The sequence below is a fragment of the Alcanivorax sp. IL3 genome, assembly GCF_047495465.1.
Taxonomy (GTDB): Bacteria; Pseudomonadota; Gammaproteobacteria; order Pseudomonadales; family Alcanivoracaceae; genus Alcanivorax; species Alcanivorax jadensis.
The window spans coordinates 3,486,928-3,542,310 of the sequence record NZ_CP179931.1; the positions used below are offsets into that span (position 1 = coordinate 3,486,928).

The following is a 55,383-nucleotide window of genomic DNA, read 5'->3' on the forward strand; positions in this document are numbered from 1 at the left end:
CAAACTGTCCGGCCCCTTGTTGGACCGTATTGATCTGCACCTGGACGTACCCGCGGTGGAAGCCCGGGAACTACTGGGCGACCGGCAGGGAGAAACCAGCGCGACAGTCCGCGCCCGGGTACGCGACGCCTGGCAACGGCAATGGCAGCGCCAGCGACGCCTGAACAGGGAACTGGGCAGCGATCACCTGGATCCGCTGCTACGCCCTCATCGGGACTGGCTGGCCAACGTCATGACCCGCATGGGGTTGTCCGCCCGGGCCCTGCATCGCAGTGCCCGGGTGGCACGCACCATTGCCGATTTGGCCGGAACAGATACCGTCGACCGGGATCACCTACGCGAAGCCCTGAGTTATCGACAAACGGTAGCGGACACCCGGTAACCCTGGTCAGGTTTCCTGTGGTCTGCTGACGCTGGTCAGCCAGCGATCAATATCGCCATCAGCACAGCCAGAAGTGACAGTGGCATGATGATGAGTGCGCTCTTGAGGAATTTCTCTACATAGAGATGTCTGGTGTATTGATCCAGCATGATGTATTTCCCCATAACCCGTTAAAATGACAACCGCGCCACTACCCCCGTAGAAAGACGCTTTTACTGAATCCCCCCATACACGGTGCCAACCAACAGCGGACTTCTGACAGAACGCCTTTCCTGCCAATTGGCACACGCAAGGCAATGAGGGAGGCGTGACTAGCGTCACGTCATTTTTTCCAGACTATCATAGTTATGAAAAAATAAGCATTTACCAGTTAGCATTATTTTACATATTGCATTGGTCTCAATTGACACACGCAAACCTTGCAGGATACCGATACGACATTCAGGGAAAGGAACGCTGCCGGTATCGTGGTGACCAGGAAACCAAGACATGATGAAGACATGACGACTCAGCCATGACAAGTCGTTGCTTTAGAATGACTTTGCTGGCCACAGCCATCAACAGGGTTACTCCCCGCCGCCTCGCCCAGAAGGTGGTGCGCGGCGGCAAGGACTGGAACACAGGGTTGTCGCTAGCAGACGACATTAACCCCACTGAAAGAAATCGCGTTTCTCTTTCAGATAGAACCGCGACAGCACCATCTTGTGCACCTCGCTGGCACCGTCCACCAGACGCGCCTGGCGGGCGTAGCGGTAGATCCATTCCAGTAGGGTGTCCTTGGAATAGCCACGGGCACCGCATAGCTGGATGGCGGTATCGGCGGCCTTGTGCAGGGTGTCGGCCACGTGGATCTTGGCCATGGAAATCTCCTTCTTGGCGAAATCCCCCTGATCCAGTTTCCAGGCGGCCTGCATGGTCAGCAGACGGCCCACTTCGATATCCTTGGCCACGTCACCCAGCATCCACTGCACGCCTTCGTGCTCGGCCAGGGTGGTGCCAAAGCTCATGCGGTTTTCCACATAACCGGCGGCTTCTTCCATGCAACGCTTGGCCAGACCCAGCCAGCGCATACAGTGGGTAAGACGAGCGGTGCCGAGGCGGATCTGGGTGACTTTCAGGCCATCGCCCACTTCCAGAAGACGATTTTCATCCGGGATAATCAGACCATCGAATTTCAGCTCGCAGTGACCACCATGCTCTTCCGGCCCCATGATCGGGATGCGACGAACGATTTCCCAACCGGGCTGATCCGCATCAAACAGGAAGGCGGTAAGCCCCTTTCGCGGGTCATCGCTGGTCTTGGCAATCAGGATGAAGGTTTGCGCCCCTTCCGCGCCGGTGATAAACCACTTACGACCGTTAATGATCCAGTTGTCGCCGTCCTTGGTGGCAGAGGTATAGGTCAGGGACGGGTCAGAGCCACAGCCACCTTCCGGCTCGGTCATTGCAAAAGCGGACCGCACCTTGCCGTCGATCATCGGCTGTAGCCAGCGGGCTTTCTGTTCGTCGTTGAGAATCTTGTTGAGCAGAATCATGGTGCCGTCATCTGGCGGCGCACAGTTGAATACGACCGGCCCGAACGGACTGCGAGCGGCCTCTTCGTAGAGCACCGCCATACCGGCCACGCCCACATCCAGGCCGCCACGCTCCCTGGGCAACTGGAAGCCCCAGAGTCCTGTGGCTTTCGCTTTTTCTCGCAGAGTATCGACCACGCTTTCCTTGAAGTTTTCGTGGTCGTCGTAATTCGCCTTGTCGTTTTCCAGCGGCATGATTTCCGCTTCCACAAAGGCGGCCACTTGCTGGCGCAGGCTTTCCAGCTCCGGGGTCAGGGAGAAATCCATGGTCTGTCCTCGATCTAGGTTAGAGAGTATTGCAGAGGTGGCCGCCATCCACGGCGATCACCGAACCGGTCATGTAGGACGACGCATCGGACGCCAGCAGCAACAGCGGGCCGACCAGTTCGTCGATCTGCCCCAAGCGGCGATAGGGAATGCGCTTGAGCATTTTTTCCGCCAGCGGGCTGTTGAAGAAGTCCCGGTTGATATCGGTTTCTACATAGCCGGGGCAGATAGCATTGCAGCGGATGTTGTAGCGGGCAAAATCCAGCGCCAGAGACTTGGTGAGCTGCACCACCGCCGCCTTGGAGGCGGTGTAGGGCGCCACCCGGCCACCCACACGCAGGCCGAGAATGGAAGCGATGTTGATCAGGCTGCCCGGGCGATCGTCCCGCCGCCATTGCTGGATGGCAAACTTGGACACCGCCCAGACTCCTTTCAGGTTGGTATCCACCACCGCATCCCAGTCTTCTTCGCTAAGCTCGTCGGTGGGACCTTCGTGGGATATGCCAGCATTGTTGACCACCACATCCACCGCCGGCATAGCGGCAAAGGCGTCTTCCACACTGCCGTGATCACTCACGTCCATGGGCACCACGGTGGCCTCACGGCCCAGAGCCCGTACCGCTTCGGCAGTGGCTTCGAGCTTTTCCACCCGGCGAGCCGCCAGCACCACGTTGGCCCCTTCTTCGGCCAGGGCAATGGCGAAGTGGGCACCAAAGCCGCTGGACGCGCCGGTGATCAGAATACGTTTACCGGCCACACTGAATCGTTGGGACATAACTTCCTCACCCTTCTCTGCATCAGTGAGAGAAGCTACCCAGCCCGCCAGCCGGCCACAAGGACGAAAACGCTCAGGAGGAGGATGACAACAGCAAGGACAGTGCGTGGCGGGTATCAGGGGTGGCATCGGGCAATAGCAGCGCGTCCCGGCCCGGCAGCCATTCAATGGCGACCACTTCATCGCTGAGCGAGACCGCCTGCGGACACACCACCACGGACGCCAGCGCGCCCCAGACCTGGTGATGGGGATTGGTAAAGAAGAACCACTGCCAACGGGAAAACTGACGTTGCACGCCCACTTCCTCGAACAATTCCCGCGACAGATTTTCGCCCACGGTTTCATTGGGGCGCATGACACCACCAGCAGCCAGATCCCAGCCACCGGGGTAAAAATGTTTGTCGGCGGCACGCTGTTGCACACAAACCCGCCCGGCCAGATCCCGCACCACCACGTAGGACGCGCGATGAATCAGCCTCTGACGCTGCATGCGCCCACGCTGACAACTGCCACGGGGTTGGTTGTGCCGGCTGACCAGAAGGACAGGTTCGCTGTTGCTCATGGGATGCTGTTTTCGGCTGACGCGGACAGGAACACTATCGTCATGAGAAAGGGATTGCTACAGGGAGAAGGCCAGGGAGCACCTTTATGTCGGAGTTCCCTTTCAGGGGACGAACCGCGCGCGTCAACGCGAAATTGGGGAAACCCGATCCGGTTTCGCCGGGTTTGCTGAAGAGGATAGGTTGCCGCCTCGCGTCGCCCGATTCGTCGCCTGGAAGGGAACTCCTGCAGGAGCTAATTCCCCCCACAACCGGTCGCCCTGAGGTTTTACCTCAGTGATCTCTGTGACCTCTGTGGTAAAAAATTTACGGCTGGAAGTGACTCGGCGGGTGGCCGGTCCATTTGCGGAAGGCACGGGCGAAATTGCTGGGGTCGGCATAGCCCAGTTTCGAGGCCACCTGCTGCACGGTGATATTGGCCTGCAGATACGCCATGGCCTTGGTCATGCGTACCTCTTCCAGCAGGGAGCGGTAGCTCACGCCCAGGGCATTGAGATAACGACGCAGGGTGCGGGAGGTAACGTGGAAATTGCACGCCAGCTGTTCCAGGCTGGGCAGCATGCCCTCTGCCTGCATCAACCGGGCGCGCACGCGGCTGGCCCAGTCCTGATCGGCTTCCAGCCGTTGCAGTTCTTCCTCGCATTTCTGTGCGGCCATCTGCCGGGACGCCGGATCAGACAGGGTAAAACGCTCGTTGAGCAGGGCCTTGGGTAACCGCAGGGCCGCCACCTCGGCCCCGAACTCCACCGGCATGGCCAACAATTCCCGGTAACGATCCGCATGGGCCGGCGCCGCATAAGGCAGCTCCAGCACCGCTCCCTGGAAACGATCGCCCAGCAGATAGCGAATCCCGCCGACCACCGCAGCCACTACCACTTCCAGATAGGTTTCACGGATATCGCCCAGCGGCACGCTTTCCATGAGGCAGAAACGCACCCCTTCCTGGGAGGGTTCGATACGGGGAACGCACAGGCGGGTACGGGTGCGGAAGTAGCGCTCCAGCAGCCGCAGGGCATCGCCCAGATCAGCACTGCTGATGGCGGCATAGCCGAGCAGGCCATGGGCGGTGAGGGTCAATTGTTGACCCAGCGCCAGGCCCAGGGCCGGATCACCGGTTATTTCACGGGCGCCCACCATGACCCGGCGGAACTGCTCGAAGCGCAGCGCCGGTTCCGGGTTATAGACCTCATCCTCGCTCAGCCCCACTTGGGAAAGCAGCCGACGACTATCCACGCCAACCTCGGCGATCAGTTCCACCAGGTTGCGCACATAGTTGACCGGGACCGGGGAACGACCAGTACCAGGGTCCAGCTGTATAAAGCGCTCGTGATTCATGGCTCTACTATACGCTAATTTTGCACCTGTCCGAAAATGACTGCTTTCTGTCCAGCCTTGCACTTCGCCCAAACACAACTGTTCACCAGAATGCCTGCATCCGAATTTCCCGGCCTCGACCGTCAAGGATAGTCATAACCATGAAAGACACCACTTACAGCCGCCATTTTGGTGCCGATGATGCCCGCGCCATCCGCGATGCCGTGAAGAAGGACCTGGGCCCGGCCACGTTCAAGGCCCGCCCACTGCGCGCCCTGTGGTTTATTCCCATGAGCGCGGTGATCATCGGCAGCATCGCTGCCATCCTGATGCTCAGCCTGCCCTGGTGGGGCAACCTGCTGCTTGCCATCCTCGCCGGCCACACCCTGGCCTGCCAGGCCCTGCTGGCCCACGAAGTGCTACACGGCGCGCTGGGCATGAGCCGTCGCATGCAGGATTTTCTCGGCTGGGTCGGCTTTGGTCCAGCCCTGATCGCCCCGGAATTCTGGCGCCGCTGGCACAATGTGGCTCACCACGCCAACACCAACCTGGGCGACAAGGACCCGGACTCTTTCGGCACCCTGTACCGCTACGAGAAACACCCGCAGACCGCCAACTTTACCAAGCTGGCCCCGGGTGGGCGCACCTGGTACAGCTTTTTGTTCCTGTTCTATTCCTTCATGTTCCACGGCCAGCTGGTACTGCGCATGCAGACCCGCAAGCGTGAGGAGTTCAAGGGATTCAACCGCAAAAAAGCGATCCGCCAGTCCTACCTTTGCATGGCGGCATGGATCACACTGGCCATCGTATCCGGCCCACTGGCGATCTTTACCGTGCTGATCCCGATGATGATCATCAACTTCATCGGCCAGAGCTATATCCTTACCAACCACATGCTGCGCCCGCAGATGGACAACAACCACCCGGTGGACAATTCCATGAGCGTGCGCGCCTGGCGCTGGATCGATCCGCTGCATTTCCATTTCAGCCATCATGTGGAGCATCACCTGTTCCCGAAAATGGGCTCCGACCAGGCACCGAAAGTGCGCGCCTGGCTGCAGCAGGAAATGCCTGAACGTTACGTGTGCCCCAGCCACGTCAAAGCAGTGGCCATGCTCTACAAGACACCGCGTGTTTATCAGGATGCCAACACCCTGGTCGACCCCCTTAACCGGGAACGGACCGTAGATGTTATGGAGCTGCAGGGGCAGTTGAACTAAGCGGGTGCCGTGGGATCTGCTGCAGAAACGGAGTGCAGCGGAGTAACGCAACTGGTTCCGTGCGGCCCGAAGGGTAAGCGAAGGGAATCACATCGCTAGCGGCGCGACCATTAGCGTAAAAATGCAACTCACACGGCCAAAACGAAGCCGCTGTAGGAGTTCCTCTTGAGGGACGAATCCGAGCCTGGGCGAGGAAACGGACTATGCTGATACCGCCAGATCACTCTGACGACGTCGCTCTCTCCTGATTGCCTGCGGGCGATTTCCACGCTAACGCGTGGTTCGTCCCTCAAGAGGAACTCCTGCAGCGGCTTCGCTTTAAACGTCGCTGGTGATCGCGCCGCCAGCGACGCTCCTATGGAAAACCTTACAGACTGTGAATCTCTTCCTCGCTCAGGGCCCGGAACTCCCCCGGCGCCAATGCCGCATCCAGCGCGATCTCACCGATCTGCTCCCGGTGCAGGGCCACCACCTTGTTTCCCCGCGCCGCCAGCATCCGTTTTACCTGATGGTAACGTCCTTCCCGGATGGTCAGCAGCAACTGGTCCACACCTACCCGATCCGCCTTGGCGGGCAAGGTGGGAGAGTCTTCGCCACGCAGCAAAATGCCATCACGCAGGGCCTGCAGATCCTCATCACCGACCGGGTCCGCGCAGGTCACCCGGTAGCATTTGTCACAATGATGATGCGGGGAAGTGAGCCGGTGGGACCACTGGCCGTCGCTGGTCAACAGCACCAGGCCGGTGGTATCGCGATCCAAACGGCCCGCCGGGTGCAGATCCTGGCGCAGCCCCGCAGGCAGCAGGTCCAGTACAGTGCGATGTTCCGGGTCATCCGTGGAACACACCACCCCCGCCGGCTTGTGCAGCATCAGGTAACGGTGGCCCGGCAATTGCACCGGCTGGTCATGTAACCAGACGCCCTGCCCATCCCGCAGTTGCAGGTTGGCTTTCGGACGCGCTTCGCCCTCCACGGTGACCGCACCGCGGCTGATCAGTTGCTTGGCCTCTTTACGAGTCAGGCCGGCACTGTGGGCGAGAAAATAGTCCAGACGCATGGGCAAAACCGTTACTTGGCAAACCGCCATGATAACCGACATAAGGTGTCTGGAGTGCAGGGCCATCGCTGGTATCATAGCGACCCTATTTCACACCCCAAGATTGTCCGGAGCCCTATGAGTAAGCTCAACCCCCGCCAGCAGGAAGCCGTGCAGTATGCCGATGGCCCGTTGCTGGTACTGGCCGGGGCGGGTTCCGGGAAGACCAGCGTGATCACCCGCAAGATCGCCTGGCTGATCCAGGAAAGGGGCATGTCGGCCCGGCATATTGCCGCGGTGACCTTTACCAACAAGGCTGCCCGGGAAATGAAGGAGCGGGTGCAGTCGCTGGTGAGCCGGGACCTGACTCGGGGGCTGATTGTCTCCACCTTCCACAACCTGGGCCTGCGCATTCTCAAGTCAGAGCTGAAAGCCTGTGGCCTGCGCAACGGCTTCTCCATTCTCGATGGCGCCGACAGCAAGGAGATCCTCAAGGAGATCCTGCGCCAGGGCGAATCGGAACGGGACCTGGACGCAGTAGACGTGATCCACAAGCGCATTTCCGACTGGAAAAACGCCCTGGTACTGCCGGAAGAAGCGGTGAGTACCGCCGACACCGATGAGGACCTGCGCGCTGCCATGGCCTACGGTGGCTACGACCGCATGTTGCGAGTGTGCAACGCGGTGGATTTCGATGACCTGATCCTGATGCCGGCGCGCATGTTCCGCGAACAGCCGCGTATTCTGGAAAAGTGGCGCAACCGCATCCAGTACCTGCTGGTGGACGAATACCAGGACACCAACGGTGCCCAGTACGAAATGGTAAAAATGCTCACCCTGCCGGAAGGCAAGTTCACCGTGGTGGGCGATGACGACCAGTCCATCTACGCCTGGCGTGGTGCTCGCCCGGAAAACCTGGCGCAACTGCAACAGGACTGGCCCACCCTGAAAGTGGTCAAGCTGGAGCAGAATTACCGTTCCACCGGGCGCATTCTGAAAGCCGCCAATACGGTGATCGCCAACAACCCTCACGAGTTCGAAAAGAGCCTGTGGTCCGACTATGGCTACGGCGAGCCAATTCGTTTTTCCGCCCTGCGCGATGAAGAAGCAGAAACCGAATGGATTGCCAGCGACATCTTCCATCGCCGTCTGCAACAGGGCTTGAAGTGGAAAGACTTTGCGGTGTTGTACCGAGGTAATTTCCAGTCGCGGATTCTGGAAATGAAACTGCAGAGCCTGTCGATTCCCTACAAGGTATCCGGCGGCAAAAGTTTCTTCTCGCGTAGCGAGATCAAGGACCTGATGTGTTACCTGCGCCTGCTGGTCAACCCGGATGACGACAACGCCTTCCTGCGCATCATCAACACCCCGCGCCGGGAGATCGGCCCTGCCACCCTGGAAAAACTCGCCACCTGGGCCCTGAAACGGGAACAGGGGCTCTACCATGTCTGTGACGACATTGCCCTCAGTGAAGTCATGAACCCCAAGGCCGCCGAGAAACTGCAGAAGTTCAAGGCCTGGCTGGATGCCAAACGCCAGTTCTGCTTCGGCCACAACAGCCTGCAAGCGGTGCAGGAACTGATCCGCGACATGGACTATGAAGGCTGGCTAATGCAAAACGCCTCCAGCCCGCGCATCGGTGAAAAGAATATCGAAAATATCTGGCAGCTGGTGCGTAGCATCGAACGCATGCTGGAAAAACAGGAAGACGAAGAAGACGGCGCCAGCGATCTGGAAGCGGTGATCAAGAAACTGGTGTTGCTCGACATGCTCGAACAGCAACAGGAAGAAGACGATTCCGACCGGGTACAACTGATGACCCTGCACGCCTCCAAGGGCCTGGAATTTCCACACGTCTACATGATGGGTGTAGAAGAGGAATTCCTACCCCATCGCACCAGCATTGAAGAAGACAACATCGTCGAGGAACGCCGCCTGATGTACGTGGGCATCACCCGCGCCCGGGAAACCCTGGCCATGACCCAGGCGCTAACCCGCAAACAGTACGGCGAGAAAATCGACACCACCGCCAGCCGCTTCGTGGACGAAATGCCCCAGGACGATATCGACTTTCTGGGCATCGGCATGATTAAAGACGAAGCAAAGGAAACAGCGGTGGCAGAGGCCAGCATTGCCAATCTTCGAGCGTTGCTGGATTAGCAGGCTGCTGAAAGACCCTCAACACTCCTGGATTTTCCGTGACGAACAGAGCGCAATGGAGTAACGCCAGTAAGGTTGGACCACAGGCTTAACGCAGCAAATAGCCTATGCTTCTTGCATCGCTAAGGAGCTTATAAAACAGCGATTATTCACGATGAACTATTACTTACTACCGCAAAAAGGGTTTCAGAGGTTCCCTCGCGCGCAGAAATGCAAATCAAAGCGAACTCCCCCTCCATTGAAGCAATGCGATCATCGCAACTCCTCCTGCAACCACAATGGACCATGCCAGTTTCTTCCTCCCTCTTCGGTAATGATCCGGCATAGCAATTACCCAAACACCCAAAAATGCTGCCAAACCAGCAAGATACCAATAGCCTTTCAACAGCCCGCCCGTTGCAACCAACCAAAAAAAAACGATAAGCAGTATTCTGAAAATCAAGCCCAATGATTTCATTTTTTTACTCTTTACAGCTCCACTGTGCAGTGAAAAATGATGAAATGATCCCGGCAATGAAGAATGACACCCAAATTGCTAGTGAGAGCGTAATCAATAACGCAAAGGACTTGGCTATCGCAAATGCAAAGCCACATTCTCTAATATCAAAATAAAGACTTATAGCGGAAATCACTTCATGAAGAACCCCTCCAAGTGATTTCAACCATGGCGACTGTCCAAACTTATCTAGCAACCCTAAAAGCCACGAGACAGCATCTGTTCCTCCAGGTGTGGATATACTTCCCCCGTTCTCACCACCCTCAATCAAATAAGCTCCAGCCCCACTATAGGGATCCAGAACAATATACCCGGAGGACTGGCTCCCAAAGAAATTCACCGGCGTCTCATGGGCCGTTACTTCCTTGCCCGCATACACCGAGTTACGGATATCGATTTCCACTTCATCGGACAACTCGATACTGGCCAGCGCCTGATCCAAGTTAGCCTGGGTAATCGTACAGATCTTCTGCCCTTCAGCAGCAGCAAGCTGGATGGCTTTCACCGCACTGATACCGTGGGCCGGCGCATCTTCCGTGCTGTACATCTGCTCTGGCACCAAGTGCTCCATGGCCGATAGCCGGGCACCACGAGCACGGTTGAACGCCAATCTGCGCTCCACATTGCCATCCTTGTCGACGCGAGTCCCCGCGAAGCGATCCACGTCCATAGTCAGGCCGGTGGCTTTGACATTGCGAGGGATACCGTAGAAGTAGACCGGGGACAGGCTGGTCTTGAACAGACCATAGCAGGAGCTCTGCGGCCTAAGTTACATGCCGACTTTCGGCGAGCTCGCCCTACATGTCATTCAGAGCCAAACTCGCTATTTTTATTTTAATATCCTCTCTATCTTCAGAAGAGAAAAAACGCAAGTCTATTTTATTTTTCCCGCTCAAGGTATACAAAGTAAAAAATTTAGAACAAATAGAATAATCGCAGATATCAGAAAATCTCAACTTATAATTTCTCAGTCTACGATCATTATAATCAAGCCCTCCATCATTGATCACCAAAACAGGATTCAATACAAGAGCGACACCAAAGTATATGTAAATGGCAGAAGCCAAAAAAAAGAATATTGAAGTGTGATACGACGCATAAACCCCGCAAACCACCCCAGCCAGAAAAACAACCAATCCAATTATAATCCAGCTATAGCAATAATATTTACGGGCCCAGTATTTATGCATTCACATAACCCCCCATACGGATGCAACTATTGATAGCACGGCCAAAACAAAGGCAGTTATCGGGGCGGAAATCATAAACCCGACGGCAGAAAGAAAAATCCCCAAAAATGCAAGAACCTGAGGCTTAACATCATTCCATGAAAGGTCATCATTAAAAACCAGTTCCAGGATAACAATATGCAATGCCAAAGATAGCGTTAACGCAATCAGTATAGGGGCAATCATAGCTCCGGCTACTGATCCTGCCAAAGCAATCCCACCTATGGCAAGAATACCAACTCCTGCAACAAAGATGTCCCCACCATTTTCGCCGCCCTCAATCAAATAAGCCCCAGCCCCACTATAGGGATCCAGCACAATATAGCCGGAGGACTGTTTCCCAAAGAAATTCACCGGCCTTTCATGAGCCGTCACTTCCTTGCCCGCATACACCGAGTTACGGATATCAGTTTCCACTTCATCGGACAACTCGATACTGGCCAGTGCCTGATCCAGATTGGCCTTGGTAATGGTCCAAATTTTCTGCCCTTCAGCAGCAGCAAGCTGGATGGCTTTCACCGCACTAATACCGTGGGCAGGCGCATCTTCCGTGCTGTACATTTGCTCTGGCACGAGATGTTCCATGGCCGATAGCCGGGCACCACGGGCACGGTTGAACGCCAACCTGCGTTCCACATTGCCATCCTTGTCGACGCGAGTCCCCGCGAAGCGATCCACGTCCATGGCCAGGCCGGTGGCTTTGACGTTGCGAGGGATACCGTAGAAGTAGACTGGAGATAAGCTGGTCTTGAACAGGCCATAGCTGGGGGCACGGTAGCCCACACTGTGAGCCTGCTTTTCGCCAATCTTGTCCTGCATGTCATTCAGGGCGAAATAACTGAGTATGGTGCTGTAGAGCAGGTCGCCGACTACGTGCTGCTTGATCAGATCTGCGAGGTTCTCCGCTTCCAGTTTTTGCTGAGTGATCTTCAAGAAGCGCTGGAGATCACTCAAAACTGCGCATCACATCAACCCCCCTTTACAAAGGGAAGGGGTTATATAAAAACCAAAGCCCTTTTCTTATGAACCCCCAAAAACCAAAATACAACGAAACAACCAAAACTAGCATCCCAGCTGCCAGAAATCCATATCTTCCATCTCTATCACCAACTGCGCTAGACCTCAAAATATAACCAAACGAGGGATCTTTTTTAGAAAAATAAAAACAGCTTGAATTTGCGACTTTCTCTTTCACTTTCATGGCTTTTTCTTCTGATGAGAATACACCTTTCCCGTAAAATCCTATTCTATTAGATTTGTATTTTTCACCAATTAGCGAATACTCAAAAGCAACATCTATTCGATAGAGATCTATCGGAGAAAAAAACCGAACTCCTCTTCATGAATCACACTACAATCAATTATGCGAACTCTGGAAAGGCCATATGGGGAAAATCTCCAATAAACTATAAACGGCCAAAACCCAAATACCAAAAGGGAGAAACCAAGAAGAGAAAGAAAAATCAACGACAATCCCCCGACTAAGACACAAACCAGGAACACCCGACATCTAAAACAGCCCCTGTGGCGAATTCAGCCAATGGGTTTGTAACCGTGGTGTTTTTAAGTCGAAGAGCAAGCTTTAGTTGCCAATGCCATATACCCCAAGACCAGGATAAAATATTAATTAGGGGTTATAACGGATTGAAATACATATTTGTTCCAGACAAAAAACTTCCCACCATAATTGCAAAAACCCAAATCACGAACACAAATAAAGGAAAAGCTACCATTCTCCGCTTACGCCAAGACAGATCTAAAAATGCTACCGGGCTCACCCAAATAAAAACACAGACAACCCCTCCTAAATGAAGAGGAAAAATAGACGTTACTGACGCAACTGAAAAAAACACCCAATAATACCCAAAAGGAGCCTTATCATTATTCATAGCCTGGGAAGGTCCCAACTACGGGACAGGTTCTCCGTGCTGTGATCTGCATCGACGAGGGCAAGATAGTTGGTCACACCACTCAAAGCACCGACAAGGCTCTGATCCGCATCAAGCAGGTTGATTGTGGCTTCTGTGGTGGACTGAAAAGTGATGGCTTTGGAGACGGGAAAAATCAGACTTCCATCGGCCTGGATTTGATCAACAAGCCACTGCTTTTCAGCCTCCTGACTGCCCACCCCCAATACAGGAAAAAACAACAACAGACAGAAAAGAGCCCGAACCCAGCCCCAGATACCTGAACGTGACGCAGCCATGCGATCCCCCGCTTGAAAACCCTACGCTTCTTTTATGAGATAGCGCGCAAAGGTTACCAGCAAGGCACAAGCCATTATGTAGGACATCTCTTAAGCAAGGGGTAAGCGTTTTACCTAAAGAGTCGGTAAACCCTTACGGCTGAAGAAACATTGGAATGGAGTTATTTAGCGCCGCTCAACTGCAGCATGTAGATGACAGTGTTGCGGATTTCGTCGTCGCTGCAGTCGAAGCAGCCTCCACGAGGGGGCATGGAGTTGATGCCGGCGATGGCTTCCTGGACGATGGTATCAAAACCTTCTTCTTCGATTTCGTGGGACCAGTAAAGGCGGTGTTCCTTGCCGACCCGGGGAGCACCAAGGGCGCCGGAGCCGTGGCAGGTAACACAGTATTGGCGATACAACTGCGCCCCGTCACGCGTCTGCGAAGCATCCGCAGTGGCCGGAGCGCTATCATCGGAACAGGCTGCCAGCCACAGGGCCGACAGCAGGATTCCCAGGGATCGCAGCAAGATTACTGGCTCTGCTCAACCATATACCCGACGGCGGCCTTGATCTCGTCGTCAGAGCAATCCATGCACATGCCCTTGGGCGGCATGGCGTTGAAGCCTTCAATGGCGTGCTTGACCAGGGTGGCATTACCCTTGGCGATGCGCGCACCCCAGGCAGCGGAATCGCCGGTCTTCGGGGCACCGGCAGCACCAGTGGTATGACAGGCCGCACAGGCAGACTGGTGCACTTGCTCACCGCTGCGGGGGCCACTGGCCACTTGCTCTTCGGCTGCGGCAGCGGTGCCACAATCTTCACCCTCGACACACACAGAACCCACCGGCTGAAGACGCTCGGCAATGGCGCGCTCACTGAATACAGAACGCTCACCCAGCGGATACGGGGAAATTTCCTTGGCGCTCTTGGCAGCCACGCTACCGGCGGCAAACAGGGTAGCGACCAGGACCAGGCTGGCAGTCAGCATCTTTTTCACGATTCCACCTCTATTCTCTGTGATTCGCCCGAGGGCGCTGCGGCGGGATTATACCCGCTCAGGGCGTGGGGACAAAACGCTTGCTGTTACATGACCTGATTTAGTCTATCTCCACCCGAGGTAATGACAGGGTGAAGCGGCTACCTTCGTTTGGCACACTATCCACCTGAATGTCACCGCCGTGGCGTTCAGTCACTACCTTGACGAAGCGCAGCCCCATGCCCGCGCCGCGTGTGCGGGCGCCCCCGCTGGTGCTGGCACGGCTGAAGCGCTGGAACAACCGCTCCAGGAATTCCGGCGGAATGCCCACACCCCGATCGCGCACCTCGCAGAGCACGGCTTCCTCCCGGGCATACAAGCGCACATCCACGGAACTGCCCGCATGGCTGTACTTGATGGCATTGGTGAGCAAATTCACCATTAACCGCTCGAGCAATTCGTTATTCCCCAGCACCCAGACCTCCTGATGAGGGTCATAATCAAAGCGCAGGATGATATCGGCCTGCTGGGCCTGGATTTGCACCATGTCGATGGCGCTCTCCACCACATCGAGCATGTCCTGCTCGTTCATTTCCACGGTTTCTACCGCTTCTACCCGGGCCAGCTGCAGGAACTGCTCGGCGATACTCAGGTTGCGCTGGGCATAGTGCTGCACATTGTCCAGAAAGCCTTCCAGGGACTGCCCATCGCCCTGCTGACGCATTTTCTCGGTGAGCGCCAGCACCGATACCATCGGCGAGCGCAGGTCGTGGGAGAGGAAATCCAGCATCTCCGAGCGAGCCCGCAGGGCCTGCTTCACGTCGCTGATGTCCTTGAACGAGATGATCATCATTCGCCCCGGGTTATCACCGGCGTGCACCAGCAGGATATCCAGGTAGAGGTCAGCGCCCTGGCGATTGCGGCATTCCAGCTGGGTGCGCCCTTCGGCCAGGGACTGGCGCAACAGCTCGTCCCAGCTGTGCTCGCGCAGGTCCAGCTCCCGGCCCAGATCAGTGACCATGGGCTGCCCCACATCCAGTGCTCCCATTTCCAGACCGAGCAGGAAAGAGGCCTGGGGATTGGCGTAGACGATCACACCGCAGGCATCAGCGATGACAACCCCTTCGCGGATCTGCGCCAGGGTCACCTGGAAGAAACGCGTCAGCGCCTCTTGCCGCGCTTCTTCCCGGCGCAGCCGGTCGATGTGTTTTTCCAGCACCTCATAGCGGGCCCCTACGTTGGGGGCAAGGGTACGCACACGCAGCAACATGGCCCGTACCCAGTAGTCGTAGGTATCCGCATGCAAAGCCTGATGCCACACCAGGTCCAGTTCATAACGACGCCCCTCATGCTTGAAGCGGTACTGGCGCGCCAGCGATCCTTTCCAGGTGGCAGCCGGCAGGCTGTCGCCACCGCGCCAGGGCTTTTCCCCACCCAGCAATCGCCAGGCACGCACGGGCAGCACCTGATCGAACATGCGCCCCATCTGCTCCAGGGTGGACGGCCGGGTGAGACGCTGATTCAAATCGCTGTATTCGGACAACCGCTCCAGGGCATGACGCATATAGGACAGGGAATATTCCAGGCGCCGCCAGGTCCACAACGGATAGCCCATCAATGCCGCGGCCATGGCCCCGGAAGGCGGGAACCACAGCCGCAACACGACCAACACCACCATGCTGGTGAGCAGACAGAGCAGAATCACCCCGGCCACCAGAGGAATACTCCAGCGCGGCAGCACATAGGGCAGCAACAGCGGCGCCAACAACGCCAGTGCCGCCCCCAGCACCAGCACACTGCTCATGGGAAGCTCCCGGATCAACCGGTCCGAGCGCAGTGCATCCAGCAGATTGGCGTTGACCTCCACCCCGGCCATCAACTCGCCCTGGCTGGCCATGGGCGTGGGCAGCATGTCACCCAAACCGGCGGCGGTGGCACCAATCAGCACGATCTTGTCGCGGATCAGCTGTTCCGGAATCAGGTTATTCAGCAACTCCACCGCGGACACCTGCGGGTAGCTGTTGGGGCCGCTGACAAAGGGCACATAACGGTGGTAGCGACGCACATTGGCCAGCCCGGAGAATTCCTCGCCCTTGTCGGCCGGGAAGGTATTCTCCGACAGCATCCCTTCCTGGATCAGCAGGGTCTGGGTGATATGCGGCCACCAGGCCTGACCGATACCCGAGCGCATGTACACAGAGCGGGCCACCCCGTCGCTGTCCAGCTCCAGATCCACGTGCCCAAGTCCAGCTGCGGCCCGGGCGAACGGTGCGTGGGGCAAGACTTCGATGAGCTGGCCACCGGCCCGCAGTTGCTCCACGTGCACCGGCAGGTAGACATGGCCATTGGCCGCCATGGCCTGCACCAGGGCCTGATCGGAATCCGGGTTGTTGCGGTCCGGCTCGGACAGGATCAGGTCCACCAGGATCGCCCGCGCGCCCATCTCGGTGAGACGGTTGATTAATTGGGCGTGAACCTTGCGATCCCAGGGCCAGCGACCGATTTCCCGCAGGCTGTATTCGTCAATACCGACGATAACCAGATCCGGGGACGGGTCGTCCGGGAGGGTTTTGAGAAGGTTGTCGTAGATGTAGCGGTCAACGAAGGACAAGGCCCCGCTGAGACTCAGCAGGGCGCACAGGCCGACCACAAGAAAAAGCACGGATATATGTTCAGCCAGATAGCGACGCTGATAGGCATTCAGGCGTGAGCGCATCCGTTACAGCGCCAGCAACAACGCGGCCCCGCCCAGAAAGACCCACAGGTCCCATTTTGACTCTTTTTCCGGCTCTACCGGCGGCTCAGGCTCAATGGAGAAGTTGATCCAGCTTTCGTGGCCACGCAGGCCGTTTTCATCCACCGCACGTACCAGCAGACGGTAATCGCCTGCCGGTAGATCCTGTTGCCAGTGGCCGGTCTGCAAGGATGCCTGGCCCAACAACAACGCATCCCGCTGGCGATACCACTCCAGCCAGTAGCTGGCCGCATCCGCCTGGGTAGGCCACGCCGCCGTTACATCCTCGTGGGTCACTACCAGCTCCACCGCCGGGGCCGGCAGCAGAGGCACCGGCTCAATGGGCGGCTGGTCGAGCCGGGCCAGGGTGGCGAAACCGGCTTGCACATCACGGCGGGTGCCCCGGGCACTGACATCCACCCGACCCTCTACGACTTCGTTGCGGGTGGTCTCACCCGCGTCCACGCTGAGGTAATACTCGGTACCACGCACCGCCGCCACCGCGCCAGGAGTGAAGACCTTGAAGGTTCGATCGTCGTTACTGGCCGGGGTTACCGTGTTGCGGATATTACCGCGCTGCAGACGTAGCTCGGTCTGCTCGCCCTGCTGATCCAGGAAACGGCGATAGCGGTTGACCACCAGCAGGCTGCCAGGCTTGATCACCACCTCGGACTGGTCGGCAAACTGTAGCCGGGCACTGGCACCGGTAGCAGTTTCCAGCGCGTCGCCAAAGGCGACTGTCTCGCCACTCTGCACTTGCCGCGCCTCGCCACCCGCCGCGGGGTACAGCATGACTTCACCGCTAACGGCGACAAGCCGCGCAGGAATAGGCTTTTCCTTGAGCCAGGCAATGGGCACAAGAAGGTTCTGACCCGGTTCGACACTATGAGGGTTTTTCAGCGAATTATGGCTGGCCAGATCCCGCCAGCATGCCGCCGGCTCCTGGGCAAACTGCTGGCAGACCTTCCACAGGGTATCCCCCGGTCGCAGGGTGTAATGCCAGTCGTCGGATGCTGCTGCGGCAGTCGTCAGCCCCAGCAGCAAGGCTGCACACAACCAGACCCTCATAGCGTTATTCCTCAATCGGCTCCAGGCGGTAACCATGCTGGTAAACCGTCTTGATGCGGTAACCCTGCTCCGGGCGTATCTGCAGGCTGCGACGGATGCGGCTGATATGCACATCCACAGTACGAGATTCGATCGGAGTCATGATACCCCAGACCTTTTCGAGCAGGTGGGCCCGACTCATCAGCTTGCCCACATTCTGGAACAGATAGCTGGCAAGCTCATAATCCTTATCGGTCAGCTTCACCGGCTCGTCCGCCAGCAGGATCTGCCGCCGCGACCGGTCCACCGTCCAGGGCCCCACAGTCAGGGCAGTGTCATCATCCATATCCGATACCCCCGCCCGGCGCCCTAACGCGGCTATCCGGGCCAGCAATTCCGCTTGCTTGGTAGGCTTGACCATATAATCGTCCGCACCCTGGCTGAGTGCTCCCACAATGGAAGACTCATCGTCCCGCTGAGTGGCAAACAGCACCGGGGTGCGGTTACCGCTGGCCCGAACTTCCTCCAGCACGGCGTAGCCATTCATATCCGGCACTTCCCAATCGAGCACCAGAATGTCGAAGGTGTCGCGCCGCAACAGGGACATGAACTCGCGCCCGCTGGCCAGGTGAATACAGTTATGACCCGCTTCCTTAAGCCAGTGAGTGACAAGCTCAGCCTGAGCCATGTCATCTTCCAGATAAGCAATGCGCACAGTTTTCTCCATCAGTTGGCGGCCAACATCTGCCCGCAGAGGGTACCGATTTATCGGGGGATTCACGGGAAAAGATTGTAAAATGGACGGCACACGCGTGCGAGCCCAAACTCGTCATCAGGCCGGCGATGCGGTCAGCTTGAGGCCGATAATGCCGACCACCACCAGCCCCATGAAGGCCAACCGTGACAGGCTCGCCGGGTCCTTGAAGAACAGAATACCCAACACAGTAATGCCCACCGCTCCGAGCCCGGTCCAGACCGCATAGGCGGTACCCACCGGAATGCCTTTCATGGCATAGGACAGCATCAGCATGTTCAGGGCGGTGAGCACCAGCGCCGTGCCGATGGACGCCACCCCAGGCTGCACCTGAATCCATTTGAGGCTCATGGCCCAGGCAATTTCCACGATCACTGCCAGTAATAGCACAATCCAGTACAGGTTCATCCTGTTTCCTCCGATACACTTGTCTGGTCACAGACACGGGCTCGTTGGGGAAACAGCACTACCGGAAACCCGAAAGAGGCAGACTGCCGCGAAATGACTGCCGTGATCACACGGCGCGCGCAGATTATAAGCATCTGCGCCCACAATGCATCCCATCCATGGACGCCAACGCCACAACCGGCTATCATTCGCGCCCGTTGAACCCCCAAGTTCTTCATCTGCAGATCGTCGGAACTGACCAACCTCATCCGGTCGACTGCAACAGGTTTTGCGCCCGTAGCTCAGCTGGATAGAGCGTTGCCCTCCGGAGGCAAAGGTCAGAGGTTCGAATCCTCTCGGGCGTGCCATATAAAAGAAAGGGGCCTCCTTACTGGGAGGCCCCTTTTTTGTGTCCCACGGTGGATTTCACCCAGGCAAATCCCCCCTGTACTCACTGGGCGAGCAGCCCTGCCAGCGCCGAAAGGCACGAACAAAGCCGCCGGCATCGGTATAGGCCAGATGGGCGGCGATCTCTTCGATTTTCATGGTGGTGTTGCTGAGCAGCTGCAAGGCCAGTTGGCGGCGCTCCTCCTCAACCAGGTCGCGGTAGCTGGTGCCTTCCTGTTCCAGTTTGCGACGCAGACTGCGGGAAGAGAGGGCCAGCTCGCTGGCCATGTCGTTAAGGGTAGCGCCCAAGCCCAGCTCTCCGAGCAGTTTCTGGCGAACCTTGCCGGCGACGCCACTGCTTTCCACGGTGTCCATACACTGCCGACACTGCTGCTCGAGCATGCGGGTTAGCACCGGATCGTAGCCGGGGAACGGCTGGTTGGCCCCGGCACGGTTGACCAGGATACGGTTGGCGCGGGCATGAAAGGTGGGCATCACGCCGCACAGCTCCGCCACGGCGGACGCCGCCACATCCGGTTCGCCAGTGAACTCGATACCCGTAAACGCCACCCCCTGAAGCGTGATTTCCCTGACCAGATTGAGGGCGGTAGCCATGTCTCGCTCGAGCAAAAACTGGCGCAGGCGCGCCGGTATCGGGTCAGGATCGAATGTCACGCCGAACGTATCGCCCTGCTCACAGACCGTAATCCGGCAGTAGGCCGTGCTCAACGGCAGGTAACGTACGCCCAGGGCGGCGGCATCGCGCAGGGTCTTGCAGGTGCGCAGGGCGAATCCCCATACCCCGAAGGTGGCCAGGTTGTATTGCCGACCCAGCTCAAAACCGCCCACTCCGGCTGCCGGCAGGGCCAGCATGAGATTTTCGATCAGGCGCATTTCCTGGGTGCGGGTAACCAGACCCTCGCCACTGGACAAGGCTTCGTCGGCAATACCGGTGCCGAGCAGGCAGGTTTGCCGGTCGATGCCATGTCGCTGGGCGAAGTTGAGCATGACCTGACTGATGGCCACCGGATGAAGCTTGTCGTCTGAATGCTGCATTGCCCGTCCCGCAGATACCGCCCCGCCACACTCTGGCCACTTATGCAGGGCGATTGGCCACGGCGGCTATTCTGGTTGTTGTGGGAGCACCGTAGTGTTGAGCCTGATGAAACCAACAAGAGGCGACACCATGGATTCGGCCACACTGAACAAGCAGGCCATTGCCTGCGCCAAGCACTATATGGGGAAAACCGCCTGGCCGACAATATTACTGACCCTGGCCGTGGTAGCCGCATTTGTTGCCACACTCTCTCTGTTTGCCAGCGGCTCCCTGCCGGCCTGGGGTGCTTATCTCTTGGTGGCAGCGCTGACCTATATGTCCTATACGCCGCTGCATGAGGCGGCCCACGGCAACATCCACGGGCAGAATGACAGTCATAAATGGATCAACGATCTGTGCGGGTACCTGGTGGCTCCGATCATTGCGATTCCCTATGCCTCCCACCGCATCGAACACTTTACCCACCACCGCTACACCAACCAGCCGGACAAGGACCCGGACTTCATTATCAGCGGAATGCAGAAAGGTCCACTGGGTTTGCTGGCCGCAGGCCTGCGTTTCCAGTGGGTGCAGAATACGTTTTTTGTTCAGCACAGCTGGGGCAACGCGTCGCTGAAGGAAAAACTGATTTATTGCGCCGAGCTGGTGGTCTCACTGGGCTGGCGGATTGCCTTTCTGGTCATGGTGGACCAGCCCGGCACGGTGGCGGTGATTCTGCTCGGCTACTACACCGGCGGACTCTTCACCGCCTACTGGTTTGCCTATCGTCCGCATCACCCCTACAAGGTCAGTGAGCGCTATCGCAATACCAACAGCCTGATCATGCCCCGCTGGATGAAACCGCTGGAGTGGTTCTGGCTGGGCCAGAACCTGCATTCCATCCATCACTTGTTCCCACGAGTGCCGTTTTACCGGTACCACGCCCTGCACCGGGACATCGAGCCGATTCTGCAGGATCAGGGCACGCCCATCATCGGGATATTCACCCGCAAGGCCGTTAACCAGCCCGGCAGACGTCCCGGCCTGTAGATCCCTGGCAAGGCGGACAGCCTGCCTCTGGCAACAGCAAATTCTCCATTGTCCCATTCCGGCGCGGCAGCACCATCCATTGCCGCGCCCATTCCTCCTCGCAGTCCCGACCATTGCATCCGCAAATACCTGAATGGCGCCGAAACGGGTTTCCTCCCGCCCACGCTGACTGTCCCTCATTCCACCATTCCGCAACACCAGCAAGCCCTCACACGCAGAGCCAAACAGCGGTAAACAATCAATTTATTCCCGAACCACCTTCACAACAATAAACATCATGTTTCCATATTAATGACGCTTTTATCCTGTTTTTTCGGCGATATTGACGATAAACAACCTGTAATAATTTGTATCTGAATGTTAACTTGCGCGCGCAAAAAACAACTCGGGAAAGCTATCATGAAGTATTCGAACAACGTCCTGCTGGCAGCAGCCATTGCCGCGGCTTCCAGCCAGGCCCTGGCCAATGGCCTGGCCCTCAACGAACAAAGCGCCAGCAGCGCCGGCTCCGCCTACGCCGGTCGCGCTTCCAGCGCCGCCAACGCCAGCACCCTGTATGGCAACCCGGCCGGCATGAGCCGCCTGAAGCGCGCCGAGATCAGCGGCGGCCTGGCCTTTATTGACGCCAGCACCGACATCCGTAACCCCCAGGGAAAACTGGGCCAAGGCGGCAGCAACGACGGTGACATGGTGCCCTTCACCACCATTCCGTTTGGCTATTACGTCACCCCGCTCAACAACCAATGGCATGCCGGCATCGGCGTGTACGCCCCCTTTGGCGTCATCAGTGATTACGAGGATGGCTGGCAAGGCCGCTACAACGGCCTGAAAAGTGAAGTGCAGGTGGTCACCATCCAGCCCACCCTGAGCTACGCCTTCACCGACAAGGTATCCGTAGGCTTTGGCCCCACCTTCAACCGCATCGACGGTGCCCTGAGCAGCAATGTTCCGAACGCGGCCGTGCCCGGCCCAATTCCCGGCAGCGGCGATGCCGAGGTGGATATCGAAGGCGACGATCTGGCCGTGGGCTATACCCTGGGCCTGCTGGTAGCAGTGAACGACCGGCTGGACTGGGGCCTGACCTATCACTCCAAGACTGACTACTCACTGGAAGGTCGCACCAAGGTCAGTGGCGCCAACGGCATGCTGGGCCCGATCCCACCCAACCCGATGATTCCCACCGGCCTGCCCGGGCTCAATGGCAGCTACGATGCAGAACTGGACATCACCATGCCGGAATCCGTGGATACCTCCGTCAGCTTCCGGGCCACCGACAAACTGACTCTGAACCTGGGCACCACCTGGACCCGCTGGAGCCGCCTGAGGGGTATTGAAGTGAACAACAGCGGCGTACACCCGGCCTACGCGGGCAGCTTCGCCACCATTTCCGAAGAGCTGAAATGGGAAGACACCTGGGCAGTTGCCTTCGGCGGCGCCTACCAGCTGAACCCGCAATGGGTGGTGCGTGCCGGCTACGCCCGGGACAACTCGCCCACCAACGATGCCCACCGCACCGTGCGGATTCCGGTCAGCGACCGGGACATCTTCACCCTGGGCGCCGGCTGGAGCCCCACCGCCGACCTGACCCTGGATGCGGCATACGCGTATCTGCAAGAGAAGAAAGGCAAGGTGGATCAATCCAGCTACCGGGCGGAGTTTGAAAACAGCGCCCACGGCCTGAGCCTGCAGGCGACCTATCGCTTCTGAAGTGAGGGAGCCTATCGCCAACAAAAAAGGGCCGGATATTCCGGCCCTTTTTTTGTGCAAGCGTCTTCGTTACCTGGCTGAATCCGAGGCCACCGCATCGGCTTCCCGCTCGGTGTCGGTCAGGTGCCTGGGATCGCCCTCGGAGACCTTACCCACCCACAACGGATGGGGCTCGGCCTGACGTATCCGCTTGCGGAACTGGCGGCGCACCACCCACAGGCAGGCCGCCACGGCCAGCAATACCAGATTGATCAGCCGGTTATCCGCTTCCAGCCAGGCATGGCTGCCTTCCAGTACCGTCTGCAACAGGGGTATGGAGAGATAGCAGAACGGCGCAACACGAAGCATCTGACTGCTGAATCGCAGCGGCGACGCGCGCAGACTCCAAGCCACCAGCAACACCAGAATCACGGCAAACACACCCCGTTCAGCCAGGGCCACCAGCCCGCTCAACGGGGTATGCGGCAACAGCTTGCTGACCAGGAAGCTGAAAGCAACGCCGATCACCACACCCGCACAGACCCCCAGAGTCAGGCGCAACAGAAAGGCCGAGGATCGCCCCGGGCCGGTGCGATCCGAACGGCGCTCGCACCAGAGAATATTGCCGGAGACAAACAGTAGCGAGCCCAGCAGCCCCAGGAGGAAATACAACAGTTTTACCAGCAGGCCGCCGTAATCACCGAAGTGCAGGGAGTAAACCGGTGACAGGCTGGCAAAGTTGAGGCTGCGCTGCCCCGGCGCAATCACGCGCAACGGCCCCAGAGTCGGGTCCAGCACCACATGGGCATGATGCCCCACATACCCCGGCACGGAGCCGGCCACATCAATCCAGCCGGCGGCATCGCCATAGCCGCGGATTTCCAGCCAGTCCACGGTCAGTTCCGGCAGCTCATTACGGGCGGCGGACAGCACATCGCCCATGCGCGGCATGATTACGGTGTTGCCCTGGCTCTCCACCGCCGACCACACTTCGGTTTGCTCGGTGATCACCCCGCGCAACTGGGGCCCGAAGACCAGCGCCCCCAGCAACACCGCCACCACGGTAAACATGCCCATGGCAGCACCGGTCACCGACATGATCAGATGGAACGGGAAGCTGATAATGCCGATCACGTTGTGCAGGTTTTTCCAGTAACGGCGCATGTTGCCCTCGTGCTTGAGAGCAAAGAATTCCTTGCGGATTTTCGGCCAGTGGATCAGCAGCCCGCTGAAAAGCGCGACCCCATACATCACCGAAATCAGCCCCATGAATGTCATGCCGATATTGATCGGCCAACCGGGATTGGGAATACCCAGGGCAAAATGCAGTTCATTGATAAAATCCGCCAGCGCCGAGCGGGGAGTCGCTTCGTGCACCCCTTCGGCATTGAAATCCGTGGCGTGGGCGGTGACCCAATCACTGTCGGCGGACTCAAACCACATCACACCGGGATCGTCATCGTCAGGAAGCAGGTACAGACGCTTTCGGGCATCCGGGTACTGTTCGGTGACACGTTCCAGCAGCCGGTCCATGCCCATGGGCGTGGCGGCCTGCTCCGCGAAATGTGGCTCCTGCCAGTGATGCAGCTCGTGGTGAAACACATTGATGGCGCCGGCGAAAAAGGCCACAAACAGCGCCAGGCCGCTGGCCATGCCCAGCCAGGCATGCAGATCGATCATCCGGCGCAAACGCTCTCCTTTCATGCGCCCACCCCGTATAGCGGTGTAGCCTGCAGGACCAGCCAGGCAGCCAGGTTACCGACCACCAGGGCGATCAGCGGCGGCCAGGTCTTTGCCGGCAGGGCCACCAGCAACGCCAGAAGCATCCATAGCACGATGGCCGCAATCAGTTGCAGCACCAACCATCCCTGCCAGGGCATCGGCAATGCCGCCGCCAGCAGCCCGATCAGCATCAACGACAAGGGAAGGCTGAGCAGAACGCCCAGAAAATATCTCATCCGCGCAGCCCCCGCTGGAAGCTGTCACGGTAATGCCCGGCCATCAACGGCAACAGCATCGCCGGCAGGGCAAACACCCAGAGCCCCACAAAGAGCCCGACACCCATCCCCAGAGTCACCATCCAGAGGACAGCGGAAGCAGCCAGCAACAACAAGGCCAGCAGCCGCGACAGCCCCGGAAGTGGCTGATCCAGCCAGCGCTGCTGGCGATCACTAAGATAAAAAAGGACAACACTGGCCAGGGTGGCCAGAACGGCAAACCACATGGGAAAAGAACCCTGAAGAACTGATAATGGTTCTCATTTAATAACAGTCCGGCAGGCCCCGTCAATCCGTGCGGACACCCCCCTCCTCACGCAGCGGCAGCAAGTGCTGGGTGGCCTCACTCAGTTTGGCGGTAGACAGCTGGTTCCAATCCACCGCGCCCCGATCCGGCATCCACACATCCCGGAATGCCGCCGCATCGGCCAACGCCATTTCCGGGGTCAGCATGGCCACACCGTGGTGATCGCCGGCAATCCCCCCGGCCTGTCGCACCGCAGCCCACCAGGCCGGTGGCCGCCAGCGCAGGGCCACGCCCGGCAGGTTGCAGTTCAATTCACTCTCCGACACACAGCATTCCAGCAGTGTGTCGCGCTGGGCACTGAGACCCTGCCGCCACAGGACCGAACCTGCCACCATCACCAGTGAGGGAAAAGCCCGCAACAAGCCACGGCAGCGATCCACCTCATCCAGTTCCTCGCCCAGTATTACCTTGAAGAAAACCGGCCGCGGCGGCGCCACCTGCTTGATGACGCCAGCTTCCAGCCAACGCAATGCCACATCCAGCGCCTGGTCTTCCTCTCCGGGCAGCAACTGCTTCAGGTCTGACAGGGCAAACACCCGCGGCAGACTTTCCAGAGCCGGGGCCAGTCGATTCGCTGCCAACATTAACGGTCCACCAGGTTAGCCAGAGGTAACTGCAGACCCAACCACTGGCGCACCGTCATTACCCGATGCAGAAGATGGCAAATGGCGGTCAACCGGCGCGGCTCGGGCAACCCGCTGCTGCGCAGGCCAGCCACTTCTTCCAGTTGTCGTTGCAATCTGTTGATCTCTCGACTGCGGCTTTCCGTGGGGCGCTGGTACTGGGCCAGCCGCAGGGTCAGCAGCTGCCCCTGGAGATCGTCCTCAAGGGCCGCATAAGCCCGTTCGATCAGGCTGTGGCTGGTCAGGTGGCGCAGCATCCCTGAAGAATGGCGACGACGTCCACCACGACGAACCGGACTGACAAACACCGCCAGCAACCCCACCACACGGTGCAACAGCGGCAACCAGGTAGCCCCTCTACGAGTCGCCTGCAGATACCACCACCAGGCCCGCAAGCGACCAATGTCCTTGCGCAGCATTCGCACCCTGGCGTAGTGGCGCCCTTCACCGCTGGAGGCATAACTGGCGCGATATACCGCCAGATACTCACCCAGCGCCTGAAGGCGATGTTCTACGGCGGTAAGCGCCAACTCCTGCTGACGCCACCGATCCGTTTCCGTTTGGCTTCCCATAGCCGAGACTCCTGCAACTGCTACTACTCAAAATGCACTGCAAACAACGCCCTGGACAAACCGCACGCATGAAGCGGCTACAGCCCGGCAGCTTCACTCTAGCGACGAGCCGGAGCTATCCACAGTGGAATTTCGTTTTGCCTCGTTGCCGTTTGTATCTTGCTGCTATCGGACTATTGCCTTAATTTGCACTGTAAGATATCGCCTACATATTAGCGTGGTAATATCCTGATCATATTGCTGCTCTCTGGACTTCCCTTTTGCTCAATCGACTCTTTGCTGGCTTTCTGATCGTTATCGCCAGCCTCGCCCACAGCCACCCCGGCGGCCTGGACAAGCAGGGCGGCCACACCAACCGGACCACCGACCAGTATCACTGCCACCGTGAACCCTGCCTGACCCTGCATCGCCAGCAACAACAGGCGGAACAGGAAGCCCGCCAACAGCAACGGGCCTTTTCCGGCCTCTATGAGCGTAGTGACTGGCCCCACTGGCTGGATGAGGATGGCGACTGCCAGGACACCCGCGCGGAGATCCTGATTGCCACCAGCCAGGTGCCCGTGACCTTTACCCGGGATGATCGATGCACCGTGGCCCGCGGACGCTGGCACGATCCCTACAGCGGAGAGACCTTTACCGCCGCAGGCGACCTGGATATCGACCACTTGGTGCCACTGCGCCATGCCCACGGCCATGGTGGCGATGGTTGGGATGAACGCCATCGGCGCCAGTTTGCCAATGATCCGGGCAATCTGTTGCCCGTCTCTGCCAGCGCCAATCGCAGCAAGGGCGCGGGCAGCCCGGACCAGTGGCTACCGGAAAACCGGGATTACTGGTGCCAGTACGGGCAGCACTGGCAACAGATCAAACAACGCTACCGGCTACTGATCACGCCACCGGAACAGCAAGCTATCGATAGATTGCTGTCAACCTGCCAGGTGACAGAAAGGCACCCATAAAAAAAGCCGCCCGAAGGCGGCTTTTTCAGCATGTATCCGCTGCCATTACTGCTCGGCGGCGTCTTTCATGCTCTCGGCTGATTCTTCAGCGCTATCATAGGCATTGTCGAGATCTTCGCCCATTTCTTCCATGGGACCTTGCGGGTTCATGGAGTCTACCGCTTCGTCCACTTTTTCACCGGCCTTTTCCACCGGCCCGTCGCTGCTGTCGCAACCCGCCAGCAGGGCGGAAGAGGCAAACAATGCTGCTAAAGCTGCTTTACCGAAAGTATGCATAGACTCACTCCTTGAAATATCAGTCATTAAGACAATCCAGACTGTATCGTCATCATGGGCCGCACACCAAGAACAAACACGCAAAGCGCGGGCATTTTACGAATCATTACGTTGCCAGCCCAATACGCCGAAGGATTTTTACGCAGCCACGCCCGTCGTTTCCGACAGACTGGCAGCGCCCTGCTATGATGCAGGCAAGATAAGGAGAACCCATGAAGCAAATAGGCCGAAATGTGGGCGGGCTGGCGCAACTGGTTACCCGTGTGGGCAACGAAATCACCCAGGTGGTGCAGGATATTCATGGCACCGTAGCCAATCCGTTCGGCCTGCGCGGCAACGACTACACCCCCGCGCCGATGGTCTACAACCTGATCCGTTACGGCTTTCGCCAGGCGGGCAATGTGGCAGGCATGGCGGACTTGCTGGCGGACCCCAACCGGGAACTTCGTGACAGCCTGGACCTGCAAAGTATCGTCAACGGCATTTTCGGTCAGCTGCTGGCCGAACAGAATAGCCCCTACTCCCTGCCGATGGCTCTACTGCCCACCGGTCCGGTGCAGGGCGACACCCTGGTGGTGTTTATCCATGGCTTGTGTATGAACGATGCCTGCTGGAACAACCCGGCGGCTGATGCCTTCAGCCACTGGGCCCGCGGTGAGATGAAAGCCGATGTGCGCTATCTGCGCTATAACACCGGCCTGCACATCTCCGACAATGGCCGCAAACTGGCCGGGCTGCTGGCCCATACCGCCCTGCCCCGGCGGGTCATCCTGATTGGCCACTCCATGGGGGGGCTGGTGGCCCGCAGCGCCCTGCATCAGGGCCGCCAGCGCGGCGACGCCTGGACCGACAAGGTCACTCACCTGGCCTGCCTGGGCTCCCCTCATCAGGGCGCCATGCTGGAACGCGCCGGCAATCAGGCCAACCGCCTGCTCGGCGCGACTCCCTACTCCCGCCCTCTGATGCGGCTGGCCAATCTGCGCTCCGACGGCATCCGCGACCTGCGCTTTGGTTATGTGCTGGAAGACCAGTGGCGGGACCGTCCCCTGGACGAATCACGCCCCAGCAGCAAGGTGCCGCTGGATAGCCAGGTGGAGCAACTTTTCATTGCCGGCAGTGTCAGCGAACCGGGCCACCCACAACCCCGCGGCGACTGGCTGGTAACCGTGGACAGCGGGCTCGCCACGCGTCTCTATCCCCAGGCCGACGGGCTCACCCGAGAGCTGTTCTACCAGATGGGCCATATGACCATGATCGAGGAAAGCCGCACTTATGCGCGCATCCAGCGGTGGCTGGAATCAAGCTGATATGCGGCATTGCACGCTCTGCGGCAACCTCGCACAACCGTTTGCCCAGCTGGATGTCCGTGACTTTTTTCGTTGCGGCACCTGCCAGCTGATCTTTGCAGACCCGGCCACACTGCCAGACCCGGAAACGGAAAAAGCCCACTATGACCATCACGACAATACCCCCGGGGACGCCGGCTATCGGCGATTTCTGTCACAGCTGGCGGACCCGCTATGCGAGCGCCTGAAACCCGGCGATTGCGGCCTGGACTTCGGCTGCGGACCGGGCCCGGCGCTGGCACAGATGCTTAACGAGCGCGGGTTTGCCTGTCGCACCTATGACCCGATCTACGACCCGGATCCGGCACCGCTGGATCAGCAATACGACTTTGTCACCTGCACGGAAGTGGTGGAGCACTTGCACCGCCCTGAACGGGAATGGCAGCAATTCGCCCGGCTGGTGAAACCCGGCGGCTGGCTGGGCATCATGACCCACTGGCTGGTCGACGATAACGCCTTTGCCCACTGGTATTACCACCGCGACCCGACCCATGTGTGTTTCTGGCAGCCGGACACCTTCGCCTGGCTGGCCCGGAAGCAGGGCTGGCACATCACGCTGGTGGACAATCCGGTGGTGTTGATGCAGAAGGCGCCCGACACCGATCGGTAAATAAATGCCCCTAGATCTCGCGTTTCAGATTTTTATCCGGCGCCCTGCATCGAACCTGTCGTTACCCTGCCACCATCACCGCGACACCCACCGCCAGCAATGCCAGCGGCACGATAATCATGGCCTGTCGGGCAAGGCGAGCCGCCCAGTGTTGATGAGTGCGGTAATCACGCTCCATGCCCCCCTTCACAACAAATTCACACTCGAGGCACCGAGTATAGGAGGCACAAGTTGACGGTTAATCGCTCATATAGATGAAAGATTGATGGCAGCGCCACACAAACGAAATACGCAATTATTGCAATATTAAAAACGCGCAAAGCTGCATATCTGGCAGCAGAGAAGAAAACTCGGCAAAAACAGTCATCTACAAACAGACATCCGCCGGCGGATTGCCGCTGAGCCACCCTTTTTCTTAGGCCCGATTAAAGACTGTGTAGCCAGAACTGCATGGCCTTGCGGGTAGGTGTCACCTCGCCCACGTCAGTCCAGTCGAAATGGGCCACCAGCTGCTTCTGGGGGAAATAGCCCCGGCCGCGCCAGAAATCATCCAGCGGGCGATAACTGTCAGGGCGCAGAGGGTGGTCATCCGGGCGCTCCACGGCACAGAACGCCGTGTGCAGAAATCCAAAATCCGCCGCGTACTGCTCGCGTAGATCAAAGAAGCGGTGGCCAACCCCCTCACCCCGATAAGGTTGTAGCAATACCGACTCGCCAAAATAGAATACCGAACCCAGCTCCGCGCCCAGTTGCCGGAACGGTGCCTGAAATTCCTCGTCCGCATCCATTAGCGGCAATGCCGTGGCCGCCCCCACCAGCCGGTTGAACTCCAGCGCCAACACAAAGACGCTGCGATCAGACTGGGCATAGCGATCCAGATAACGACGCTCGTAGTCCCGATCCCCCTCGTACAAATAGGGAAAATCCCGAAATACCTGAATGCGCAGTTCAGCCAGCTCATCCAGCCAGGGCTCTACGGCAAAACCGGTAACCGGACGAATCTCCACATGGGACATGGCAACTCCTGAACATAAACCGGACGACAGGAAACCAATAGCATGATGACAGAGGAAAGGAAAATTGCCTTTTGGGCTACAGAGTGAGGCCATGAGGCACCTGGTCGCTGCCGGGCGATCCAATCCACATCGGGCTGGGTATGGGCTGGTTGTGTTTGGATAGACCTGTCGAGTTCTGAATGGCCTGATCGCCCTACGGTCGATTTCCGCGCAAGCGCGGTTCGCACCTCAAGAGGTACTCCTACAGGGGCTTCGTAGAAATACCGACATCCGGGGAACTTGCCAGACCCTCCCTATCCAACGAGCGTAGCTCGTAGCTCATCTCACCCCGGCCAGGCCAGAATCCCCCCGGTCACGGCCAGCACCACAAACACCGCCTGCCGGAATCGCTGCTCGTTGACCCGGTGATGCAACACTTCCCCCACCACCATGGCAACGATGACCACCGGTACCAGCATGGCAATACGGGGCGCTGCTGGCAGCAGGCTGCCATCCAGCAGGAACACCAGGGTGAGCAGGCTGTTGAGAGCCAGCCACACCAGAATCAGGGTGGCGCGGAAGCGTTGCTTGTCCAGGGACAGGCCGCTGAGGGCATAGACCAGCAGCGGGCCACCGGAGGCAAACAGACCATGGGTGATACCCGCCAGAAACATCCACACGCGGGCCCACAGGCCGCCATGGGCTGAGGCAGTCGCGCCACGCCACATTCGCCACAACTCCCGTCCGCTGAACCACAGCACCAGCACACCGAAGGCATTCTTGAGCAACTGGTCTCCCAGCCAGGGACGCAACCCGTAACCGGCCAAAGTCCCCACCACCATCAATGGCAGGATCAGTTTCCACAGGGTGGGCCAGTGAATGGCGCGGCGGTGACGCCAACTCAGGGTGCTGCTCATGACAATATTGAGCGGCACAAGCACCGGCAGAATCTCCGCAATCGGCAACACCAGCGCCCCCAGCGACAGGGCAATGACGATGCTGCCAAACCCGGTGGCGGCTTCGGTGGTGAAGGCCAGAAAGATAAACAGCCCCAGCAGCAGCCAGGGCAGCGTGATCATCTCTGCCATTAATGCGGTTCCAATTCGGAAGCGAACTTGCGCACCATCATGCGCTGGTAGAAGTCCGGCGCCAGTCGCCACAACAGGCTGGCGAACCAGGTAAAACGATCCGGGAACAGGCGCTTTTTCTTGCGGTAATAGGCCTCGAACACTCGCTCTGCCATCCACTCCGGCGTCTGCATGGCACCCACCATGGAACGGGGGTGTGCGGCAGGCTGACCATCATGGCCCAAAGCATTGGTTTCAATAGGCGTGTCGAGGAAGCTGGGATACACCATCAGGATATGCACTCCATACTGCGCCACCTCGCCGCGCAGCACCTCGAAAAACTGGCTCAGGGCACTTTTCGCACTGCAGTAGCCGGCTCGCCCCAGCACCGGCATCCAGCCCGCCATGGAACCGATATTGATGATACCGCCCCCGCTAAGCTTGAGCAGCGGCAAACAGGCCACGGCCATTTCCACCGGCGCCTGCCAGTCCACCGCCATGACCTTGCGGAATACGGCAATGTCAGTCTTGTCCGCCAGGGAACGGTGGGTAATACCAGCATTGTTGATCAGCACATCCAGGCCGCCTTCCTTTTCCTTGAGCAAGGCCACCAGTGCGGTGATGGCCTCACTGTCGGTCACATCCAGCCGGTGAAAAGAAACCCGGGATGGATCCTGACTGGCCAGGGCATCGGCCCGTGCTGCCAGCAGCAAGGCGTTCATATCGGTCATGATGACCCGATGGCCCAGCGAGAAGGCTTGCTGGGACAAGGCCCAACCGAGGCCGGACGCGGCCCCGGTAATCAGTACGGTTTTCATTCATCCTTCCTCTGTTGTTGCCCGGCCATATAGAAGCGAAATACCTGCTCCGAGGTCTTGCGGGGGATATAGCCGAAGTCTTCCTTGAGTCGTCGATTGGCCAGCACCGGCCGGTAGCGCAGGAAATTCACCTGCGCGGGTGTGTAACGGGTAAGGCTCAGGCGGTTGCCGATCCAAAGGGCCGCGCGAATCAGGCCGGCAGGCACGGAGACCACCGGTTTATCCAGCAAACGGCCCAACTCATGAATGCTGAGGGCGCCGTCACCGGCCAGGTTGTAGCGACCGGTTTTGCCTTCCAGAACGCCCTTCTGAATGATCGCCACCACATCCTGATCCCAGATAAAGACAAAGGGCGATGGCGAACCGGCCACCGCCACCAGGCGGGGTTTCTCGAACAGACGGGTAATCAGGTTACGGGTATTGGCGCCCAGCACGGTGCCCGGGCGCAGCACCAGTTGCTTCAGTGCCGGGTGTGTCTGGCGATACTCCGCCAGCAGGGTTTCCACCTGGCGCTTGTGATCCGAGTAGGGAAATTCCGGGTTTCCGCGCAGGGCATCATCTTCATCCAGCCAGGCGGGATTATCCGGGTGATAGCCGTAGGCGGCGCCGGAGCTGGCCACCACCAGTTGTTCCACGCCGGCCGCCACACAGGCATCCAGCACATTGCGGGTACCGTTCACATCGATATCGAAATCCCGGGCCCGGTCGCCGGAATCCTCCAGCACGGCGGCCAGGTGGACCACCTGCTGAATCTGGTGCTCACCCAGCAGGCGCCCCAGATCCGGGTCACGAATATCCATCTCGTAAAACGGAAAATCGGCACTGTCATCCGCGCGAATATCCACCCCTACCACATGGTGGTCCTGGCTGAGTCGGCGAGCCACCTGGCTACCGATATAGCCGGCAGCGCCAGTAATCAGGATACGTCGTCGCATGCGCCCTCCTCACAGCCATGGCCTCGTGACCACCACCAGGCCAGCAACAATCCGGAAATCAGATGCCAGACGCCCCAGAACGCAGCGATCAAGATCATGCCGCTGGCTTGCGGGAAAAACGTAAACAGAATGGCCAGGCCCAGGCCGGAATTCTGAATCCCCACCTCCATGGTGATGGCACGTCGATCCTGCCGGGGCAGGCCCGTGAGCATACCGGCAAAGGCCCCCATGCCCAGCGCCAGCATATTCTGCAGCACCACCAGAATGACGATGCGATCCGCCGTGGCCAGGAACACATCCATGTTGTTGCTGAACGCCACCCCAACAAACAACAGCAATACCAGCAGCGTGATCACCCGCATGGGCTTCTCGGCTTTGGCAGCAAAACCCGGAAACAGCTTGCCGGTCATCATGCCCACCAGCAGTGGCAGCCCCAACACCAGCACCACCAGGATCAGGATGTTCATGCTGTCCAACTGGATTTCGGTGAGCATGGAACGGGTATTGGGGTTGAGCCAGCCATAGAGGGCAAAGTTGAACGGTGTCATCACCATGGCCACCAGGCTGGAGATGGCCGTCATGCTTACTGATACGGCCACATTGGCCCGCGCCAGCCAGGTCATGATGTTGGAAAACGAACCGCCCGGGCAGGACGCCACCAGAATCATGCCCAACGCCATTTCCGGCTCCACCTCGAAGTACCAGGTGGTCAGGCAGGTGGCGGCGGGCAGCAGTACGAACTGGGCAAGCAGACCGACAATGGGGGCATCCGGGCGCTTTAGCACGCGCCGGAAATCCTCACCGGTGAGCGACAGGGACACCCCGAACATCATGAATGCCAGGATGACGTTGAGAATCAGCAGATTCTCGCTACTGAACTGAACCTCCACCTCACACCCCCTGTTTCAGGTCGGCGATGTGGGCGTTGACCGCCTTGCGGTAACTGTCCTTGTGCACGTAGTAGGCCATACGTTCCAGCTTCAGGTAGTCGAAGCCACCGTCCAGGGTCTGCCCGGCTTCCGCTTTGGCCTTCTGTTCCAGTTTGTCTGCCACAGGGTGCTGGTTCTGCCGGGCCTTGATGTAGAGAGCCACCATCTCCGCCTGCTCATTGCGCCCTTCCCAGCCCAGGCCGGCGGCTTCCACCATGCCCATCATGAACAGGTTACGGTTCTGCGGGTGGAACACATTCAGGTATAACTGCGGCGCATCGGCGTTGTGCCAGTTCAGCTCCGAGGCATCGATAAAGGGGTAATCCAGTTTGTAGCCCGTGGCCATCAGGACCAGGTCATAAACCCGGGACTGGCCGTCGGCAAAGGTCACCGTGTCACCCACCACCCCGACAATGTCGCCGTGGGGTGTGATGTCACCATGACCGAGATGGTGCAGTACCAGTGAATTGATCACCGGGTGGGATTCATACATCCGGTATGACGGCTCCGGCAGGCCGTAGTCACTGGGCTTGCCGACAATAAGACGAATCAGCCGGGCATCCAGTCGCTGCTTGAGTCCGCGGGGCAACTTGAGCTTGCCACCGATGCTGTCGGTGGGTTTGCCGCCGATAAACTTGGGCAGGAAGTAATACCCGCGACGTACGGACAGATCCACACTGGCCGCCCGGTGCACCGCGTCCACCGCAATATCACAGGCAGAGTTGCCACAGCCCACGATCAGCACCCGCTTGCCATCAAACACCGCCGCATCGCGATAATCGCAGGAATGCATCAGCTCACCCTCGAACTTGCCAGGCAGGCTGGGCTGGTTGGGTGTGTGCAGGGTGCCATTGGCGATCAGGACACCGTCGAAATAACGGCTTTGCGTTTCCCCATCCCGTTCGGTGGTGATCTGCCAGCCGTCACCGTTGCGCTCCACACGCACCACCCGGGTGGAAAATTCGTAGTGCCGATACAGATCAAAATGGCGCGCATAACTCTGGAAATAGCGCTTCATTTCACTGTGATGGGGATAGGTGGCCACCTCATCCGGCATGGGGAATTCACTGAATTCGGTCATTCCCTTGGAGGAAATCAGATGCGCGGACTGATACATGGTGCTGTGGGGATTATCGATGTCCCACAGGCCACCCACATCGCTGTTCAGATCGAACCCGATGAAAGGAATATCGTACTTGTTAAGATTTCTGGCGGTGGCCAGGCCCATGGGGCCGGCGCCTATCACTGCGTACATGGCTGTCCCGATAACTATTATTATGAACCCGGATCCGGGTTGGCCGAGTTGGACTCAGCATTTGGTATGATGTCTACTCTACGGTCCACCGGGTGCAGGCTCACGGCCAATTCGGGACCTTGCCACGGTTAATTCGGGACCTCATAACAGCATGACGCACACCCCCACCGTTACAGTGCGCTTCACCCAGGCCATCAGCCACGCAGCAGAACAGCTGGGATTCGCCCTGCCCGCCACGCTGCAACAGGCGGTCGGGGAACAGGACCGTGTCAGCCTGGCGCTGCAGGGCCAAATCTGGGAAAGCTTCTGCGAACAGGCCCGCGACCCGCTGGTGGGCATCCAGTTCGGGCTGGCCCTGCAGGTCGGGCATCTGGACACCGTGGGCATGGTGCTGATGAGCTGCGATACGGTGGAAGATGCCCTGGATTCGCTGATGGATTACTACCCCATTGTCGGCGAAGGGGGGGCCTTTTCGTACCAGGTACACAACGACGAATGCGAGATTCGCTACCAGCCCCAGTACACCGTGCGCCAGCGGGAGCGGGTGGAAGCCGCGATGACAGCCCTGCTGCAGCTGTCACGCTGGACCACCGGCGATCATCTACAGGCAATCCGCATGACCTTTTCCCATCCGGCGCTGGACGATAATCGGCGCTACGAATCCCTGCTCGGATTACCGGTACGCTTTGCCACTGACCATAACACCCTGGTGTTGCCCGCCAGCGATTTGAGCCTGCCGTTGATCCATGCCAACCCGTCCCTGTGCCATCACCTGCGCACCCTGGCCGATCAACTGCTGGACAACCTGGGCAGCCAGTCTCTCAGCGCCACCGTCCGCGACCTGCTCCGCCAGCACCCGCACTGGGGCAAGGAAAAAGTGGCCGACCAGTTGGCCATGAGCGGACGCCATCTGGTGCGCAAACTGGGAGAAGAAGGTAGCAGTTTCAAACTACTGCGCGATGCGTTGCTGCAAGGCATGGCAGAAAAGGAATTACAGGCGGGCACCCGTCTCGCCGACATTGCTGACAAGCTGGGCTTTTCCGATGAGAGTGCGTTTTCCAAGGCCTTCAAACGCTGGACCGGCATGACGCCGGCAAACTACCGCGAAGAAAAACGATAACGCCAATTTCGCCCCGTCTTTTGTAGGAGCGCAGCTTGAGGCGCGAAACGAGCGAAGCGAGTAACGAGGTTCGAGTTGCGAAAAGCAAAACCGGTGGTGTTTTTCGCAACTCGTTACTCGCTCCTCGAAACTGCTTTCCCTCCTCAAGCTGCGCCCCTACAAAACACGGGCTTCGCAGAAAATATTCCGGGCGTCCTGTTAACCAAGCTCTGGCTCATGCCAGAAATCGAACTGTGTCGGAATATCCGCCAGTGGCGTTTCGAAGCGCGGTTCGCGTTTTTCCAGGAAGGAGGTGAAGCCGTCGCGGCCGTCCCAGAATTCGTTGGACCAGTAGATCATTTTTGATTCCACCGCATGGGCCTGCATGGGGTGGGCAAAGTTGGGGTTACGCCAGAGCATCTGTTTGGCCAGCGCCGCCGCTACCGGGGAACTCTTGGCGATCATCTTGCGGGCAATGCAGCGAGCCACATCCACCACTTCACCCTTGTCATGGGCACTGTGGAACAGCCCGGCCTCCACGCCTTCTTCGGCCATGAAGATATCACCGCTGATGACCCATTCCATGGCTTTCTGAATACCCACCACCCGCGGCAAGAACCAGGAGGAACAGGCTTCCGGGGTCAGCCCCCGCTGGGTGAAGACAAAACCGATCTTGCTGTTGGCCGCCACCAGGCGAATATCCATGGGCAGGGTCATGGTGATACCCACGCCTACGGCGGCGCCATTAATTGCGCCAATCACCGGTTTGCGGCAGTTGTAGATAGCCAGAGACACCTCGCCACCGGAGTCACGAATCTGCTCCAGGGGCGGATCCATACCCTCGGCCTCGTCGTAGCCGAACACATTGCCGCCCTCTTCCGGCTGCATTTCCATGCCGGCACAGAACACCTTGCCGGCACCGGTAACGATCACCGCCCGCACCGCGTCATTCTGATCCGCTTCGCCAAAGGCATGCACCAGCTCATCCTTCATACGCAGGGTAAAGGCGTTGAGCCGGTCCGGGCGATTCAGGGTAATGGTAAGAATTTTTTCATCCAGATCAGTGCGAATATGCTGGTAATCCATGGGGCCTCCATAATTATTCTTTCAGGTGCACGACCTGCACCGGCAGACCCCGAGCATACCGCGATGGCAGGGCGTCGAACATGGCGCGCAGGGTGCGATTGAGATGGGGTTGGTCGTAAAAGCCGGCAGCCACCGCCAGGTCGGTGAAATTCATGCCGCTACGCCATAATGCCAGCGCTCGCTGACACTTGAGATGCAGCTGATAACGCTTGAGGGATACGCCGAGTTGTTCGCGGAACAGATGCCGGAATCGGGAGGCAGACAGGTTGGCGTGCGCCGCCAGGGTATCCATGGAAGGCACCGCCTCCCCGGCACGCATCAGGCTGCAGGCATCGGCGATACGCGGGTCCAGCGGCAAGGGGTCAGCCACGCCGCGCAGGCCGTGCAGAAATTGCCGTGCCTGGCTCTCGCTGCCAGTCTGCACCAGGGCCGCAATCTGTTCACCGCACCAACGCTGCTGCTGTTCATCCAGCCCGTCCAGACGGCACAGGGCCCGCCAGGCCGGTTCATCCGGATCCAGGTGAACCACCGCCACCGGCCCCTGGCTGTTCAGACTCTGGGGCACATCCGGCGGCACCAGCACCACCCGCTGCTGGCACAGACGCCCCTCCACGGTGACCCGAATCGGCTGCTCCAGCCCCACCAACAGGGATGCGGCCACATGCTGGTGGGGCTGGTTGTCGATGGCAGGCATCACCATCAGCCAGCCCCCCTGCCAGAGAAACAGGGGGGTTAGCGGCACATCCGGTAAGGGTGGGGTGTTGTCATCCATAACCGCCGATCATGCCCGCCCGTGAACGGGCGGGCAATGGACGATCAGGCCGATACGCGGCGGCCAAACCCCAATTTATGTGCCAGCTCGATGCTGACAAACATGGGGCCTACCAGCAGGAACACCAGATCATCGACAAAGGACGGTTTCTTGCCTTCCACCTTGTGGCCCCATACCTGCACCGCCCAGGCCAGCAGCCATACACCTGCAGCACTCCAGGCCAGAGACAAACCGCTGCGATCCACCGCCACGATGACCGCCAGGGACGCCGCCAACCAACCGGTCATCAGCACTGTCATGCCCAGTGACATGCGCAGATAAAACGGCATGCAGATTACCGCCAGCAGGGTGCCACCATTGACCCAATAGGCAGCAGTGCCCTCCAGGCCCAGCCAGCGCCCCAGGGGCAGCAGCCAGAACAGGCCGATGGTGGAAACAAAGATGGCCGGCACACAGAGGATATGGACCCACTGGTTAACCGGGTTCTGATGGCTCTCGCCGTAATCGGCCAGAAAGGTTTGAAGGTTACGCATGACAGCTCTCCCGAGTTGTTGTTTTGAGCTGTCATGGAATGTAACGCCCGTCATGGATGCGGGATTGTACGCAGGGGTCACGCCGTTGCGCGCTCGCGGTTTTTCGTATGACCCGCTTTCCTCAGTCGCAACCCCGCCGGCTGTCCTTGAGGGCGCGCAGCACCTGCTCCCGGGTCAGCAAGCCCACCAGAATGCCCTTGTCGTCTACCACCGGATAGATCTTGGGTTTCTGGGTGACCATCAGCTCGGCCACATTCACCGCAGAATCGTCCTCGTGCACAGTGAGAGGCTGGCTATGCATGAATTCTTCCACCACCAGACTGCCCTCGCAGTGATAGCTGGATATCAGCAGCTTGCGCAGGCAATCCTGCTCGGACACAAAGCCCACCACCTTGTTGTGATCATCCACCACCGGCAGGCCGGTGAATTTGTGCTGCAACAGGATGTCCACCACCGCCGTCAGCTCCGTGCCGGTCTTCACCGCCGCCGGGTGCTTGGCCATCAGGGCCCGCACAATCAGTTCGCTCATGGCTGTCTCCTTGGAACCTGTTTAAACCTTTCTTGACTATAGCACTCCGCTACCTTGGTATCTTCCGGGCTGCTACAAAACCCATGGGCAATATCAATGGATGACGGCATGGCTACCGGTTCCTACAATGGACTCTGCTGAGGAGAAGGAATTGCGAATGGTATCGCCATGTTTACGGCTGTGTGTTGCTCTTATCGTTCTGGCCCTGACCGCCACGGTGCAGGCCAACGGGGTGGCCGCCTGCGAGGCGGCCGGTCAGACCCTGGAACAGCTCCAACAGGAGAAACAGCAGCAGGCAGCGCAGCTGCAGCAGCTACAGGACTATCTCAATGGTCAGGTGCCGGACCCTGTTCAGCTGGCGGCCTTGCTTGGCCACCCCCTTGAGGAGACCGCCCCCCTGTCCCAGCGCCGGCCGGGTCAGCGCAGCGTGCCGGACAACAAGTGCGACGCCCTGCAAAACGACATTGATACCCTGCTGGGACAACTGAGCCGGCAGGACCAGAAACTGCATACTCTGCGCCAGCAATTTACCCAGCTCCCCGACACCCAGCGCCAGGCCTTCTCGTCCCTGGCTGCGCTCTACCAACATCTGCAGACACTGACCGACCCGCAAGACACCCAGGAGGCGGTGAGCCTGGCGGCCACCACACTCAGCGACCATGTCCGGCAGGCCTGGGCCATTCTTCCCCTGCTCGGGTTATCACCACAACAGGCCCTGCAACAACTGGATCAGCTCTGGTATCAGAGCCCGTCCCTGACGCCGCCACCCCAGCCCACAGCACAATGGCGCGACCTGCTGCGCACTCGCCTGGAGATGCAGAGCCAGCTGCGCCAGCTGCGTGCTGACCTGTGGCAGCGACGCTCCCTGTGGAGCCAGATTGACGCCATGGGCGGCCCCGCCCAGGCGCCGGCATTGCTCCACCACGAAGCAGAGCGCATCGGCCAGCGGCTGCTGGATACCGCCCATGTGATCGATCTGGATCTGCAGGAATCGGCCAAGAACAAACGCTTTCTGCCGCTGGTGCAGAACAGTGTGGCGCTGATCCTCGGCATCGCCGGCTTCATGCTGCTGATCCGACTGGCCCGGCGCACTCGCCAATGGACCCTGACCCTGCACGAATCCGTGGTCCGGGCCAGCGGTGAGCACCGCTGGCTGCGCAACGCCAGCCGCCTGATCAGCGGCCTGGCGCCCATGCTGCCCTGGGTGCTGTTATGGCTGATGCTGGATCTGCTGGCCCCGTATCTGGACACCCCGTCCACCCGCATTCTTGTCTGGCTGCTACCGCTGGCCCGGCTTTATGTGATTTACGGATTGTTCTGCCTGGTCGGCGAATGGCTGGTGATCCGGGTGGCACAGAGTGCCAACGCCTATCTGAGCAGCGATCAGTCCCGACAGGTCCATGACCACGCTCGGTTTATCTCACGCTGGCTGATACTGCCCTGGTTGCCGTTGTTGATCGTGTGGGAAAGCCTGGGCCCGTCACTGCTCTATTACCTTTGTCTGGGCATTTTGCTGGTAGCTATTTACTGGGGACTGGGCCGACTGCTGGCGCTTCGCCCCCAGGATTATCAGCGTTGTCTGCAGGCCATCCTCCCTTCGCGGCTGGATCCGCTGGCGGAAAAATTGCTCACCCCGGTCCTGTTCTGGCTGTTTGCACCGCTGCTGCTGCCGGTGGCCCTGGCCAGCTTCCTGGTGGGTTTTGTGGATCGGGTGCTGGCAGATTTCGACTGGTACATGCGCTTCAAGGCCCGCCTGTTTCGGCTGCGCACCCGCATCAACAACGACGAAGAAGATCCCGACAATGAGCAGCCGGTGGATGAACATTACGAACGCTGGTTTGCCACCGCCCTGCCAGAGGGCAGCAAGACGCCCTTTGTGGATACGGGCCTGGTGACGGCCATGGAAAAGAATATCCAGCGCTGGCACGAGGACAAGACCGACGAGAATGCCCAGGTGGTAGTGGGCGAAAAGGGCTGCGGCAAAACGGTCAGCATTGAGCGGCTGGAACGGGCGCTGGCGGAAAGCTGCAAGGGCCTCAATCTGGTCAAGCTGACAGTGCCGGCCAAGACCATCGACCCGGATGCCATTCTCTCCCTGGTCGGCGACGCCCTGGACGTGGACCTGGCCGGCGAAGGCCCTGCGGCCCTGGTGAAAAGTGACGAGGAGCGCCAGCCCACCCTGGTGGTGCTCGACGAGGCACAGAACTTTTTCCTCAAGGAAATCGGCGGCCTGGAAGGCTGGCGCACCGTGCTCAGCCTGGTCAATGCACGGCTGGATAATGTGTTCTGGTTGCTGATGATCAACAACCAGAGCTGGGCCTATTTATGCAATGTATTCGGCCGTGATTACCAGTTCCGCAACGTGGTGAAAGTGAAACGCTGGGGACAGACCGATATCCGCTCACTGATCCTGGCGCGCAACCACCTCAGTGGTCATCGGGTTCGTTATGACGAGGTGCTGCTGTCTTCCCGTGGACCGGAAGCGGGCAATGTGCGCAACGCGGAGCAACGCTATTTCAGCCTGCTGTGGGATGCCTGCCGCGGCAACCCCATGGTGGCCCTGCGACTATGGCTGACTTCGGTGAAGCCCAAGGGTCGACAGGTGCTGGTAGGGCTGCCCACGCCGCCCTCTGCCAGCATTCTCGACAGCATGGGCGAGAACGCCCTGTTCGTGTATGCCGCCATTGCCACCCATGAAAACCTGACCAGCCAGGAAATCAGCCATGTCACCAATCTGCCGGGCAATGTGGTGCGCTACGCCCTCAAGGGTGGCTTCGATGCCGGTTTCCTGAATAAATCCGAGGATGGCCGCTACCGGCTGAAACCCCTGTGGTATCAGCAGGTGATCAGTTACCTGACAAGGAAGAATCTGCTCAATGAATGAAGGCAATATCGTCAATGATCTGGCGGTGGTGGTTGAGCTGTTCAACATCTACGCCCTGTTGCTGCTGTTTATCGGCGGCTTTGTGCTGTGGGCACTGAACTGGGGCATCAGCAAGGCCAGCCTGAAGATCACCGAAAAGCTGCCCACCCGGCGCTTCCTGATTCTGCAGATCACCACCCTGATCGGCTTTGTGCTCTACACCGTAGGCTCCGCCGCGCTGATCATCGGGGTGCTGCAGCCGCCCAAGGAATTCATGCTGGCCGCCGGTGGTTCCATCGCCGTGGCCCTGGGTTTTGCCCTCAAGGACATCGCCGCCTCTCTGGTAGCCGGCCTGCTGCTGCTGTTCGACCGCCCCTTCCGGGTGGGCGACCGGGTCAGCTTCGCGGATGTCTACGGAGAGATCGTCTCCATCGGCCTGCGCACCGTGCGCCTGCAAACCCTGGACGACAATCTGGTGACTATCCCCAACTCACGCTTTATTACCGATGTGGTGGCCTCCGGCAATTCCGGCGAACTGGACATGATGATCGTCACCGACTTTCACGTGGGCCTGGATGCGGACCTGGAAGACGCCAAAGCGATTATTGAGGAAGTGATTGTCACCAGCCGCTACGCCTATCTGAAAAAGCCGGTGTCTTTCGCCATTGAGGAAGTGGAAATCGGCGACATGCTGGCCATTCGTCTGCGCTCCAAGGCCTATGTGCTGGACGTGCATTACGAGAAGGCCTTCCAGAGCGATATTGTGGTGCGGGTTTCCAAGCGTTTTCAGGAACAGCAGATCCCCCGGTCCCGCCGCGGCAGCGATGCCTGAGACCTTTGCAGGCTGCTAGGCGGGCGCTACTTTTTATCTTTGCGGTTTTTCGACAACGCCTCTTCCAGCTCTTCGCGGGGCATATAGTCCAGATCCCAGTGGCTGGTAAAGGTTTCCTTGATTCGGTGCCGGCCACGATGCAGATCATCCGGGGTTTCCCCTTCATGGGCCGGGTGATAGTCCAGCGGCTCGTGGGCCGGCTCAGCATCATGCTGAGGGCGGGACGGGAACAGTTTTTCTTTCAATGTATGAAACCAGCGCATAGACACCTCCATAGGGAGCCAGCCTGAAAGACTGAGCATGCAAGGAGTTATTCAGAGGCTCCATGGTATTTTCCCACCGTAACACGCCAGCACGACAGGAAAACATGAAGGGCCTGCGCAGGGACGATCAGGCAGTCAGATCCGGGCGATCCAGTAGCCGCGACAGTTTCTTCAACCCTTGCTTGCGCAGGAAGGTACTGTCGCGCTTGGCCGGGTGAAAATCCCGCTTATAATACGCCAGGTAGGATTTGCCCAGTTTACGCAGCCAGCCCGGCTTGCCGAGTAGCCAGTTGACGCCACCACGGACGGATCGCCAGTCGGTGGCATCGTCCATGCCTTTGCGCAGCTGGTAGTAGTGGAAAATGGTGAAGCTGATAAATTCCACCGTGGTAAAGGCCATTTCCGAGGTGCGCACCCAGTAGCTGTCCACCTGATCCTGGTACACATCAAAAGCCACGGCCTTATGCTCGCTTTCTTCCACCGCATGCCATAACCACAGTGGCAACATGCGCTCATCCATGCCTTTGAAAAAATCAGGATTTTCCAGCATCAATTCCGCCAGCATGGCGGTGAAGTGCTCCAGGGCGCAGGTCTTTGCCAGCTGCCGTTGCGGTGACAGATGCTTGGCCATGAAGCGCATGCCGCGATTGACGAACTCATCCACCTTGCCGGTGGGCACGCCTTTGGACTCCATGAAGTGATTGAAGGCATCGTGCTCGTTGCCATGATGGGCTTCCTGGCCGATAAAGCCTTTTACCTGCTCGCGTAGCAGCGGGTCCTGGATCTGTTTCTGGTAATGGCGCACGGAGCGCACGAAGAAGCGCTCACCTTCCGGGAAGGTGCAGGACAGGGCCGTCAGCAGAATGGTCTTGAACTGGTCGTCGTCAAACCAGTAACGCGGCATGGCCGGATCAAACGAGAAATCCATCTTGCGGGGCTGGATATCGCTGTTATTCAGTTTTTTTGGCGCTTTCGGCGATGTGGCAACCGCTTTGCTAGTCATGGCAAACCCTCCTGCGTAAGAGCACAGTATTCGCCAGTGAGAAATGGGACACTAGTTCAGGTTGTGCCATTTCCTGTCCGCCGCCGGCGCTGGGAGCAGATTGATTGTGAGGGGCCGCAGAGTGATTGTGCCTGGGCGCCACCGCTACCCGGCGTCCGCTCTGGGTGGATCTGACTGACCGGACAAAGCCGCATGCACCGCCTGATCCCGGCCGCGCTGCTTGGCCAGGTAGAGACCTCGATCCGCTTGGCGCATCAGCTCACGGCCGGTGATGTTACTGCCAGGTAGGCGGGTCGCCACACCCACGGACAGGGTCACCGGCTGCCAACTCTCGCCGGACGGACAGCCCGCATTGTGATTGCGAAGGGTCATCACCAACCGCCAGGCCACTTTCAGTGAGGCATGGATATCTGCCCCCGGCAGCAATATCCCGAACTCTTCACCGCCGATTCGGGCCACCTGATCACCACGGCGGGTAAGGGTCCCGCTAAGCAGCCGAGCCACACGCTGCAACACCTGGTCGCCCAGATCATGGCCGTGGGTGTCATTGATGGCCTTGAAGTAATCCAGATCCACAATCATTACAGACAATTCTTGCTGCTGATCGGCCAGCGCCGTCGCCAGCCAGTCATCAAACGCGCGGCGATTGGCAATACCGGTCAGCGCATCCCGGGAAGCCTGGGTCTGCGCCACCAGTGCGGTTTTCTCCGCGGCCGCTCGCTCCCTTTTCAACGCCGTGGTTCGCTGGACCATCTGGGAAAGTTGATGCATGCCGCCCACTACCCACTGTCTTGGCAACAGCTCCAGCAACCAGAAATCCAGAACCTCGCCCTGCCGGGCAATCCGGGTACTGGCAATGTAACTATCTTGCATGGGTGCACCGAGATGCAGTGCGAGGTGGGAAAATGCCTGATTGCGACGCATGGCCCGCAAAAATTCCTCACTGCGTGAGGGCGACGCCAGCAGACACTTGATCGTTTTCGGGACGCGATCGCCCAGCAACTGGCTGGCCCGGCGGTTCAACCACTCTATGTGGCCATCGGCGTGGACCACAAACACCGGCATGGACATGGCATTGATCAGGGCCCGACAGTCCGCTGACCATGGCATTATTCACCGGAGCGAAAATATTCCCGCCCCGCCCCCGTTTCGCTGGCTTCCAGAGAAATGACCACATGACAGTGGCCATCGCCATTGGCAATGGACTTCTGGATATCCACACGGCCATAACCGGCATTTTCCGCCGCGATCACGCCGAACACGTTGGATGTCATCATGCAAAGCGCCGGACGCCCAATCACCTTGTCGCCGAACGGGCATCGCCGATTGCCCAGCACCAGTTGCCGCTCATCCGCATGGATCAGGTAAAAGTCGCCGTCGATACGACGTTTGAGATCGACCAGTACTGCCGGAATTTGATAACGATCCAGCGTTGTCAGATTCAGGGATTGCAGGTAGTGACCATTAAGCTCATCACCAATTTTCTGGCCCACCAGGGAGATAAACCCTTCCGCCTGATCCATGCCGGTAACCTCCTGCAGAGACTCGGCCAGATAGCCCAGCAGCTGACGCAGAAAGCGATCCTTATCTAAACCAATCGATACAGTGTGAATCCGTTCCGGTATCTTTTCCATTATGCTTCCCCGCCCCATCCATGCGCCGTTGACGGCGCCTGGGAACCTCTGAATAACTCCTTGCGTACTCAGTACGCTTCAGGCCACGCGGAGCATGCAAGGAGTTATTCAGAGGCTCCCTTATCCACGACCCCCGGCCATTCCTAATGGCTTAATACACATGATTCACCGGCATGACTGCGACATCAATCACGTTCACTCAAGGGGCCATACCGTTTACACGGGGAATTGTGCCGATTGTCCATGAAATCGACACAAATCCGACGAATGGGAGTCAAATTTCTTCCCGGCGGAATAAACGCGCGCAAATATCGCCACCGGTCTTCTCTCGGTGTAGCTGCCAGTTCGATGGCACAACAGGGTCTTCCGCGTGCCGACGGCTTTCCACATAGATCCAGGCGTCTGCCGCCAGCATCGCTCTTTCTTCCAGCGCCGCACAGGCTGGCTCCGCCAGCCCCAGGTCGTAGGGCGGGTCCACAAACACCAGATCAAACTGCAGGGCACTGTTGGCCAACCACTGCAGCGCATCCGCAGTGTGGATCTCGATTCGAGCATCAAACAGAGGCAACAACTGGCGCTTCAGGTCGGCGGCCCGTTCGCGCTTTTTTTCCACCAGGACTGCACGCTGGGCGCCGCGACTCAGCGCCTCCGCGCCCAGCACCCCGGAACCGGCAAACAGATCCAGTACCCGCAGGCCCGGCAGCTCGAACTGCAGCCAGTTAAACAGGGTTTCGCGCATGCGATCGGAGGAGGGGCGCAGATCGCCCCCCTGGTCCACGAACTGCAGGCGATGGCCGCGCCGCTCACCGCCGATAATACGCACCTGACCCTTGCTGGTGACGCCGCCTTTGCGATTCGGGCCTCTACTCGCCACTGCGCTCTCCCTTCACCTCGGGAGGCTCATTGCCCTGATCCTGAAGGACTTGTGGTGCCTCGGGGCCAATGCTGACGATGGCCAGGTCCTCCACATCCAGGGTTCTGCGGAAGGCCTCGCGGATATCCGCCGCGGTGACCTGTCGCACCTGGCGGTTGAACCACTGCAGGTAATCCAGCGGCAGATCGTAGAAGCCAATGGCACCCAGCTGGCCGATGATGTCGCTGTTGTCGGCGGTGCTCAGGGCAAAGCTGCCAAGAATATTGGCACGCGCCTGCTCCAGTTGCGCCTGGCTGGGGCCTTCTTCGACAAACTTGCCGATCAGATCCAGCGTCAGGGTCAGTGCCTCATCAGCATTCTCATTGGCGGTCTTGAACTGCACCTGGAATGGCCCACCCGCCGCCATGGCGGAAAAGCCGCTACCAATGCCGTACACATAGCCGCGTTTCTGGCGCACCTCGTCGGTGAGAATGGAGGCGAAGCCACCACCGCCGAGAATCTGGTTACCCACGTGCAGCGCCACATGGTCCGGGTTACCCCGCCAGATGGCCTGGTTGCCCAGCAAAATATGGGTCTGGGCGGAGGGGAAGTTGATGTGCTCGCGCTTGCGTTCACTGAGCACCTCTGCCCGGGGCAGCGCTGGTGCCGCCGCTCCCGCCGGCAGTGCTTCACTGATCTGTGCGGCAATCTCCTCGGCCTCGCTGCGCGACAGGTCCCCTACCATGGCAATCACGGTATTGCCGGCGGCGTAATAGGTGTCATAGAAATCCACCAGCTGCTGTCGCTGTATCTGCGGCAAACTCTCCAGCGTCCCACCGCTGGGCTGGCCATAGGGGTGATCGGCAAACACCGTCGCCATAAATGCCTTGCTGACCTGCGGGCCGGGCACCTGTTGCTCCATGCGCAGCCCCTGCATGGCGCGGGTACGCAGACGGTCCAGCGCGTCCTCGGGGAAGCTGGGCGAACCGATCACCTGATTAAACAACGCCACCACCGGCTGGCGATATTCCGCCGCCGACAGGGTACGCAGGCTGATGATGCCCATGTCCCGGTAACTGCTGGAGGAAAAGCTGGCGCCGCGATCTTCAAAGCCCCGGGCGATGTCATCCACACTCAAGGCGTCGGCGCCCTGGCCTATCAGGGCACTGGTCAGGGAGGCCACACCGGGTAAGCCGTCATCCTGGGAACTGCCAGCCGCCATCACCAGACGAATATCCAGCATGGGCAAGGCATCGCTTTGCACGAACATGACCTTGGCACCCTGCCCGGTCTGCCAGGACTGAATATCCAGCTGCGGCGCCTGGGGCTCGCTGGCCGCCACCTGTTTTTCCGTGGTCGGGAAGCTGGTACAGGCGCTGAGCATCAGCGCCGCCACCGCGACCCCCATCATTCCTGGTAACCGCATCATTGTTCTTCCTCCTGCTCAGGGACCACATGGGCCACCGCCAATCGCTCCGGCACCAGCCACTGGCGGGCGACCCGCTGCACATCCTCGGCGGTGACTTTGCCCAACTGCTCCTCGAACTGCTCGGCCAGATCGATATCCAGACCCAGGGTACTGAGCATGCCCAGCTCCATGGCCTGGCCCATCACCGAATCCTTTTCGAACACCTGGCTGGCCAGCACGCCAGCCCGTACCCGTGCCATTTCGTCCTCACTCGGCAAGGTGGTCTGCAGGGCCTTGATCTGCTCGCGCAGAGCTTGCTCTACCTGATCCAGAGTGACACCCGGGTTCGGAGTCGCGGTAAGGGTAAAGGTGCCATCGCCGCGCTGGATGCCGCTGTAGCCGGCCCCGGCGCCGGCCACCAGCTTCTTGCCGCGTACCAGTTCGGTTTCGATGCGGGCACTCATACCGCCATCGAGCACCCCGGCGAGCATGGTCAGGGCGTAGTAATCCCCTTTCTGCTCGGCAGTCACCAGGGAGGGAACGTTATAAAGCATATAAAGGGCGGGCACCTGTACGGCCATGGCCAGATCCAGGCGGCGTTCACCAGCAGGGGGGTGACCGTCTGCGTTGGCCGCGGCGGCGTGGTGCCGGCAGGCAAGTCGCTGAAGAAGCGGCGTACCAGTGGTTCCACCTGATCGCGGGTCACATCACCGGCAACCACCAGGGTGGCATTACCCGGCACATAGAAGCGGTCGTACCAGCTACGCGCCTGTTCCGGCTGCAGCTGGGCCAGCAGGGAGCGCCAACCGATGATCGGGTGGGCATAGCCGGTACCCGGGCGGGCCACCGCCTGGAATTTTTCCCAGGCCAGGGCATTGGGGTTGTCGTCGGTGCGGGTGCGGCGCTCTTCCAGCACCACCTGCAACTCGCGATGGAACTCGTCATCGTCGATCTTCAGGTTGCCCAGTCGCTCCGCTTCCAGCTCCAGGGCCAGCGGCAGGCGCGACACCTCATACTGCTGGAAATAGGCGGTGTAGTCATAACTGGTGAAGGCATTGTCACTGCCCCCATAACGGGCCACCAGTTTGGAGAAATCCCCCGGCCCCAGCCTCTCGGTGCCCTTGAACATCATGTGCTCAAGCACATGGGCCAGGCCGGTTTCATAGGGCGCTTCGTCGAAGCTGCCGGCCTTGAACCACACCATCACGGTCACCACAGGGGCCCGATGATCCTCGCGGATCAGCACCTTGAGACCGTTATCCAGGGTAAAGCCGTGGGTGGGCAGCTCGGCCCGGGCGGTCAGACTCCAGAGAATGACCACCAGTGCCACCATGAGTTTTCTCATGCATTGTCCTCATTGTGTCGCCCCCGGAAGCTGCTCCCCCGTGAGCGAAGTGTTAGGATAGCCGCGCGTTCGTTAGCGAACGTCCAGCCTGCAGGAGGGCGCATTTTATTTATCGCCGGCATAGCATACCGGTTTACCGCCCTGTCCTTGCAGCCTCATTGCAAAGGAAGAGGCCCGATTTACCCTCTTCGCGATTGGATAAGACTGAACATGAGCGACGAAGTTTCCCGCGACGACGACAACGCCCCCAAGCCGGAAGAAAAAAAGACCGGTTTCTGGAAGCGCATGTTTACCGGTGTGGATGCCGATGAACTGAACGACACCGACTCGGCACCCGCCCCGCAAGACAATGCCTCTGGCGAACCCGAGCCCACAGTCACTCCCCCGGCAACTGCACACGTTGAAGCCCCTGCCGCTGACCCGCAACCATCGCCACAGGCCGAGAGCCAGGCCGAACCGGCGGATGACAGTGACAATGGTGAAGGCTTCTGGACACGCATGAAGCTGGGCCTGGGCAAGACCCGCAAGGGCTTGGGCAAGGGCCTGGCTGACCTGCTGGTGGGCGCCAAGGAAATCGACGACGAGATTTTCGAGGAAATCGAGACCCAGTTGCTGGTCGCCGATGTGGGCGTGGAAGCCACCGACGTGATCATCGAGGCACTGACCGGCCAGGTCAGTCGCGAAGAACTGGTGGATGCTGACGCCTTGTACGAGTCCCTGCAGAACGAACTACGCAAGCTGCTGGTGCCAGTGGACCAACCGCTCACCATCGACGGCAGCAAGAAACCCTATGTGATCCTGATGGTCGGCGTGAACGGGGTCGGCAAGACCACCACCATCGGCAAGCTGGCCTGCCGCTTCAAGGCGGAAGGCAAGAGCGTGATGCTGGCCGCTGGCGATACCTTCCGCGCCGCTGCCGTGGAGCAGCTGCAGGTATGGGGCGAGCGCAACGACATCCCGGTGGTGGCACAGCACACCGGCGCGGATTCCGCCTCGGTAGTCTATGACGCGGTCCAGGCCGCCCAGTCCCGCGGCGCCGACGTGCTGATCGCCGACACCGCCGGTCGCCTGCACACTCGCGGCAACCTGATGGAGGAGCTCACCAAGGTCACCCGGGTGATGAAGAAACTGATCCCGGATGCGCCCCACGAAGTGCTGCTGGTACTGGACGCCGGCACCGGCCAGAATGCCATCCAGCAGGCGGAACAGTTTCGCGATGCCGCCGGCGTGACCGGGTTGGCACTGACCAAACTCGACGGCACCGCCAAAGGGGGTATCCTGTTTGCCTTGGCCAAACGCACTGGCCTGCCGATTCGCTTTATCGGCGTAGGGGAACGACTGGAAGACCTGCGCCCCTTCCATGCGGAAGAATTTGTGCAGGCATTGTTTGAAGACGTGGCGGGGTAGCAACACCACACCTCGTCGATAGCACCGTAGGATCGCCGCTTGAGGCGCGAACTGTACTCGCGACAACGGTTGTTCGCGCCTCAAGCGGCGCTCCTACTGCGACATAACACATCCCAAGGGACGTCATGATTCAGTTTGACCGGGTCAGCAAACGCTACCCGAACGGCAAAGACGCACTCAGCAAGGTGAGCTTCACGCTCCCCGCCGGGCAGCTGACGTTTTTGACCGGTCATTCCGGGGCGGGCAAATCCACCCTGTTGAAACTGATCATGATGCTGGAGCGTCCCACCCAGGGTCAGGTACTCATTGATAACCAGAATCTGAATGGCTTCGGCAACCGGCAGATCCCACTGCTGCGCCGCAAGATCGGCATGGTTCACCAGAACCACCAATTGCTGTTCGATCGGACCGTGTTCGACAACGTGGCCCTGCCGCTGATTATCGCCGGCTATGCGCGCAGCGATATCGGCAAACGGGTGCGCGCCGCACTCGACAAGGTGGGCCTGTTGGACAAGGAAAAGTTAAACCCGATCATGCTCTCCGGCGGCGAGCAGCAGCGCGTGGGTATCGCCCGGGCGGTGGTCAACAAGCCGCCGCTGCTGCTGGCGGACGAACCTACCGGTAACCTGGACCCGGCCCTCTCCGAGGAGATCATGGACCTGTTCAAGGATTTCGCCCGGGTTGGTGTAGCCGTGCTGATCGCCACCCACGACCTGAGCCTGATCGCCCGCTATAACCACCGCCTGCTGACCCTGCGTGAGGGGCGCCTGATCCACGACGGCGACGAAGGGGGCCACCATGGCAGCTAACAAGGGGCCCAGAAACGCCACCCCGATCAAGGCCAGCCGCCAGAAACCGGAGCGAGTGCGCCGGGTGGCCGGGGCGCACAGTGCCCGCACCTCCCTGCAGGACCGTTTCCGCAGCTGGCGTCAACACCATCAGGACTCCTTCAAGGATGCCCTGCAACGGCTTAACGCCGCACGTACCAGCAGTGCCATGACCATTCTGGTGATCGCCATCGCCCTGGCACTGCCTGCCGGGCTGGCGGTGCTGCTGGATAATGCCCGTGCCATTACCCGCGGCTGGGACGGCAATGCCCACCTGTCCGTGTTTATGGAAATGAATATCAGCGAGCAGCGCCAGCGTGATCTGGCCCGGGACTGGCAAGGGCTGGACAACATCAGCCGCACCGAGGTGATTACCCGGGAGCAGGCGTTGGCGGAATTCAAGGCCCTGTCCGGCTTTGGCGACGTGTTGGAGGCCCTGCCGGACAACCCGCTGCCGCCGCTGATTGTGGTCTACCCGGACGAGACCGACCCGGTCACCCTGCGCGCCCTGGAAAACCGCCTCGCAGAGGCGGACGGGGTGGATCTGGTTCAGCTGGACGTGGAGTGGGTGCGCCGTCTGCATGCCCTGATAGAACTGGGCGAACGGCTGATTTCCGCCCTCACGCTGGCGCTGGCCGCCGCCGTGGTGCTGGTGGTGGTGAACACCATCCGCCTGGCCATCGAAAGCCGCCGGGAGGAAATCGTGGTGGTGAAGATCGTCGGCGGCACCGACGGCTTCGTGCGCCGACCCTTCCTCTACTCCGGTTTCTGCTTCGGCTTTGCCGGCGGCGCAACGGCGGTCATCCTGGTACAGGTGGCCCTGTGGTGGCTCGGCGGGCCAATCGACGAACTACTGGCGCTGTACAATAGTGAGGAATCACTCACATCAATGGCCGCATCCAGCCTGATCATCCTGCCCGTATTCAGTGGCATCCTGGGGCTTCTGGGCGCCTGGTTGGCCGTGGGTCGGCATCTGGGTGATATCGAGCCGAATTTTTAACCGCTGCAGGAGCGGCGCTCTCTGTGGCCCGCGGGTATGAGCCGCCACGGCCTGGCACGGCTTGTCGCACGTATGTTCGCGGCTCGAGCGCCGCTCCTACAGCAGACGCCCCAGGAACCTTCCACTTTCATGCACGTCCAACCCTGTGTTCATCACCGGTTCACATGGCCGGCCTAGACTTGGTGATTGCTCCATCGACCCTCTCAATCGGCGGGAACCTTTTTGCCTATTAGCACTCCAAAGAACCGAGTGCTAAGATCAGCGGCTCATACAGGACATAGACTGGTCTTCAACGAGGAGACAACGCGCATGACAAACCCTTCAACGCAAGCACAGGCGCTGATGTTGGCCGTACCGGGTAATAACCTGGACGCCTACATGCGAGCCGTTAATGCCGTGCCGGTTCTCAGCGCAGACGACGAACAACGTTTGGCAGGACAGTATTTCTACGAACAGGACGTGGATGCCGCCCGCAACTTGGTACTCGCGCACCTGCGGTTCGTAGTGCACATCGCCCGCAGCTACACCGGCTATGGTTTGCCCCTGGGCGATCTGGTCCAGGAAGGCAATGTGGGCCTGATGAAAGCGGTGAAACGCTTCGACCCCACCAAGGGCGTACGCCTGGTGAGCTTCGCGGTGCACTGGATCAAGGCGGAAATCCACGAATATGTGATCAAGAACTGGCGCATCGTCAAAGTGGCCACCACCAAGGCCCAGCGCAAACTGTTCTTCAACCTGCGCGGGCAAAAGAAGCGCCTGGGTCGCCTGAGCATGGAAGAAGCGCAACGAGTGGCCGATGATCTGGGCGTTACCGCCATCCAGGTAAAAGAAATGGAAGGCCGCCTGGGTGCCTACGACGCCAGTTTCGATGGCCCCACCAACGACGACGAGGACAGCACCGTAGTGTCCCCGGCCGCGTACCTGCACAGCGACAACAGCGATCCCGCGGACCTGCTGGCCGAACAGGATCAGCAGGAACGGGAAAGCCGCCAACTGGGCTCAGCCCTGATGGCGCTGGACGAACGCAGCCGCGACATCCTCGAGCGCCGCTGGCTGGCCGATCAGAAGTCCACCCTGCAGGACCTGGCGAACGAGTACGGCGTGTCCGCCGAGCGTATCCGCCAGCTGGAAAACAACGCCATCAAAAAGCTGCGTAACGCCATCGCAGCGTAACGCCGACCGCAAAAAGCCCCTCCTTCGAGGGGCTTTTTATTTTCACCGGTTACGTGCTGCGCGCATGCCTGCAAGCGGGTAACATACCGTCCATGAAAATTCTCCTCGTACTCGGCGCCCTTAACGGCGCACTGGCCGTTATCCTCGGCGCCTTCGGTGCCCATGGCCTGAAATCCCGCGTGGATGAATCCATGCTTGCCGTGTGGTCCACCGCCAGCGAATACCATTTCTACCATGCCCTGGCGATGCTGCTGTGTGGGTTGCTGGCCAAGGCGTTTGGCGCCAGCGGCATGGTCACCGCTGGCTGGGTGCTGTTTGCCGGCACCCTGGTTTTCAGTGGTAGCCTGTATGTGCTGGTGCTCAGCGGTCAGAAATGGATCGGCGCCATTACCCCGCTGGGCGGCACCGCACTGATCATTGGCTGGCTGATGCTGGCCTGGTCCCTGTTCAAGGCAGTTTGATCTCTATCATGAAGCTTACCGTCAACGGCGATACCCTGACTCTGGATGGCACCACCATCGCGGATCTGGTCACTCAGCTGAATCTGGCCGGCCGCCGCCTGGCGGTGGAAGTGAACCGGGACATCGTCCCGAAAAGTCAGCATGACGATTTCACCCTGAACGATGGCGATGTGGTGGAAATCGTCCATGCCATCGGCGGTGGCTGACACCACCCGGACCCTATTTATTACGCAGTAACCCGAACCGAGGCGAGGCCCCATGTCCGACCTGCTCACTATTGCCGGCAACACCTATTCTTCCCGACTGCTGATCGGCACCGGCAAGTACAAGGATTTCGAGGAAACCCGC

60 protein-coding genes and 1 tRNA gene (2 of these 61 cut by a window edge) are annotated in these 55,383 nt (G+C 59.4%); 19 read left to right on the forward strand and 42 right to left on the reverse strand.

All coding sequences use genetic code 11. The features are described from left to right. Positions 1–382: the 3' end of a YifB family Mg chelatase-like AAA ATPase gene (locus ACMG4M_RS16245; RefSeq protein ID WP_414430427.1), read on the forward strand. It extends 1,109 nt beyond the left edge of the window; the window shows 382 of its 1,491 coding nt (coding positions 1,110–1,491); its start codon lies off the left edge, out of view; it ends in the stop codon at positions 380–382. 644 nt (positions 383–1,026) lie between these two features. On the opposite strand, the gene ACMG4M_RS16250 is transcribed toward ACMG4M_RS16245, so the two are convergent. The 4 genes from ACMG4M_RS16250 to ACMG4M_RS16265 all read right to left on the reverse strand — a co-directional run bounded on the left by ACMG4M_RS16250 (position 1,027) and on the right by ACMG4M_RS16265 (position 4,893). Beyond that, positions 1,027–2,223 carry an acyl-CoA dehydrogenase family protein gene (locus ACMG4M_RS16250; RefSeq protein ID WP_035250620.1) on the reverse strand — a complete coding sequence of 399 codons (1,197 nt, stop codon included), beginning with the start codon at positions 2,221–2,223 and terminating at the stop codon, positions 1,027–1,029. A 19-nt stretch (positions 2,224–2,242) separates the two neighbouring features. Beyond that, entirely contained in the window at positions 2,243–2,998 is a 756-nt protein-coding gene (locus ACMG4M_RS16255; protein ID WP_035250623.1) for an SDR family NAD(P)-dependent oxidoreductase, read from the reverse strand. A 73-nt stretch (positions 2,999–3,071) separates the two neighbouring features. Continuing rightward, the gene (locus tag ACMG4M_RS16260) at positions 3,072–3,560 is read right to left on the reverse strand and encodes an NUDIX hydrolase (protein WP_035250625.1); all 489 of its coding nucleotides are present in this window, start codon (positions 3,558–3,560) and stop codon (positions 3,072–3,074) included. Positions 3,561–3,864: 304 nt separating this feature from the next. Further along, on the reverse strand, positions 3,865–4,893 hold the full coding sequence (locus ACMG4M_RS16265; RefSeq protein ID WP_035250627.1) for an AraC family transcriptional regulator: 1,029 nt from the start codon (positions 4,891–4,893) through the stop codon (positions 3,865–3,867). Between the two features lie 140 nt (positions 4,894–5,033). Here ACMG4M_RS16265 and ACMG4M_RS16270 point away from each other — a divergent pair, with 140 nt between their 5' ends. Next, positions 5,034–6,092, forward strand: a complete 1,059-nt coding sequence (locus ACMG4M_RS16270) for a fatty acid desaturase family protein (RefSeq protein WP_272975185.1) — start codon at positions 5,034–5,036, stop codon at positions 6,090–6,092. 367 nt (positions 6,093–6,459) lie between these two features. On the opposite strand, the gene ACMG4M_RS16275 is transcribed toward ACMG4M_RS16270, so the two are convergent. Beyond that, on the reverse strand, positions 6,460–7,149 hold the full coding sequence (locus ACMG4M_RS16275; RefSeq protein ID WP_414430428.1) for a pseudouridine synthase: 690 nt from the start codon (positions 7,147–7,149) through the stop codon (positions 6,460–6,462). Between the two features lie 117 nt (positions 7,150–7,266). Between ACMG4M_RS16275 and rep the strand changes: the two genes are divergently transcribed. Beyond that, on the forward strand, positions 7,267–9,288 hold the full coding sequence (rep, locus tag ACMG4M_RS16280) for a DNA helicase Rep (protein ID WP_414430429.1): 2,022 nt from the start codon (positions 7,267–7,269) through the stop codon (positions 9,286–9,288). Positions 9,289–9,505: 217 nt separating this feature from the next. On the opposite strand, the gene ACMG4M_RS16285 is transcribed toward rep, so the two are convergent. The 12 genes from ACMG4M_RS16285 to ACMG4M_RS16340 all read right to left on the reverse strand — a co-directional run bounded on the left by ACMG4M_RS16285 (position 9,506) and on the right by ACMG4M_RS16340 (position 19,114). Further along, positions 9,506–9,745 carry a hypothetical protein gene (locus tag ACMG4M_RS16285; protein ID WP_414430430.1) on the reverse strand — a complete coding sequence of 80 codons (240 nt, stop codon included), beginning with the start codon at positions 9,743–9,745 and terminating at the stop codon, positions 9,506–9,508. Between the two features lie 4 nt (positions 9,746–9,749). Further along, positions 9,750–10,454: a hypothetical protein gene (locus ACMG4M_RS16290; RefSeq protein ID WP_414430431.1), complete on the reverse strand. Its 705-nt coding sequence runs from the start codon at positions 10,452–10,454 to the stop codon at positions 9,750–9,752. Positions 10,455–10,581: 127 nt separating this feature from the next. Continuing rightward, entirely contained in the window at positions 10,582–10,974 is a 393-nt protein-coding gene (locus tag ACMG4M_RS16295) for a hypothetical protein (RefSeq protein ID WP_414430432.1), read from the reverse strand. Next, positions 10,975–11,967 (reverse strand): hypothetical protein, encoded by a 993-nt coding sequence (locus ACMG4M_RS16300; RefSeq protein WP_414430433.1) that lies wholly within the window; start codon positions 11,965–11,967, stop codon positions 10,975–10,977. It lies immediately after the preceding gene. 25 nt (positions 11,968–11,992) lie between these two features. After that, a complete protein-coding gene (locus tag ACMG4M_RS16305) occupies positions 11,993–12,214 on the reverse strand; it encodes a hypothetical protein (RefSeq protein ID WP_414430434.1) in 222 nt (73 codons plus the stop codon). Positions 12,215–12,898: 684 nt separating this feature from the next. Continuing rightward, entirely contained in the window at positions 12,899–13,219 is a 321-nt protein-coding gene (locus tag ACMG4M_RS16310; RefSeq protein ID WP_414430435.1) for a hypothetical protein, read from the reverse strand. Positions 13,220–13,380: 161 nt separating this feature from the next. Then, complete coding sequence (locus ACMG4M_RS16315; protein ID WP_272962226.1) at positions 13,381–13,728, reverse strand: c-type cytochrome; 348 nt, start codon at positions 13,726–13,728, stop codon at positions 13,381–13,383. 2 nt (positions 13,729–13,730) lie between these two features. Continuing rightward, positions 13,731–14,189 (reverse strand): c-type cytochrome, encoded by a 459-nt coding sequence (locus ACMG4M_RS16320; protein ID WP_414431147.1) that lies wholly within the window; start codon positions 14,187–14,189, stop codon positions 13,731–13,733. Between the two features lie 109 nt (positions 14,190–14,298). Continuing rightward, entirely contained in the window at positions 14,299–16,893 is a 2,595-nt protein-coding gene (locus ACMG4M_RS16325; protein WP_414430436.1) for a CHASE2 domain-containing protein, read from the reverse strand. 3 nt (positions 16,894–16,896) lie between these two features. After that, entirely contained in the window at positions 16,897–17,979 is a 1,083-nt protein-coding gene (locus ACMG4M_RS16330) for a FecR domain-containing protein (RefSeq protein WP_414430437.1), read from the reverse strand. A gap of 4 nt (positions 17,980–17,983) precedes the next feature. Next, positions 17,984–18,673, reverse strand: coding sequence for a response regulator transcription factor (locus tag ACMG4M_RS16335; RefSeq protein ID WP_035248541.1), 690 nt, complete (start codon positions 18,671–18,673; stop codon positions 17,984–17,986). Between the two features lie 117 nt (positions 18,674–18,790). Continuing rightward, complete coding sequence (locus ACMG4M_RS16340) at positions 18,791–19,114, reverse strand: DMT family transporter (RefSeq protein WP_414431148.1); 324 nt, start codon at positions 19,112–19,114, stop codon at positions 18,791–18,793. Between the two features lie 276 nt (positions 19,115–19,390). Between ACMG4M_RS16340 and ACMG4M_RS16345 the strand changes: the two genes are divergently transcribed. After that, positions 19,391–19,467: transfer RNA gene (locus tag ACMG4M_RS16345), tRNA-Arg, on the forward strand. A gap of 58 nt (positions 19,468–19,525) precedes the next feature. Here ACMG4M_RS16345 and ACMG4M_RS16350 read toward each other — a convergent pair. Beyond that, on the reverse strand, positions 19,526–20,542 hold the full coding sequence (locus ACMG4M_RS16350; RefSeq protein ID WP_414430438.1) for an AraC family transcriptional regulator: 1,017 nt from the start codon (positions 20,540–20,542) through the stop codon (positions 19,526–19,528). A gap of 130 nt (positions 20,543–20,672) precedes the next feature. Here ACMG4M_RS16350 and ACMG4M_RS16355 point away from each other — a divergent pair, with 130 nt between their 5' ends. Then, positions 20,673–21,572: a fatty acid desaturase family protein gene (locus ACMG4M_RS16355; protein WP_414430439.1), complete on the forward strand. Its 900-nt coding sequence runs from the start codon at positions 20,673–20,675 to the stop codon at positions 21,570–21,572. Positions 21,573–21,971: 399 nt separating this feature from the next. Next, positions 21,972–23,279 carry an OmpP1/FadL family transporter gene (locus ACMG4M_RS16360; protein WP_349380401.1) on the forward strand — a complete coding sequence of 436 codons (1,308 nt, stop codon included), beginning with the start codon at positions 21,972–21,974 and terminating at the stop codon, positions 23,277–23,279. A 69-nt stretch (positions 23,280–23,348) separates the two neighbouring features. Here ACMG4M_RS16360 and ACMG4M_RS16365 read toward each other — a convergent pair whose 3' ends face one another. From ACMG4M_RS16365 to ACMG4M_RS16385, 5 genes are all read right to left on the reverse strand, one after another. Further along, entirely contained in the window at positions 23,349–24,962 is a 1,614-nt protein-coding gene (locus ACMG4M_RS16365; RefSeq protein WP_035248554.1) for a PepSY-associated TM helix domain-containing protein, read from the reverse strand. Next, the gene (locus ACMG4M_RS16370; RefSeq protein WP_035248556.1) at positions 24,959–25,216 is read right to left on the reverse strand and encodes a hypothetical protein; all 258 of its coding nucleotides are present in this window, start codon (positions 25,214–25,216) and stop codon (positions 24,959–24,961) included. Before ACMG4M_RS16370 ends, ACMG4M_RS16365 begins: the two co-directional genes overlap by 4 nt. Then, positions 25,213–25,482: a hypothetical protein gene (locus ACMG4M_RS16375; protein ID WP_272962219.1), complete on the reverse strand. Its 270-nt coding sequence runs from the start codon at positions 25,480–25,482 to the stop codon at positions 25,213–25,215. Before ACMG4M_RS16375 ends, ACMG4M_RS16370 begins: the two co-directional genes overlap by 4 nt. A 61-nt stretch (positions 25,483–25,543) precedes the next feature. Beyond that, positions 25,544–26,146, reverse strand: a complete 603-nt coding sequence (locus ACMG4M_RS16380) for a hypothetical protein (protein WP_349380400.1) — start codon at positions 26,144–26,146, stop codon at positions 25,544–25,546. After that, complete coding sequence (locus ACMG4M_RS16385) at positions 26,146–26,757, reverse strand: hypothetical protein (protein WP_035248561.1); 612 nt, start codon at positions 26,755–26,757, stop codon at positions 26,146–26,148. Before ACMG4M_RS16385 ends, ACMG4M_RS16380 begins: the two co-directional genes overlap by 1 nt. 260 nt (positions 26,758–27,017) lie before the next feature. On the opposite strand from ACMG4M_RS16385, the gene ACMG4M_RS16390 reads away from it, so the two are divergent. After that, positions 27,018–27,716 carry an HNH endonuclease gene (locus ACMG4M_RS16390; protein ID WP_035248563.1) on the forward strand — a complete coding sequence of 233 codons (699 nt, stop codon included), beginning with the start codon at positions 27,018–27,020 and terminating at the stop codon, positions 27,714–27,716. Between the two features lie 45 nt (positions 27,717–27,761). On the opposite strand, the gene ACMG4M_RS16395 is transcribed toward ACMG4M_RS16390, so the two are convergent. Next, complete coding sequence (locus ACMG4M_RS16395) at positions 27,762–27,992, reverse strand: hypothetical protein (RefSeq protein WP_035248566.1); 231 nt, start codon at positions 27,990–27,992, stop codon at positions 27,762–27,764. Positions 27,993–28,204: 212 nt separating this feature from the next. Here ACMG4M_RS16395 and ACMG4M_RS16400 point away from each other — a divergent pair, with 212 nt between their 5' ends. Then, positions 28,205–29,299: an alpha/beta fold hydrolase gene (locus ACMG4M_RS16400; RefSeq protein WP_035248567.1), complete on the forward strand. Its 1,095-nt coding sequence runs from the start codon at positions 28,205–28,207 to the stop codon at positions 29,297–29,299. Beyond that, positions 29,265–29,948 carry a class I SAM-dependent methyltransferase gene (locus ACMG4M_RS16405; protein ID WP_414430440.1) on the forward strand — a complete coding sequence of 228 codons (684 nt, stop codon included), beginning with the start codon at positions 29,265–29,267 and terminating at the stop codon, positions 29,946–29,948. Before ACMG4M_RS16400 ends, ACMG4M_RS16405 begins: the two co-directional genes overlap by 35 nt. A 425-nt stretch (positions 29,949–30,373) precedes the next feature. On the opposite strand, the gene ACMG4M_RS16410 is transcribed toward ACMG4M_RS16405, so the two are convergent. The 6 genes from ACMG4M_RS16410 to ACMG4M_RS16435 form a co-directional block, all read right to left on the reverse strand. Continuing rightward, positions 30,374–30,964 (reverse strand): GNAT family N-acetyltransferase, encoded by a 591-nt coding sequence (locus ACMG4M_RS16410; RefSeq protein WP_035248572.1) that lies wholly within the window; start codon positions 30,962–30,964, stop codon positions 30,374–30,376. Positions 30,965–31,287: 323 nt separating this feature from the next. Further along, complete coding sequence (locus ACMG4M_RS16415; RefSeq protein WP_084573489.1) at positions 31,288–32,031, reverse strand: sulfite exporter TauE/SafE family protein; 744 nt, start codon at positions 32,029–32,031, stop codon at positions 31,288–31,290. Next, positions 32,031–32,828: an SDR family NAD(P)-dependent oxidoreductase gene (locus tag ACMG4M_RS16420; protein WP_035248574.1), complete on the reverse strand. Its 798-nt coding sequence runs from the start codon at positions 32,826–32,828 to the stop codon at positions 32,031–32,033. Before ACMG4M_RS16420 ends, ACMG4M_RS16415 begins: the two co-directional genes overlap by 1 nt. Then, positions 32,825–33,763: an SDR family oxidoreductase gene (locus ACMG4M_RS16425; RefSeq protein WP_035248576.1), complete on the reverse strand. Its 939-nt coding sequence runs from the start codon at positions 33,761–33,763 to the stop codon at positions 32,825–32,827. The genes ACMG4M_RS16420 and ACMG4M_RS16425 overlap by 4 nt, the downstream gene beginning before the upstream one ends. Continuing rightward, positions 33,745–34,653 carry a bile acid:sodium symporter family protein gene (locus ACMG4M_RS16430; RefSeq protein ID WP_349380396.1) on the reverse strand — a complete coding sequence of 303 codons (909 nt, stop codon included), beginning with the start codon at positions 34,651–34,653 and terminating at the stop codon, positions 33,745–33,747. Before ACMG4M_RS16430 ends, ACMG4M_RS16425 begins: the two co-directional genes overlap by 19 nt. 1 nt (position 34,654) lies before the next feature. Beyond that, positions 34,655–35,947: a flavin-containing monooxygenase gene (locus tag ACMG4M_RS16435; protein WP_349380395.1), complete on the reverse strand. Its 1,293-nt coding sequence runs from the start codon at positions 35,945–35,947 to the stop codon at positions 34,655–34,657. Between the two features lie 151 nt (positions 35,948–36,098). On the opposite strand from ACMG4M_RS16435, the gene ACMG4M_RS16440 reads away from it, so the two are divergent. Beyond that, the gene (locus ACMG4M_RS16440) at positions 36,099–37,067 is read left to right on the forward strand and encodes an AraC family transcriptional regulator (RefSeq protein ID WP_035248580.1); all 969 of its coding nucleotides are present in this window, start codon (positions 36,099–36,101) and stop codon (positions 37,065–37,067) included. A gap of 198 nt (positions 37,068–37,265) precedes the next feature. Here the strand turns inward: ACMG4M_RS16440 and ACMG4M_RS16445 are convergent, their stop codons facing one another. From ACMG4M_RS16445 to ACMG4M_RS16460, 4 genes are all read right to left on the reverse strand, one after another. After that, positions 37,266–38,132: a crotonase/enoyl-CoA hydratase family protein gene (locus ACMG4M_RS16445; RefSeq protein ID WP_035248582.1), complete on the reverse strand. Its 867-nt coding sequence runs from the start codon at positions 38,130–38,132 to the stop codon at positions 37,266–37,268. Positions 38,133–38,145: 13 nt separating this feature from the next. After that, the gene (locus tag ACMG4M_RS16450; RefSeq protein WP_035248585.1) at positions 38,146–38,904 is read right to left on the reverse strand and encodes a helix-turn-helix domain-containing protein; all 759 of its coding nucleotides are present in this window, start codon (positions 38,902–38,904) and stop codon (positions 38,146–38,148) included. A 44-nt stretch (positions 38,905–38,948) separates the two neighbouring features. Next, on the reverse strand, positions 38,949–39,437 hold the full coding sequence (locus ACMG4M_RS16455) for a DUF962 domain-containing protein (protein ID WP_035248587.1): 489 nt from the start codon (positions 39,435–39,437) through the stop codon (positions 38,949–38,951). Between the two features lie 121 nt (positions 39,438–39,558). Beyond that, the gene (locus ACMG4M_RS16460) at positions 39,559–39,966 is read right to left on the reverse strand and encodes a CBS domain-containing protein (RefSeq protein WP_035248590.1); all 408 of its coding nucleotides are present in this window, start codon (positions 39,964–39,966) and stop codon (positions 39,559–39,561) included. Between the two features lie 157 nt (positions 39,967–40,123). On the opposite strand from ACMG4M_RS16460, the gene ACMG4M_RS16465 reads away from it, so the two are divergent. Together ACMG4M_RS16465 and ACMG4M_RS16470 are read left to right on the forward strand one after the other, a co-directional pair. Next, on the forward strand, positions 40,124–42,850 hold the full coding sequence (locus ACMG4M_RS16465) for an AAA family ATPase (RefSeq protein ID WP_414430441.1): 2,727 nt from the start codon (positions 40,124–40,126) through the stop codon (positions 42,848–42,850). Next, positions 42,843–43,661 carry a mechanosensitive ion channel family protein gene (locus ACMG4M_RS16470; RefSeq protein ID WP_414430442.1) on the forward strand — a complete coding sequence of 273 codons (819 nt, stop codon included), beginning with the start codon at positions 42,843–42,845 and terminating at the stop codon, positions 43,659–43,661. The genes ACMG4M_RS16465 and ACMG4M_RS16470 overlap by 8 nt, the downstream gene beginning before the upstream one ends. 26 nt (positions 43,662–43,687) lie before the next feature. On the opposite strand, the gene ACMG4M_RS16475 is transcribed toward ACMG4M_RS16470, so the two are convergent. From ACMG4M_RS16475 to ACMG4M_RS16510, 8 genes are all read right to left on the reverse strand, one after another. Continuing rightward, on the reverse strand, positions 43,688–43,924 hold the full coding sequence (locus ACMG4M_RS16475; RefSeq protein WP_414430443.1) for a hypothetical protein: 237 nt from the start codon (positions 43,922–43,924) through the stop codon (positions 43,688–43,690). A gap of 127 nt (positions 43,925–44,051) precedes the next feature. Continuing rightward, positions 44,052–44,927, reverse strand: a complete 876-nt coding sequence (locus ACMG4M_RS16480; protein ID WP_414430444.1) for a metal-dependent hydrolase — start codon at positions 44,925–44,927, stop codon at positions 44,052–44,054. 144 nt (positions 44,928–45,071) lie between these two features. Beyond that, positions 45,072–46,037, reverse strand: a complete 966-nt coding sequence (locus ACMG4M_RS16485) for a sensor domain-containing diguanylate cyclase (RefSeq protein WP_272961437.1) — start codon at positions 46,035–46,037, stop codon at positions 45,072–45,074. After that, a complete protein-coding gene (locus ACMG4M_RS16490; RefSeq protein WP_414430445.1) occupies positions 46,037–46,561 on the reverse strand; it encodes a methanogen output domain 1-containing protein in 525 nt (174 codons plus the stop codon). Before ACMG4M_RS16490 ends, ACMG4M_RS16485 begins: the two co-directional genes overlap by 1 nt. A 274-nt stretch (positions 46,562–46,835) precedes the next feature. Next, the gene (gene rsmD, locus ACMG4M_RS16495; protein ID WP_414430446.1) at positions 46,836–47,435 is read right to left on the reverse strand and encodes a 16S rRNA (guanine(966)-N(2))-methyltransferase RsmD; all 600 of its coding nucleotides are present in this window, start codon (positions 47,433–47,435) and stop codon (positions 46,836–46,838) included. Beyond that, positions 47,425–48,843 (reverse strand): M16 family metallopeptidase, encoded by a 1,419-nt coding sequence (locus ACMG4M_RS16500; protein ID WP_414430447.1) that lies wholly within the window; start codon positions 48,841–48,843, stop codon positions 47,425–47,427. Before ACMG4M_RS16500 ends, rsmD begins: the two co-directional genes overlap by 11 nt. Then, positions 48,840–49,403 carry a M16 family metallopeptidase gene (locus tag ACMG4M_RS16505; RefSeq protein ID WP_414430448.1) on the reverse strand — a complete coding sequence of 188 codons (564 nt, stop codon included), beginning with the start codon at positions 49,401–49,403 and terminating at the stop codon, positions 48,840–48,842. The genes ACMG4M_RS16500 and ACMG4M_RS16505 overlap by 4 nt, the downstream gene beginning before the upstream one ends. Then, positions 49,349–50,167, reverse strand: coding sequence for a M16 family metallopeptidase (locus ACMG4M_RS16510; protein WP_414430449.1), 819 nt, complete (start codon positions 50,165–50,167; stop codon positions 49,349–49,351). Before ACMG4M_RS16510 ends, ACMG4M_RS16505 begins: the two co-directional genes overlap by 55 nt. 210 nt (positions 50,168–50,377) lie before the next feature. Here ACMG4M_RS16510 and ftsY point away from each other — a divergent pair, with 210 nt between their 5' ends. The 7 genes from ftsY to ACMG4M_RS16545 all read left to right on the forward strand — a co-directional run. Further along, the gene (ftsY, locus tag ACMG4M_RS16515; protein WP_035248608.1) at positions 50,378–51,574 is read left to right on the forward strand and encodes a signal recognition particle-docking protein FtsY; all 1,197 of its coding nucleotides are present in this window, start codon (positions 50,378–50,380) and stop codon (positions 51,572–51,574) included. A gap of 125 nt (positions 51,575–51,699) precedes the next feature. Then, positions 51,700–52,383 (forward strand): cell division ATP-binding protein FtsE, encoded by a 684-nt coding sequence (ftsE, locus tag ACMG4M_RS16520; protein WP_035248610.1) that lies wholly within the window; start codon positions 51,700–51,702, stop codon positions 52,381–52,383. Then, on the forward strand, positions 52,373–53,401 hold the full coding sequence (gene ftsX / locus ACMG4M_RS16525) for a permease-like cell division protein FtsX (protein WP_349380394.1): 1,029 nt from the start codon (positions 52,373–52,375) through the stop codon (positions 53,399–53,401). The genes ftsE and ftsX overlap by 11 nt, the downstream gene beginning before the upstream one ends. 309 nt (positions 53,402–53,710) lie before the next feature. Then, complete coding sequence (gene rpoH, locus ACMG4M_RS16530; RefSeq protein ID WP_035248615.1) at positions 53,711–54,574, forward strand: RNA polymerase sigma factor RpoH; 864 nt, start codon at positions 53,711–53,713, stop codon at positions 54,572–54,574. 92 nt (positions 54,575–54,666) lie between these two features. Beyond that, on the forward strand, positions 54,667–55,035 hold the full coding sequence (locus ACMG4M_RS16535) for a DUF423 domain-containing protein (RefSeq protein WP_272962280.1): 369 nt from the start codon (positions 54,667–54,669) through the stop codon (positions 55,033–55,035). 8 nt (positions 55,036–55,043) lie between these two features. After that, complete coding sequence (gene thiS / locus ACMG4M_RS16540; RefSeq protein ID WP_035248621.1) at positions 55,044–55,241, forward strand: sulfur carrier protein ThiS; 198 nt, start codon at positions 55,044–55,046, stop codon at positions 55,239–55,241. Between the two features lie 52 nt (positions 55,242–55,293). Next, on the forward strand, positions 55,294–55,383 hold the 5' end (the start) of the coding sequence (locus ACMG4M_RS16545) for a thiazole synthase (protein ID WP_035248624.1). 690 nt of this gene lie beyond the right edge of the window; only the first 90 of its 780 coding nucleotides appear in the window; it begins with the start codon at positions 55,294–55,296; its stop codon lies off the right edge, out of view.

What these genes read in the sequence shown, in the direction of transcription:
- ACMG4M_RS16270 (WP_272975185.1), top strand. Translation starts at nt 5,034, where the DNA reads ATGAAAGACACCACTTACAGCCGCCATTTTGGTGCCGATGATGCCCGC.
- ACMG4M_RS16330 (WP_414430437.1), bottom strand. Translation starts at nt 17,979, where the DNA reads ATGAGGGTCTGGTTGTGTGCAGCCTTGCTGCTGGGGCTGACGACTGCC.
- ACMG4M_RS16255 (WP_035250623.1), bottom strand. Translation starts at nt 2,998, where the DNA reads ATGTCCCAACGATTCAGTGTGGCCGGTAAACGTATTCTGATCACCGGC.
- ACMG4M_RS16455 (WP_035248587.1), bottom strand. Translation starts at nt 39,437, where the DNA reads ATGCGTAACCTTCAAACCTTTCTGGCCGATTACGGCGAGAGCCATCAG.
- ACMG4M_RS16435 (WP_349380395.1), bottom strand. Translation starts at nt 35,947, where the DNA reads ATGTACGCAGTGATAGGCGCCGGCCCCATGGGCCTGGCCACCGCCAGA.
- ACMG4M_RS16385 (WP_035248561.1), bottom strand. Translation starts at nt 26,757, where the DNA reads ATGGGAAGCCAAACGGAAACGGATCGGTGGCGTCAGCAGGAGTTGGCG.
- ftsY (WP_035248608.1), top strand. Translation starts at nt 50,378, where the DNA reads ATGAGCGACGAAGTTTCCCGCGACGACGACAACGCCCCCAAGCCGGAA.
- ACMG4M_RS16475 (WP_414430443.1), bottom strand. Translation starts at nt 43,924, where the DNA reads ATGCGCTGGTTTCATACATTGAAAGAAAAACTGTTCCCGTCCCGCCCT.
- ACMG4M_RS16355 (WP_414430439.1), top strand. Translation starts at nt 20,673, where the DNA reads ATGGATTCGGCCACACTGAACAAGCAGGCCATTGCCTGCGCCAAGCAC.
- ACMG4M_RS16395 (WP_035248566.1), bottom strand. Translation starts at nt 27,992, where the DNA reads ATGCATACTTTCGGTAAAGCAGCTTTAGCAGCATTGTTTGCCTCTTCC.
- ACMG4M_RS16380 (WP_349380400.1), bottom strand. Translation starts at nt 26,146, where the DNA reads ATGTTGGCAGCGAATCGACTGGCCCCGGCTCTGGAAAGTCTGCCGCGG.
- ACMG4M_RS16505 (WP_414430448.1), bottom strand. Translation starts at nt 49,403, where the DNA reads ATGGCCGTACAGGTGCCCGCCCTTTATATGCTTTATAACGTTCCCTCC.
- ACMG4M_RS16450 (WP_035248585.1), bottom strand. Translation starts at nt 38,904, where the DNA reads ATGGATGACAACACCCCACCCTTACCGGATGTGCCGCTAACCCCCCTG.
- ACMG4M_RS16305 (WP_414430434.1), bottom strand. Translation starts at nt 12,214, where the DNA reads ATGAAAGTGAAAGAGAAAGTCGCAAATTCAAGCTGTTTTTATTTTTCT.
- ACMG4M_RS16405 (WP_414430440.1), top strand. Translation starts at nt 29,265, where the DNA reads ATGCGCGCATCCAGCGGTGGCTGGAATCAAGCTGATATGCGGCATTGC.
- ftsE (WP_035248610.1), top strand. Translation starts at nt 51,700, where the DNA reads ATGATTCAGTTTGACCGGGTCAGCAAACGCTACCCGAACGGCAAAGAC.
- ftsX (WP_349380394.1), top strand. Translation starts at nt 52,373, where the DNA reads ATGGCAGCTAACAAGGGGCCCAGAAACGCCACCCCGATCAAGGCCAGC.
- ACMG4M_RS16420 (WP_035248574.1), bottom strand. Translation starts at nt 32,828, where the DNA reads ATGAAAACCGTACTGATTACCGGGGCCGCGTCCGGCCTCGGTTGGGCC.
- thiS (WP_035248621.1), top strand. Translation starts at nt 55,044, where the DNA reads ATGAAGCTTACCGTCAACGGCGATACCCTGACTCTGGATGGCACCACC.
- ACMG4M_RS16320 (WP_414431147.1), bottom strand. Translation starts at nt 14,189, where the DNA reads ATGCTGACTGCCAGCCTGGTCCTGGTCGCTACCCTGTTTGCCGCCGGT.
- ACMG4M_RS16470 (WP_414430442.1), top strand. Translation starts at nt 42,843, where the DNA reads ATGAATGAAGGCAATATCGTCAATGATCTGGCGGTGGTGGTTGAGCTG.
- rpoH (WP_035248615.1), top strand. Translation starts at nt 53,711, where the DNA reads ATGACAAACCCTTCAACGCAAGCACAGGCGCTGATGTTGGCCGTACCG.
- ACMG4M_RS16290 (WP_414430431.1), bottom strand. Translation starts at nt 10,454, where the DNA reads ATGGACGTGGATCGCTTCGCGGGGACTCGCGTCGACAAGGATGGCAAT.
- ACMG4M_RS16460 (WP_035248590.1), bottom strand. Translation starts at nt 39,966, where the DNA reads ATGAGCGAACTGATTGTGCGGGCCCTGATGGCCAAGCACCCGGCGGCG.
- ACMG4M_RS16260 (WP_035250625.1), bottom strand. Translation starts at nt 3,560, where the DNA reads ATGAGCAACAGCGAACCTGTCCTTCTGGTCAGCCGGCACAACCAACCC.
- ACMG4M_RS16490 (WP_414430445.1), bottom strand. Translation starts at nt 46,561, where the DNA reads ATGGAAAAGATACCGGAACGGATTCACACTGTATCGATTGGTTTAGAT.
- ACMG4M_RS16415 (WP_084573489.1), bottom strand. Translation starts at nt 32,031, where the DNA reads ATGGCAGAGATGATCACGCTGCCCTGGCTGCTGCTGGGGCTGTTTATC.
- ACMG4M_RS16365 (WP_035248554.1), bottom strand. Translation starts at nt 24,962, where the DNA reads ATGAAAGGAGAGCGTTTGCGCCGGATGATCGATCTGCATGCCTGGCTG.
- ACMG4M_RS16275 (WP_414430428.1), bottom strand. Translation starts at nt 7,149, where the DNA reads ATGCGTCTGGACTATTTTCTCGCCCACAGTGCCGGCCTGACTCGTAAA.
- ACMG4M_RS16295 (WP_414430432.1), bottom strand. Translation starts at nt 10,974, where the DNA reads ATGCATAAATACTGGGCCCGTAAATATTATTGCTATAGCTGGATTATA.
- ACMG4M_RS16375 (WP_272962219.1), bottom strand. Translation starts at nt 25,482, where the DNA reads ATGTGGTTTGCCGTTCTGGCCACCCTGGCCAGTGTTGTCCTTTTTTAT.
- ACMG4M_RS16485 (WP_272961437.1), bottom strand. Translation starts at nt 46,037, where the DNA reads ATGCCATGGTCAGCGGACTGTCGGGCCCTGATCAATGCCATGTCCATG.
- ACMG4M_RS16445 (WP_035248582.1), bottom strand. Translation starts at nt 38,132, where the DNA reads ATGGATTACCAGCATATTCGCACTGATCTGGATGAAAAAATTCTTACC.
- ACMG4M_RS16500 (WP_414430447.1), bottom strand. Translation starts at nt 48,843, where the DNA reads ATGATGCGGTTACCAGGAATGATGGGGGTCGCGGTGGCGGCGCTGATG.
- ACMG4M_RS16410 (WP_035248572.1), bottom strand. Translation starts at nt 30,964, where the DNA reads ATGTCCCATGTGGAGATTCGTCCGGTTACCGGTTTTGCCGTAGAGCCC.
- ACMG4M_RS16400 (WP_035248567.1), top strand. Translation starts at nt 28,205, where the DNA reads ATGAAGCAAATAGGCCGAAATGTGGGCGGGCTGGCGCAACTGGTTACC.
- ACMG4M_RS16350 (WP_414430438.1), bottom strand. Translation starts at nt 20,542, where the DNA reads ATGCAGCATTCAGACGACAAGCTTCATCCGGTGGCCATCAGTCAGGTC.
- ACMG4M_RS16480 (WP_414430444.1), bottom strand. Translation starts at nt 44,927, where the DNA reads ATGACTAGCAAAGCGGTTGCCACATCGCCGAAAGCGCCAAAAAAACTG.
- ACMG4M_RS16370 (WP_035248556.1), bottom strand. Translation starts at nt 25,216, where the DNA reads ATGAGATATTTTCTGGGCGTTCTGCTCAGCCTTCCCTTGTCGTTGATG.
- ACMG4M_RS16510 (WP_414430449.1), bottom strand. Translation starts at nt 50,167, where the DNA reads ATGAGAAAACTCATGGTGGCACTGGTGGTCATTCTCTGGAGTCTGACC.
- ACMG4M_RS16325 (WP_414430436.1), bottom strand. Translation starts at nt 16,893, where the DNA reads ATGCGCTCACGCCTGAATGCCTATCAGCGTCGCTATCTGGCTGAACAT.
- ACMG4M_RS16440 (WP_035248580.1), top strand. Translation starts at nt 36,099, where the DNA reads ATGACGCACACCCCCACCGTTACAGTGCGCTTCACCCAGGCCATCAGC.
- ACMG4M_RS16425 (WP_035248576.1), bottom strand. Translation starts at nt 33,763, where the DNA reads ATGCGACGACGTATCCTGATTACTGGCGCTGCCGGCTATATCGGTAGC.
- ACMG4M_RS16310 (WP_414430435.1), bottom strand. Translation starts at nt 13,219, where the DNA reads ATGGCTGCGTCACGTTCAGGTATCTGGGGCTGGGTTCGGGCTCTTTTC.
- ACMG4M_RS16285 (WP_414430430.1), bottom strand. Translation starts at nt 9,745, where the DNA reads ATGAAATCATTGGGCTTGATTTTCAGAATACTGCTTATCGTTTTTTTT.
- ACMG4M_RS16465 (WP_414430441.1), top strand. Translation starts at nt 40,124, where the DNA reads ATGGTATCGCCATGTTTACGGCTGTGTGTTGCTCTTATCGTTCTGGCC.
- rep (WP_414430429.1), top strand. Translation starts at nt 7,267, where the DNA reads ATGAGTAAGCTCAACCCCCGCCAGCAGGAAGCCGTGCAGTATGCCGAT.
- ACMG4M_RS16535 (WP_272962280.1), top strand. Translation starts at nt 54,667, where the DNA reads ATGAAAATTCTCCTCGTACTCGGCGCCCTTAACGGCGCACTGGCCGTT.
- ACMG4M_RS16265 (WP_035250627.1), bottom strand. Translation starts at nt 4,893, where the DNA reads ATGAATCACGAGCGCTTTATACAGCTGGACCCTGGTACTGGTCGTTCC.
- ACMG4M_RS16360 (WP_349380401.1), top strand. Translation starts at nt 21,972, where the DNA reads ATGAAGTATTCGAACAACGTCCTGCTGGCAGCAGCCATTGCCGCGGCT.
- ACMG4M_RS16250 (WP_035250620.1), bottom strand. Translation starts at nt 2,223, where the DNA reads ATGGATTTCTCCCTGACCCCGGAGCTGGAAAGCCTGCGCCAGCAAGTG.